This window comes from Paenibacillus sp. FSL E2-0178, assembly GCF_038593005.1.
Classification (GTDB): domain Bacteria; phylum Bacillota; class Bacilli; order Paenibacillales; family Paenibacillaceae; genus Paenibacillus_AQ; species Paenibacillus_AQ phytohabitans.
Genome location: NZ_CP151953.1, coordinates 5,528,091 through 5,585,761, shown reverse-complemented (window position 1 = coordinate 5,585,761; position 57,671 = coordinate 5,528,091). Strand labels below are relative to the sequence as shown.

The window sequence follows — 57,671 nt, the reverse complement described above, 5'->3', positions numbered from 1 at the left end:
ACCTCTTACATGTCAAGGTCTCCACTTTGATTAGGGGGCTTAAGAGCTTGTGCTCCTAATTTCCTCGTTTGGCCCGCATTCGGTGAATTCAGGGGCACTAATGCTCCTCATTTCCGCTTTTGGCCCGTATTCGGCTGAATTCAGGGGCACTAATGCTCCTCATTTCCGCTTTTGGCCCGTACCCGGTAAATTCAGGGGCACTAATGCCCCTCATTTCCTCATTTGCCCCGTAGCCGACGTGATCAAAGGGATTTATCCCTTTAATTTCCTCATACCGCCCACTTTTAGCCGAATTAGTGGGATTTATCCCTTTAATTTCCTCACACCGTCCACTTTCGGCGGATTTAATGGGATTTATCCCTTTGATTTCCTCATACCGCCCACTTTCGGCCGATTTAGTGGGATTTATCCCTTTAACTTCCTCATATCGCCCACTTCCGGCCGGATTAGTGGGATTTATCCCTTTAATTTCCTCATACCACCACTTCCAGCCGAATTAGTGGGATTTATCCCTTAGATTCCCCCACTACCGCCCACTTTCGGCCGGGGCAGAGGGATTCCTGCTTTAAGAACTATTGCGTCCTGCAGACGTTCCTGCCCCGAATTCCAAAGAAATTATCCATAACCTTACGCTCCTTATCTACATAGACAAATCTCATAATTCCCGTAAAGAACAATTAAAGAACAAAAAAAGGCCCCCGGCCATGCCGGAGACCTGCTCAATGCTCGATGGATGCAGTATTCAGTATTCAGTATTCTGTATTCTGTATTCTGTATTCTGTATTCAATATTCAATATTCAATATTCAATATTCAATATTCAATATTCAGTATTCAGTATGCGTTATGCGAATGATGGCTTGTTATTATCAACCTTGCCGCTGACCAGCTTCTTGTACTCGTCGTCTCCGCCCTCCAGAGAAGGCGCTAAATATACATTAAGCGCGGATGGAGAGAGCTTGGTGCCGGATTTACGTCTGGAACGGCCTTTGCCTCCCGCACTGTTACCGTTACCGCCCTCAGACCGGCGGACGCTACTAGAAACACTAACTGCATTCTTCATATTCTTCATCCTGTCAGTCCCCTTCCACTAGATGATTGACGGTACGGAACAAATCACGGTTATAGGCAACCACTGCTGTAAGATCCTCTGCCGATAATCCCCCGCTTCCGGAGAAATGTACAGAAATCACGTGGTTCTTCCCTAAAGGATAGCATAGGATATATACCTCCGCAACTTCCGTACGCTGTAAAAAAGTCCATTCCTTTGCCAAAAAAGCATCCAGCACACCCGGTTTCCCGCCTCCGTCTTCAGAGGTCGAGAACGGATAGATATGCCCGCGGCCAACATTGCCGCCCACCTGTTTCAGGCCTTCCCCCTCTTCAGCCCGCCACATGGCGGCTCCGATCACCCGGCAATCCTCCGGAGGTATGAATGAATTACGGACGGCTTCGCTGAGCGCCTGATAGTTCTCACCCGGCTGGGGAGGCGTCACATTATTATTATATTGCCAAAAGAAGTGAAGGATACTTTCTTTTCGCCTAAGCTCTGCTCTAAGTTGCTGCAGTTCAACAGCCGGATCATGGTACATGCCCTGTCCCTGAATGCTGTCGATGATCTTACCGCAGCTGACATCCACCGCAGCTGTAGCATTCTCATGCTGCCACTCGTATTCCAGCGGCGTCAGCCCGGACAGATCGGACAGCAGGTGGTACTCTTCCACATTCTCTCCCGGAATCAGATCGCTGCGGGAGGGTACCTGATCCGGCAGCAGGCAGAAGACCCGGCCGCGCCGTAATCTGGACCAGAACAAGCCCATTTCAAACTGGGTGTTATCCCGGGTTACATAATAATATTTACCCCTGATCCGGGCCACATCATCAGGCGAGAACACGAATACGGCAAAGTCACTGATATCCAGATTCCGCTCCAGTGCCTCCATCGTATATTCATTCGGCCGGAAAGCAGCAGCATACCAAGGATGAACTTCTGCGGTCCGCTTCAGCTGCTCGTGGATGGCCCTGGCGTAGCGGATGGATTCTCTGGAGGATCCAATGAATAATCTAGCTCTGATCACGGCGGCACTCCTTTATCTGTTTCCCCAATATGTAATAATTATACAGACATTTCCCCCTAAGGAATAGGGCCGCCAGTTATATTAAACAGCGAGACCACGTAGTGTAAATCCTCGTTGTTATATGAATAAACGAATCACAATTATCCTCAATTTTAATAAATCATTGTTCTCCGGCCGATGAAACGGGTAATAGAAATTTATCTATCCGGGAAAAGAGGCTTTATATGAAAAGAATATTACATACCGCCGTACTGGCAGCCTGTCTGTTGACTTCATATGCGCTGCCGTCTTCTGCTGCCCATGCTGCAGATACCTACACAGCCAAAGTATACGCGAACTCCCTGAATGTGCGCAGTGAGCCTGCTGCAAGCGCAGCCATCACCGGCTCGCTGGCTAATGGAGCCGTAGTTACTGTCACAGAGGAGCAGCATGGCTGGCTCAAAGTACGGGCCGGATCTGTATCCGGATGGGTCGCGGGGTATTATCTGAAGCGGACCAGCGGAGCTGCCTCCGCAGGAACCTCATCCGTCTCATCCGCCAGCACATCCGCTAAGACCTCCTCCGCCTCCAGCGGAACGGCTGTTGTCACCGCCTCTTCCCTGCGTATCCGGGGAGGACCGGGAACCAGCTATGAGGTAGTGGGTTCTTTGCAGTCCGGGAATGCCGTTACGATTCTGCTCCGCCAGGACGGATGGTCAAGAATCCGTACAGCCGGAGGAACTACCGGCTGGGTATCCACCCAGTACCTTGCCGGGGGAAGCGTCCCGAACTTAAGCACTGCCAGTTCAAATGCCCAGAACACCAGTGTAATAAGGAAATCCGGCAGCATCCGCGGCAAGCTGATTGTCGTCGATCCCGGTCATGGGGGCAGTGACCCCGGTATGCTCGGCACGACCTATGACACGATGGAGAAGGATCTTACCCTGCAGACCTCCCTATATCTCCGGGATTACCTGACCGCCAAAGGGGCCCGGGTAGAGCTGACCCGTACCCGTGGAGACCAGAAGCCAACGCTCTCCCGGCGGGTGCAGCTCGGGCAGCAGCTCGGGGCGGACGCTTTTGTCAGCATCCATTATAATTCCTCTCCGAAGAATGTCTCCGGCACGCTGACCTTCTTCTATTCGGAGCAGAATGATCTCCGGCTGGCCCGGGCGATTGAAACCCGGCTTGGCGCAGGAATCGGCCTCCGTAGCAACGGCCTCTCCTTCGGCAACTATCATATTCTAAGGGAAAATCCGCTTCCCGCAGCCCTTATAGAGCTTGGGTTCCTCAGCAATCCGTACGACGAGTCGATTGTCCGCAAGGCCGCTTATCAGCGGAAGGCTGCACAGGCTATCGCCGAGGGGCTGGCTGATTATTATAAAAACTGAAAGGAAGTCATCTGAAATTATATGGTGATTTCCCGGATATTGAGTTCTTTTATTTTGCTGAGGTCAATATATTCATCGTTAATGCGGATAAGCGGTGTTTCGATATCATGCGGATTCAGATAGACGATCTCGCCGACCCGGCCATCGGTTAATATTACCTCACGGCCAACAGTCCGCTTCACAATGTTCTCCAGAAAAACCGAAACAATATGCGGGTCCAGCGCGCCAAAGCTGCCTCTTCTCATCTGATCGACAATCACATGGAAAGGCATAGCCTCATGGTAGGGGCGTTTGCTGGACATGGCATGAAAAATATCGGCAACCGCTATAATTTTGCTATAGGAATCAATCTGTTCATCCTTAAGTCCCAGCGGATATCCCTTGCCGTCGTTCCTCTCATGATGCTGCAGTGCCGCCAGTGTAATGCGCGAATTGGCCCCGGTGGTTTCCTTCAGCATCTCATAGCCGTATATCGTGTGTTTCTTCACCAGATTGAACTCTTCGTCCGTCAGCTTGCCGGGCTTGTTCAGAATCTCATTGGGAATCTTCAGCTTGCCGATATCATGCAGGGTTGCCGCCAGGGACAGCACGGACAGCTCGGCTTCACTCATATGTAACCATCTGCCGATTAGGGTGGACAGTACACCGACTCCAACGTTGTGCTGGTATGTATAATCATCTCTGCCCTGGACCGAACTGAATAAAGCAAAAATATCAGGATTGCGCGAGATTTCCTGTATTACCGGAACGACATCCTTCCTGATATCCGCTAGGGGAATTTTCCGCGATATTCTGTAGGATTCAAACATTTCCTTGGAGCTATCTACTACACTATTTGCCATTTGACGATAAGAGGGAGCCTGCTGTTCATCCACAAAAATGATATCAAGCACATCAATTCTTTGTTTGCGGATGAGTTCGAGATGTTCTGCATTCAATTTGCTCTTGGCAGGAATAACTGTAACTCCGTACGCATTGATCAGATCATTCTTAATCGTTCTTCCCAGATAGTTGTCCATACCTTCCAGCCCTCCCAGATAACCGAAACAATATATAAATTGCCCATATAGCTATTATCGGTTTTTCGCTGGAAAATGTTGAAAGGGAAGTTAGGCCGTTCTTAATCTTCCTCTTCCTGCTTACGGTACTCCCGCGGGGTTACTCCAGTGGACTTCTTGAAGACACGGCTGAAATATTTCTCGTCTTCATAGCCCACCAGCTCCGCGATCTGCGATAGCCGCAAATTCGTATTCTGCAGCAGTGTCTTCGCCTTATCCACTCTGAGACTCGTTAAATAATCCGACAGATTCTCCCCGGTGATCTGCTTGAATTTGCGGGAGACATTCTCCCTGCTGATGAAAAAGCGTTCCGCAATATGCTGCAGCGTCATCTCCTGCGCATAATTCCGGTTCAGGTACTCTCTGATTTCCAGCACAAGTCTGCTATCCGGAGCCTGAGCGCTGCCTTTGGAGAGCCGCTGCAGCAGAGACCTAAGCTGACTCTCCCAGTTCTCCACCGAGAACAGACCCTGTGAGTCATAACATAGCTCCAGGCTGATCTCCTCCTCCGGCCGCCAGCGCTTCAGAACAGCACGGATCTCCTCCTGCTGATGGAGAAAGCTGCTCTCTGTAAGCAGCGGCAACCCGGCAAGCTCCCGCGCCCATTCCTCCACAACCCGCTCCATCCGCTCCAGATCACCCGACAATACCGCGATTCTAAGCTTGTCCAGCTGCACATCCATGGCGTAGTCTTCTTCAGGCCTACTCTCCTTCCCGCCTGCTCTGCAGAGATGTATCCGTCCATCACGCTGAAGTAGATTCCGTTCCTCCAGCCCTTGGCGTGCCTGGGCAAAAGCAGGCTGCAGCCCCTCCGGCAACGGGTTCAGCAGGCTGAGCCCGATATCCACCTGAACGCCATACGCCTGGCGGATCGATTCATTCACTCCGTTCAGTACCGTCTCCGCCTGTTGAACAGCATTCCACAGCAGAATCACAAGCTCTCCACCGCTCTGCCAGCTGCGGAAGGCATAACCGCTGTAGTCCGGTGCCATAACTTCATTGCAGACGTTGGCCAGCACAAAAGCCGTCAGCGCCACATCGCCATGAAATCTCTGCAGCAGACGGCAGTCCGCGCCTTGCATCGAGATGACAGCCACTCTGCAGGAGGCTGCTCCAATCGGCATCCCCAGCTCTTCGCAGAGCGCCAGCTTCAGCTCCTGAAAGGAGGCATGCCCGTAGACCAGATCGGACAGCACCTTGTCCCAGTAGAGCGGACGCAGTACGTTCAGCTGCATGTTCTGGCGCTGCGACTGCTTCCGCACCGCCTCCTCCTCCATCCACAGCTTAAAGGCATGCTCCGCCGAGGCAATCAGCTGCTTGCTGTTCAGCGGCTTCAGCAGATAATCGGTCCCGCCGTAGACAATCGCCGGCTTCACGTAATTGAAATCCTGATACCCGCTGATGACAATGGTCTTCGTATTCGGATAATGCTTATGCAGCCATTCCAGCAGCTCGGCTCCGTCCATCAGCGGCATCCGCATATCCGTGAACACGATCGCCGGCTGATGCTCCTGCATAATCAGGGTCGCTTCCTGACCGTTGGTAGCCTCATATATATCGGAGATATTATATTTGTCCCACGGAACAAAATAACGGATCGCCTCCCGTACATGCTTCTCATCATCTACAATCAGCACCTTCATGTATAGCCGCTCCTTTAGGTTATGTCTGCACCCTTCTTCATTCATCACTCTATAATCCATAATTCATCGCGTTAAACATTATTCGCCGGGCCCCTCCAGCGGAATAATCAGGGTAACCGTAACCCCTTGGCCCTCTTCATTGTGCAGCTGCATCTCGGCTTCGCTGCCGAACTGCAGCCGCAGGCGGGCCAGCACATTATACAGGCCGATCTCTTCATTCTCCGATTGGCCGCTGCTTCTAAGTCCGGCTGTAATCTCCTCCAGCCGTTCCGGGCTAATGCCCTTGCCGTTATCCTTGACGGCAAGAACCAGCCGCGACTGCCCCTCCAGCGTGCAGTCTATCCGGATGACGGCTTCGCGGATTCCGTCCGCGAAGCCGTGCTTGAAGATATTCTCCACGATCGGCTGGAGAATCATCTTGGGCAGGACCGTCTCCAGCGCTGCTTCCGCCGCATGAATCTCCAGGCGCAGATTCTCTTCGCCGAACCGCTCCGTCTGCAGAATCACATAATTCTGCACATGCTCAATTTCATCACGCAGCGGCACCTGCGTCCGTTCCGTATTCATAGAGTAACGCATCATGCTGCCCAGGGAATAGATGAGATCATACACCTTCGGCGCATTATAGCGCAAGGATAAGCTGGCGATGGACTGCAGGGCATTGTAGAGAAAATGCGGATTGACCTGAGCCTGCAGCGCCTTCAGCTGATTCGTCTTGTTCGCCAGCTCCAGGCGGTATTCCTTGACGATCAGGTCATTGATGGTCCGGGTCATGCCGGTGATTTTGCGGGTCAGCAGGCCGAATTCATCCTCGCGTTCGGCGTCCATATGCGCATCCAGCTGGCCGATCTGCACCTTCTGGGTGAAGTTGATCAGCTTCTTGATCGGCCGGGTAAAGCCGATGGAGATGAGCACCGCGCTGATTCCCCCGATCAGGAGAAACAGCAGCCCGATCCCCATATTGAACCGGGTGATGACCCTCGCATCACCATACAGATCCTCATAAGGCACCAGCTTGATGATGCTGCCGCTGAAGAGCGGGTCCTTGATATGCTTGTACATGACAATGCCCTGGAAGCCGTCCTTTTTCCAGGTAAAATGCCCGCTGTCACTATCATCAGGAAGATGGCTCCATCCGGTCTCCACCTGTTTGCCGACCCAGTCCGGATCGGAAGCGAACAAAGCCTGCCCCTGCTCATTCAGCACATACAGACGCTCCGTGTCCGAGTTGTACATCGATTTGACGATTCCCTCCAGCTCCTCCAGGGTGTAATCAATGGACAGATCGGCCAGTACACTGTCGCTGGGCGTACGGTAGAGGGGGAAATGTGCAGTGAAGACCGGAACGCTCCCCGGCTTCAGATTGGGGAAGCCGGACTTTACGCCGTATTGATGATCCATATGTGTCACCTCAATATACGGACGGTATGTCCCTTCAGGATGCTCTGCCTCTGCATAATCCGCATTCTCTTCCCGGCGGAACAATCCGCCCAGCAGCAGATTAGACTGCCGGGCCGCTCTGACGTAGAGATGGATCTGGAAGGTATTGCGGTCCGAGAGGAACAAGTTGTATAGCTGGGTGGAGATCACCGCACGGGTATCCGGCAGAACCGTACCTTCTGGTGCCTGCTCATTGCTTTTGGCGGTAAGCAGTGTGGTGTAGAAGGAGCTCGGAACATTAATTCCGCTGTACAGCGACATGGCCCGCTGATTCATGCCGCTGAAATAACTGCTGAGATTCGCTTCCCCCAGCGTCAGCAGCTTCGTATTCTGCTTCACGGACTGCTCCGTAACCGACTGCTTGGTATAGAGATAGGAGAAGGTAACGGATATGCCTGACGGAATCACTGACGCCAGCAGCACTAAGGCCATCAGCCGCGTCCGGATACTGTTTCTGAACATGGGCGAACCTCCTGAACGTTTTGCGGAAGAACCGCTTCTCTGATATAACCTTGCAGCAGAACTCGCTCCGGAAGCAACCCGGCTGCAATATAATCCACTTTTCTCATCATCAAATTGAGTGTTGGCGATGGCCCGGGCTTTCTATAATGAAGCTGTGAACACGTAGAAATATTATACAAAGGAGATTCCATATGAGAAAAGCTCTGCGCTTGCAACGAGGCTGGGGACAGCAAATCGTATTTCTCGGCCCCTGTCTGCTCTTTTTCCTGACCATTGTGGTCACCCCATTCTTCCTCGGCTTCTACTATTCTTCCACCGACTGGAACGGGCTCGATCTGGACAAAGCGGTCTGGACCGGCGCGGCCAACTGGAGACGGATTTTTACGAACGACGATAAGTTCTGGGAGTCTCTGCTCTTTACGCTCCGCTTCACCGTGATCTCCGTAGTGGCCGCCAACGTACTGGCGCTGCTGCTTGCCTTCATTCTGATGACGACGCTGAAGACGAAGAAGCTGCTCCGCACCATCTTCTTCATGCCCAATGTAATCGGCGGCATTCTGCTCGGCTACATCTGGCAGTTCATCTTCACCAAAGGCTTCGCCACAATCGGTGAGCTTACCGGGATTTCCTTCTTCCAGCTGCCTTGGCTGGGTACGCCCAGTACAGGATTCTGGGGTCTGGTCATTGTGTTCGTCTGGCAGACTGCCGGGTATATGATGGTCATTTATATTGCGGCGCTGGCTGGTATCCCTAAGGATCTGGTCGAAGCGGCCAAGATTGACGGCGCCCGTGCCCCGCAGCTGTTCAAGAGTGTCTATGTACCTCTGATCATGCCGGCAATCACCATCTGCCTGTTCCTGACAACCTCTAACGCATTCAAAATGTTCGACCTCAACCTGTCGCTGACCAAAGGCGGACCGGGCACCTCGACCCAGTCGCTGGCCTATAACATTTATGCGGAAGCGCTGATCAACAACCGGTACGGCCTTGGTACAGCCAAAGCGCTGCTCTTCTTCGCCGCCGTTTCACTGATCACGGTTACACAGGTCTGGCTTACCAAAAGAAAAGAGGTGTCGGCCTAATGAACAGCAGCAGATACCGGCCCAGAAACTTCATTCTGGAGATCGCCGCCATACTTCTGGCCATTATTTTCTTATCCCCCTTCTACCTGGTACTGAGCAATTCGGTTAAGGGGCTGAAGGACATCCTGATCGACGCCGCTTCCTGGCCGCAGGTGTTCCACTGGGATAATTACTCCAAGGTCTGGGATGCCATTGACTTCCCGCAAGCCTTCTTCAGTTCCCTGCAAATCACTGTCTTAAGCGTAATCTTCATTGTCCTGTTCAGCTCGATGGCCGCCTATCAGATTGTACGGAAGCCGACGCGCTTCAATTCCTTCGTCTTCCTGCTGCTGGTCTCGGCGATGATCATTCCGTTCCAGTCGCTGATGTTGCAATTAGTCCGTGTGACCAGTATTCTGGAGCTTCGCGGAGAATTATACGGAATCGTGGCCTGCTATCTCGGCTTCGGAATGCCGCTGTCGGTATTTCTGTTCCATGGATTCATTAAGACAGTGCCTTTTGAGCTGGAGGAAGCGGCTCGGGTGGACGGCTCCAATCCGTATGGCGTATTCTTCAAAATTGTGTTCCCGCTGCTCATGCCGATTATTGTAACGGTCATTATCCTTAACACGCTGTGGATCTGGAATGACTATCTGCTGCCGGTGCTCGTCATCGGGGGAAATAAGGATCTGACGACCCTGCCGGTCGCCGTGACCAAGTTCTTCGGGCAGTACACCAAGAAGTGGGATCTGGCCCTTGCGGGTCTCGTGATGGCGATTACGCCTATCCTCATATTCTTCCTGTCCCTGCAGCGTTATATTGTCGAAGGTGTAACCACAGGCTCCATTAAGGGATGATCGCGAGATCCCCTTGCAACAATATCCACTTTTCCCGGCAAAATATTAAGTGTAAGTCCACTCTCATTTGCATTACGATCTAGTTGCAGGAACCACAGACCAGGGAGGTTATTCTATGAAAAGAAAGTTCGCGTTCGTTATCGCAACCGTTTGCACACTTATTATCGCAGGTTGCGGGAATAGCGGCAATACGAATTCCGCAGGCAATGGAAACGCAACCAATGCTCCTAACACGTCAACCGAAACCACAGCACCGGAAGCAACCAAGGCACCTGCCAAGGATGTTACGATCAAAATGTTCCAGTTCAAGGTTGAAATTGCCGAGCAGCTGAATGCACTCGCCGAAGAATATGAGAAAGAAACCGGTGTGAAGGTCGAGGTGGAAACGCATGGCGGCGGTGAAGACTACGGCGCGCTGCTCAAAGCGGAGATTGCTTCCGGCTCTGAACCTGAAATTTTCAATAACGGCGGTTATACTGCCCTCGTACCTTATATGGACCGCGCCACTGATTTGAGCAATGAGCCTTGGGCGGAGAGTCTGATCCCAACCTCCAAAACTCCGGCAACCGTGGACGGCAAGCTCTATGGTATGCCAATGAACGTAGAAGGCTATGGACTGATCTACAACAAGGATCTGTTCGCCAAAGCCGGCATTACGGAAGAGCCTAAGACTCTCTCGCAGCTGAAAGATACGGCCGCCAAGCTGAAAGCCGCCGGCATCACACCGTTTGAAGCTACGAATGAGTGGTGGTCGATGGGAATTCACCTTGTGAACGTAGGTTTGGCCCATCAGCCTGATCCGAAGCAGTTCATCGACGATGTCAAAGCCGGCACGCAGACAATCAAAGGCAACGCTGTATTCGAGCAGTGGCTGGATCTGGTGGATGTGATCTTCGACAACGCTCAGGATAACAAGATGACTACCGACTATGCTACCCAGGTTGCTGAGTTCGCATCAGGCAAAGCCGCAATGATGCTGCAGGGTAACTGGACACAAGGCGATATCGACAAAATCGATCCTGCCCTGAATCTGGGCCTCCTCCCGCTTCCGATCAGCGACGAAGAAGGTACCATCCTGGTAGGCGTACCTAACAACTATGTGGTGAACAGTAAATCCGAGCATCCGGAAGAAGCCAAAGCCTTCCTGAACTGGCTCGTAAGCTCAGAGACCGGCCAGAAGTATCTGACCAAGGAATTCAAGTTCATCCCGGCTGAAACTAACGTCACCGCTGACGCGGCAGACATCGGCCAGGTTGCCGTTGCCGTGCAGGAGAAATCCGCTACCGCCCTCGGCTGGAACTGGGATATGTTCCCTGACGGCGTAACCCAGGGCTTCGGCGCTGCAATGCAGGAATATCTCGGCGGACAGCTTGACCGTGATAAGCTGCTGGAGAAGCTGGATAAGGCTGTGCAGGATATTGTGAAGCAATAGGAATTAATAAAAAGCAAAAGGTGCCTCAAAGCCACAATGGCTTGGGCACCTCTTTTTTGTATTTGTATTTGTTTTTGTTTTTGTTTTTGAGCAGGATTTACGTTGGCACTTTAGAGCACGCTCCGCAAACGGAACGTTGTTCCAATCGCTGTTGTGTCCAGATTTTTTTATTTTTACCTCAACGGTTAAAATCCGGACACAAAGGCGACCGCTTACGCTTCTCCACAATCATTCCGTCCGCTCTGCTATTTAAGAGGGGGAGCTTCTGCAATCTTAAAGACCTAACCCAATAATCCTGCATATATTACAACATTCCCCTCCCTAACTCGGCCAAAATCCAAAAATGTTGTATAAAAAGCAGCATTTCTCCTGCTACAAGCGATTTTCCGGGAAAATTGCTGTATATCGTACAACAATCCTTGCGAATACCCTGATACTGCTGGGCCAAAGTTGTAATACGTACAACATAATAGGCATTAAGATGCTTCACCGTTAACACAGCGTCCATCCAAGCGCTCAAGTCATAAAACAAAGCAGCAACACTCCAGTCAAGGAGAATCGCTGCTCTGTTCATTCTAACGTAAAATATTCAATTCCTTATAGAGCTTACACAAACATCTCCACAATCAGGAACAAATTCAGCGACACTACCAGAGCCGAGATAATCCAGCCGAGGATGGTGGTGATCCGGTGGTTTACCAGCCCCTTCATGATCGAGCGGTCGCTGGTGAAGATCACGAGCGGAATCAGGGCGAAGGCAATCCCGAAGGAGAGAACGACCTGGCTCATCACCAGTGCACTTGTCGCGTTAATCCCGAAGGCGATGATGGTCAGCGGTGGGATGATTGTAATCGCCCGCCGGAGGTAGAGATTGATCTTTTTATTAATGAAGCCCTGCATGACCACATCACCGGCCATTGTGCCGACCGACGAGCTCGACAGACCTGCGATCAGGAGGCCGAGGCCGAAGGAGATGGCGGTAACCGGTCCTGCCAGATTACGGAACTGCTCGAAGGCGACATCCAAATCCTCAACGACCAGACCATTCTTGAAAAAGAGCGCCGCAGCTACAACCACCATGGCCATATTCACGGCACCGGCAATCAGCATTGCAATCAGAATATCGATGAATTCCAGCCGGAAGATCTGTTTCTTCTCCCGTTCATCGATCCCGACGACCCGGCTCTGGGTCAGCGAGGAATGCAGATAAATCGCATGCGGCATAACCGTCGCGCCGAGAATCCCGGCAGCCAGCAGGATGCTGTCCACACCTTCGAATCTTGGCGTAAACATTCCGGCAACCACACTGCCCGCATCGGGCTTCGCCATAATGACCTGGAATGCAAAAGCCAGAACGACAATCATTACCATCCCGGCAATTCCGGCCTCCAGGGTACGGTAGCCGCGCCGCTGGAGCTCCAGAATAGCGAAAGATCCAACGGCGGTAATCAGCGCAGCCGGCAGCATCGGTATACCGAACAGTAAGTATAGTCCAAGGGCTGCCCCGATAAATTCCGCCAGATCGGTAGCGATAATGACCAGTTCACTCTGAATCCACAGGAAGATGGACACGCCTCTCGGGAATTTCTCCCGTGCGACCTCCGGCAGATTCTTGCCGGTGGCAATGCCAAGCTTGGCGGATAAGGATTGTATAAGGACAGCCATCAGATTCGAGGCAAAAATAACCCATAATAACAAATATCCGTATTTCGAGCCTGCTGTAATATTAGTGGCAAAATTGCCGGGGTCCAGGTACGCTACGGAAGCGATAAAAGCCGGACCCAGAAAAGGAAGGAGTCTCTTCAGTCCTTTAACATCTCCATTCAGCACTGATTGTGCCGAGTGTTTATTAGTATGTCCTTTTAGTATAGGGGATGATTCTACTGCTGTGTTTTGCTCCATCATTTCTATCCCTCCTCTTGCCCGGAAAAAGTTGTCTATATACACGAAAGTTTCCCTGATGCAACATTTGATTTGTTTTCATTATAATCCGCTAATTGAGAATTGTAAATGTATTTTCATTGGATTTTTCATACGAGCAATGGGTTGATTCTGAACTCCGGCATCCGCCCGGCTGCTCCAAATTATATTATGTGCAAACCTGCGGCAAAGTGATGCTCCAATCCCTATGTAATTACCCAATACAACACAGAGTTATTTAAGCAGTTAAAATATAAAACAACCCCACAAAGTAGGGCCGTAGCTTCGACGATTACTCAGGCACTTTGCGGAAGCCCAAAACAAAAAAACAGGCGAGCCCCAGGAAATTCATCCTGACTCTCGCCCGCCGGGCATTCCAGTGTGCTCCACTGCTTAAGAGGTAATACTGCGGATATCAGAGCGCATCTGTTCATTCTGTAGCTTCAGCTCATTCAGCTCCTGCTGCAGCTTCTCCACATCCGCCTGCTTCCGCGAATGGCCTCCATGTCCATGCATACCGCGCATACCGGGCATTCCGAACATCATAAGGATCATCATCAGCGGACAGACCAGTGTGATTAACCAGGACCAGTTCAAGGCTTTTCCTCCCTCCGGAATTCAAGGTGCTGCCATTAGTATAGCTGCCGTTTGTGGAGAAACTGTGTTGAAGCTTATTTTTCTGCTTTCCCTTTCCAGGTGTCCTTCAGCGGTACGATTCTGTTGAATACCAGCCTATGGTCAGAACTGTGCCTGCTGTCGACGCAGAAATAGCCGTGGCGCAGGAATTGAAATTTATCCCCGGGCTGTGGTTTATCCGCAAGCGGCTCCAGCAGACAATCCTTAAGCAAAGTGGCAGAATCCGGGTTGATGTACGCTTCCCAGGTCTCCCCTTCCTCCTTCGGTCCTTCATTGTCTACAAGCAGCTTCTCATACAGGTACACATCACTTTTGACCGCATGCTCGGCGGACACCCAATGGATGGTTCCTTTAACCTTCCGCCCGTCAAAACCACTGCCGCTTCTCGTATCCGGATCATAGGTGCAGCGCAGTTCGACAATCTCGCCAGTTTCCTTATCCTTAATCACTTCGTTGCAGCGGATGAAATACCCGCCCTTCAGCCGTACTTCACCGCCAAGCGTCAGTCTGCGGAAGCCCTTCGAGGGTACCTCCATGAAGTCCTCCCGCTCGATATAGAGTGCGCCGGAGAACGGAACGTCCCTTGTGCCGAGCGCGGGATTCTCACTATTGTACTCAATGGTAAGGAATTCAGAAGCCCCGGCTTCATAGTTGGTAAGCACGACCTTCAGCGGATTCAGCACGGCCATGATAGCCGGCACCTTCGCCTTAAGATCCTGTCTTACACAGTGTTCCAGCAGTGAGAAATCCACCATCGCCGTATTGCGGACCATCCCGATCTCCCGGACAAAAGCCTTAATGCTCTCCGGCGTGAATCCGCGTCTGCGCAGTCCACGGAGCGTAGGCAAACGCGGATCATCCCAGCCGTCCACATACTTCCCGGCAACCAGCGCCCGGAGATAACGTTTGCTCGTGACCACTCCCGTCAGATTCACCCGGCCGAATTCCCTTTGCTTAGGGGGTTCAGGAATATTCAGCTCCGTAAGCACCCACTCATACAGTGGCCGGTGATCCTTGAACTCGATGGAGCACAGCGAATGCGTCACCCCTTCAATGGCATCCTGAATCGGATGGGCAAAATCATACATCGGATAGATGCACCATGCCTCCCCCGTGCGGTAATGCTCCGCATGAATGATCCGGTAGAGTATCGGGTCGCGCAGATTGATATTCGGCGAAGACATGTCGATTCTGGCCCGCAGCACCTTTGCACCGTTAGGATATTCTCCATTACGCATCTCCCGGAACAGCCGCAAATTCTCTTCCGGCGAGCGTTCCCGGTACGGACTGTCCTTACCCGGTTCGGTTAATGTCCCCCTGTAGGACGTCACTTCCTCCGGAGTCAGGTCGCAGACATAAGCTTTCCCCTTAAGAATCAGCTCCTCTGCGCTGCGGCAGATTTCCTCCGAATAATCGGAGCCATAATAGATATGCTCTCCCGGGCTGCAGCCCAGCCATTCCAAGTCCTCGGTAATAGCTTTTACATACTCCATATCCTCTTTCAGCGGGTTGGTATCATCGAAGCGCAAATGGAATCTGCCGCCATTCTTACGGGCAATCTCAACATTCGTGTGGATGGCAAAAGCACTGCCGATATGCAGATAACCATTGGGCTCCGGCGGAAACCTTGTGCAGATCTCCCTGCTGTAGACTCCGCCCTCCACGTCTTCTCTGATCAGCTTATCCATATAATTCTCCGGAACGGCCGGTTTACTCTCATTCACATTAACGTCAGTCATTCTGATCTCCTCCTGTATATTGGTGATACCTGCCCTTACGGGACAACAAAAAAGAACCTCACCTCCAAGACTGTAGTCTTGGGGACGAGATTCTCGCGGTACCACCCCAGGTTTATTAATATGTCGCCATATTAATCTCATCAAGTACGGCGCTGCCGGCAAGGCAGGGCTTATACTCTAGCTCTGTAACAGGAGCTCCTGTTGTACCATCCCCGGCCATAGCCGGTTCCGGTGCACCGCTCAGAGGCTTGTTTCGGTCCAGCCTTCCCTGCTCCTTCGCACCACCCGGAGCTCTCTGTGAGGGAATGAATGGACCTACTCTTCTCGTCATCGCGTTTCATCATTTGATCCAGAATAACAAATCACAGGCAAGGTGTAAAGTGTAGCAATGTCCGTAGGCGGCAGCAGCCTGCGGGACAACCTTACCCCTGACTCAGCGCCGCCAACAGCTCCAAAGCTTCCTCATGCTCCGGCTCAATCAGAAGCGATCTGCGCGTGTAATCCAGCGCCGCTTCGTCATCTTCCTGCTCGTAGCTGCAAATAGCCAGGCAGTACAATACAGTAATTACCGGCTCCTCGTCACTGGTCGCCAGCGAATGTTCCAGGAAACGGCGGGACTCCCCGTACTGCTCCATTTCGAACAGCAGCAGACCGCAGTCAAGCGCCAGATCATATTTCTGCGGCATCGGATAGAAGCCTTTCCACATCAGGTCAATCCCGCGCTGCAGGTCCAGCAGCTCATCATCACTGGCATCCGGCAGCAGAGCGGAGATACGCTCCGCACTCTGGATGAACAGCTCGGCATCATATCCGCCCAGCCGCCAGAAGGCCAGGATCTGCTGCATGCCGATCGTATCGTAATTCTTATCGATCCACACCTTCAGGCTGAAGAAATCATCCGGGCCGAACCGCTCTACAAACCGCCGGTAGGCCAGACGGGTATGGGGATGGAGCATCGGCTCTTCAAGCATCAGAATGCAGCCGACATTCAGATTCTTATAATGATGCTGCGTGAACTGCGACTTGGCGCCCTTCCGTTCAAAATAATGCACCAGCGCATGATAATTTGCCGTGAGGGAAATGCTGCCGTGATGAATCAGCTTCGGCGGCTCGGCGAATTCCCAGTTCTCCAGCCGATGGTCGCCCTTATCTGCGGTAAGCAGCAGGAAGCTCCCCTGAGAGAGTGACCCGAGCCGCTCCATACAGGAAATGGCAGCAGCCGGGAACAGGATATGCGAATCCTCCAGCTTGTCCAGATAGAATGAAATTACTTCATGGTACTTGTATGAAGGGTCCTCATAGCCTTCGGCCCGCTTGTAATGATATTCCGGCACCAGATCCCGCAGGACTTCGGACGTGCTCATCGAGCCGGACTGCTCGGGATATTTTAACGAAACCTCACATTCATAAATCTTGCCTTCATCAATATAGAGAAGCTCCTGCTGAATACTATCGAAGAAGTAGTTGGCGATCACCATCAGCGGCTGCTGCAGTCCGCCGGGCTTAATCACCATTCCGCTCTGCGTCAGGGACAGCTCTGTATCCTGCACCGCATCAAAGCGGGCGAAATCAAGAATACCCCGCTCCACAAAAGGCTTCAGCCCTTCATGCTTCTGCCAGCCCTCAATGTTCTTCCAGGGCAGATCGCTCATTACGTAGCGGAAAGGAGGCAGCAGCACTCCGGCATACTGGATCAGCTCACACAGCTGCTGTAGGACATGGAATGCCAGGCGTCCCACACCTGCGCCAAGCTCCAGAATAATAACCGGTTCTGTAGTATGCCCCTTCTCTGCACGGTCCTGCAGAAATCCGAAGATCATCTCCGCATACGCTGTTCCGATCATCGGATTGCTTGTAATGTACTGCGGGACCTGGTCATTCGCCCAAGCCTGCAGTCCCAGCTGCTCATAATACCTGCGCTGCAGTTCCCATATTGGCGCTTCACTGAAGCGGTAGCGTTCTTGTCCGTCTATTGTCATTAGTTCAAACCCTGCTCTCTGATTATCGTACGGAAATTTGTCCGGTAGTCAAATATTATCACATTTCGCTCAGCCCTTCACAACTCATAAGTGGCATACTGGCGCATATATTTCTTGGAGTGCTGTGCAATCCAGAAAGGAGCTTCTGCCATGAACCCTGCCGAATCCGGTTTTTCAAGCAAGCCAAGCGTCCCCCAGCCTATACGCAGCGACGGTGCAGGCAATGTCGACCTCGGCCCCCGCGATATTCTGCGCGACCGGGAGAATCCCGATATGTTCGTCCCGCCCTCTACAGATAACGGGCTGATCCCCAATCTGAAATTCTCTTTCTCCGACGCCCATATGCAGCTGAACTTCGGCGGCTGGTCCCGGGAGGTTACCGTCAGAGAGCTGCCTATCGCCACCACACTTGCAGGAGTGAACATGAGCCTGACCCCGGGCGGAGTACGCGAGCTGCACTGGCACCAGCAGGCGGAATGGTCCTATATGCTGCTCGGCAGCGCCCGGATTACCGCCGTGGACCAGAATGGCCGGAACTTCATTGCCGATGTCGGCCCGGGCGATCTGTGGTATTTCCCTCCGGGCATCCCGCATTCAATCCAGGGGCTGGCCGAGGGATGCGAGTTCCTGCTTGTGTTTGACGATGGAAGCTTCTCGGATCTGAACACCCTGTCGATCTCCGACTGGTTCGCCCATACGCCGCCCGAGGTCCTGTCCGCCAACTTCGGCGTACCTGAATCTGCATTTGAATGTATTCCGAAGGAACAAGTGTATATATATCAGGATCAGGTGCCCGGCCCCCTGGAGAGTCAGAGGGTGGAGTCACCTTATGGAGAGATTCCGCTGAGCTTCAAGCATCAGCTGCTGGCCCAGCCGCCGCTTCGGACGCCTGGAGGCAGTGTGCGGATTGTCGACTCCGGCAATTTCCCCATCTCCCGGAATATTGCCGCCGCGCTGGTGGAGATTGAGCCCGGCGGCATGCGGGAGCTGCACTGGCATCCGAATAATGACGAGTGGCAGTATTATCTGACCGGGCAAGGCCGGATGACGGTCTTTGGCGGGGACGGCGCAGCGCGTACATTTAACGTCAGAGCCGGAGATGTCGGCTATGTGCCTTTTGCCCAGGGACATTATATTCAGAATACCGGGACAGACACGCTCTGGTTCCTGGAAATGTTCCGGAGCGACCGGTTCGCCGATGTCTCCCTGAACCAGTGGATGGCGCTTACTCCCCATGAACTGGTCAGCAGCAATCTGAATGTGGGGCCAGAGCTGATGGATGCCCTGCGCAAAGTGAAATGGCCTGTGGTGAAATACCCGAATCAGGGACACGAGCACGGGCATGAGCTTGGGCAGGGGCACGGGAAGCAGAAGGAGTAGCGCGTGGTTTTGCCCAGTTTGAGACTGGATTGGGCAGGTCAGTCTGCCCTATGGCCTTATCTTTACCCCAACCAAGCGGCTGAAGTGAAAATCCTTAAGCTCAGCTGTATAGACCGGCCTTAATGTTGTACATTCTGCAACTTGATCATCCGAATATCCGGCTGTTTGGGAGAATTATTGCACAAAATACAACATTATCCTCCATTACGAAGCTGAAGCAGTTAAAATGTTGTAATTCATACAACAATCTTGCTTTAGAAGCAATATCCGGAGAAAATTGTTGTATTTTCTGCAAGATTTTAATGATCGTCCTATAATTAATGGGTAAATCCAATTGTTCGAACTGCATTCTTTATAGAACAACATAAAAAGCGGTCAGACACCCGTCTGCACCGCTTTTTGTTCTTAATCATTAGTTTGTATTTCATTCTAGGAAACCTCTACTCACCGGTCTCAGCAAACCGCTTGATCCGCTCGCCGACTGCATCACGGACCCGCTGGAACACCGCCCATTTCTCTTCCTCACTGCCCTGCGCTTTGGCCGGATCATCGAATCCCCAGTGCTCCCGCCGCACCTGCGGAGGCGTCACCGGACATTTATCGGCGGCATCCCCGCATAATGTTACTACGAGATCAGCACTGTTAAGCAGCGAAGGATCAATAATATCCGAGGTCTGGGCCGAAATATCGATCCCCACCTCGTTCATTGCCTGTACTGCCTTGGGATTTAAGCCGTGGGCTTCAATTCCCGCACTGTACACATTCCAGGCGTCCCCGAGAAATTGTTTCGCCCAGCCCTCCGCCATTTGGCTCCGGCACGAATTCCCCGTGCACAGGAAATAGATCGTCTTTTTGCCCATGTCTGATTTCTCCTTCAGGATTAGATTAGAACAGCTTCAGTTGCAGATACAAACCTAATAATGTGATAAATAACGTCGGAATCGTCAGGATAATTCCTGTTTTGAAATAAGTGCCCCAAGAGATCTTTACACCTTTGCCTGATAGCACATGCAGCCACAGCAGAGTAGCGAGCGAGCCGATCGGCGTAATCTTCGGACCCAAGTCTGAACCGATGACATTCGCGTAGATCAGAGCCTCTTTAATGAGACCTGTCGCCTGTGCGTTATCAATGGCCAGCGCCCCAATCAGCACCGTCGGCAGATTATTCATCACTGAGGAGAGGATCGCGGCGAGGAAGCCCATCCCCATCGTTGCTGCGAACAAACCGTGCTCCGCCACCTCACTGATCATCTCTGCAAGCACATCGGTCAGTCCGGCATTGCGCAAGCCATACACCACGACATACATGCCAATGGAGAAAAAGACAATCGCCCACGGCGCGCCTTTGACCACTTCCATCGTCTTGACGTAGGGACTCCGGCGGGCCATGAGCAGGAAGCAAACCGCGATTACACCTGCCACGACTGACACCGGGATGTTCAGAAATTCACTGACAAAATATCCGGCCAACAGAAGCGCCAGCACGCCCCAGGATAACCGGAACATGCGCTTGTCCTTAATCGCCTCCTCCGGGAGCTTCATCCCGGCAGTGTCGTACACTTTGGGTATACTTCTGCGGAAGAACAGGTATAAGACCAGAATACTGGCGGCGAGCGAGAACAGCGTAGGCAGCAGCATACGTCCTGCATATTCTGTGAAGCTGATGCCGAAGAAATCGGCGGATACAATATTGACCAGATTGCTGACGATCAGCGGCAGCGAAGTCGTGTCGGCGATGAAGCCGCTGGCGATAATGAAGGGAAACACTTTTTTCTCATCAAAATTCAGCGCCCGGACCATTGCCAGCACAATCGGCGTCAGGATCAGCGCCGCCCCGTCATTGGCAAACAACGCCGCTACCACTGCGCCCAGCAGGATGACATAGATGAACATCAGCGTACCGTTGCCGCGTGCCGCCGCTGCCATATGCAGTGCCGCCCATTCGAAGAATCCAACACGGTCGAGGATCAAAGAAATCAGAATAATAGCTACAAAAGCCAGCGTGGCATTCCACACAATCATCGTCACATCGCGGACATCCCCAAAGCTGACCACGCCTGCCGCCAGGGCCAGCAGTGCTCCGCCGCAGGCTGACCAGCCAATGGATAACTTACGCGGCTGCCAGATCACAAAGATTAAAGTAATAACAAAAATAAGGCTGGCTAGGACAACCATAATCCCGCCCTCCGTTTGACCCGCAGCAACATTTCCCGCAGCACTCCCCAATAGATAAATTTATATATAAGAGTAACGCCAGCCTGTCCTCCAGGCGTTCTCATCGATCTAGTATTATATCAGTCGCAGCAGGCAGTAACCTCTGTCTTATTCAATGACGACAGCAGAGTATGTGAATCCGGCAATCCATGCAGGACGGCCGTGATATGCGGCTTGCCCTCCACATTCAGGGAGTAATGCACCCACTGCCCGCGTTTGCTCTCCTTCACCATCCCCTTATCCTTCAGTTTACGCAGATGCTGGCTGATCGCCGGCTGCGAGATCTCAAAGAGTTCGACGAACTCACAGACACACCATTCCCGCTCCTGCAGCAGTCCAAGCATCATCAGGCGGGTCTTGTCCCCCAGAAGCTTCAGGTCATCAGCCACCTCGTTAAGCTTATCCATCGCGGTTCAGCCTCCTTAGTATATAAGCCAATGCTTATATACTAAAACAGTCTTATCAAAAGGACAAGAGAAAAGTCCAATGATTAATTGCATTGCTTTGCTTTGCTTTATTGAATATTTTATATCCTTAAGTACTAACTGCATTTATCTCTTCATAGGCTAAATTATGGGGAACGCAGCAGCTTCTTGGAGAGGAGATGCAGGTCCGAAGAGCCATCCTTGCCAGTGGATTGGAGGCCGGACCACCATGAGTACAGATCAGCTCATCGCATTGCTCGTTCTCATCATTATGATCGTACAGCTTGCTGTCAAAAAGGATAAATCCTAAGGACAGCAAACAGCCAAGCAGATCGGGAGTCATCCCGGTACGCTTGGCTTTGTTTGGCTGGGCCGCTGATCCGGCCGGTTATTTCACAAAAATGCGAATCTGACGTTCACCCGTACGCTTCATTACCCGGTAACCAGTATCCGCTGCCGTTGCCATTCCGTTATCATCCGGGCGGCAGTAGCCCCCGGCTACACAGGTACCGTCATCACGGACAAGCAGCTTGCCGATGATCCCTACAGCTACCCATTCTTCCCTGTCCTGGCGGGAAACATATTCCAGGGAGCCATCCCATTCAGGGTTAAGCACCGGTTCTGATTTCGTACCCGCCTCACGGACAATATCGCCGTATTCATTTCTAACCTCAGCGACCTCTACCTCGTGATACAGAATCCGGTCCCACTCATCGGTTACGAACATACCGTTCCAGCGCAGGTCACTCGAATCGGCAACGATAGCCGGTCTGGCGCTGATGACACCGAGAATATATTCATCCCCTGCCTTGGCTTTACGGATTCTTTCACTGGCCCCATCAAACGTAACGAAATAACCTGCGTCAATGGCGAGCCCGTCCGAGGTTTCGAACATTTCTGCATAATCCGCGGCACCTGGAGACATCAGCGTACCATCCAGATAAATATTACCCGTAAGCCCTTCAATCACCGCTGAATTAAAGGTCGGGCCGACCGCCAGCCCGTTGGCCAAATGCCACGAATACGGAAACCGCGTTGAGCCGTTCTGGCCCATGATATGGGCCCCTGTATGCTCCGCGAGAACAATCGTCGCTTCCCCCTCGGCATGGGAGTTCGGAGCAAAAGCCTGGGTCTGGAACCCTTCCGCATGGGAAGCCTGGCCGGAAGCAGTAGTATCCGCACCTTCGGCATGCGCATAAGGCGCATTCGCCAGTGTACCGACCCCCTCGGCGTGGGAAAAGGAGCCGCTGGCTTGTGTGTTGGCCCCTTCGGCATGGCCGGAAGCTCCGCTGGCTGTAGTCTGGAAGCCCTCGGCGTGCGAGGCTGTTCCGCTGGCCGTTGTATTCTGCCCTTCAGCGTGCGCACCCACATTGCCGCTGGCCGTTGTTGCTAATCCTTCGGCATGGGAAGAAGAACCGCTGGCCACTGTATTCTGCCCCTCGGCATGCGAGAAGTCGCCAAGAGCTGAGGGCCCGGCGGCTAGGGTGATGTCCGCAGTGCCGCCCTCCGCATGTGAGGCGAAGCCCATGGACGTGGTTCCGACTCCCTCGGCATGTGAACCGGAACCACTGGCAAAGTTGGGGGCCGGATTCCCCTGCGCATCCACACCGCCGCCTTCAACGTGGGATGCCCTGCCGCTGGCTGAGTTGCCCTCTCCCTCCGCATGGGCGTTGATGGCTGTCGTCTGAGTTGATGTATTGAAGCCTTCCGTATGTGATCGCGCTCCCCAGGCCTGTGTGCCGAATCCTTCGGAGTGGGCTTCAAGGCCGGCAGCCAGCGTCGTCGAGCCTTCCGCATGTGAGCTTTCGCCCAGCGCGTTGGTTAAATAACCTTCTGCATGCGCCGCCACTCCGCTGGCGATGGTAGAAGATCCTTCTGCATGCGCCGTATCATTCGTTGCCTGGGAGAGATAGCCCTCCGCATGTGATGCGCTTCCGCTGGCAATAGTAGTATTGCCTTCTGCATGCGAGGTATCTCCGCTGGCAAGTGTAGAGAACCCTTCAGAATGAGCGGCTGCACCGCTTGCTGTTGTATTGAGACCCTCGGCATGCGCAGCAAAGCCGCTCGCCGTATTCCCTACTCCGCTTCCCATCCTGATCACCGCTTTCTTCGTATTACAATATATTTATGTCTGCGGACGAGCGGCGGTAACGGCGAACGTGGCCAAGTTATAGATCAATTTCCATCGTAAATTTCACTTACTAAAGTTGAGAAACATTATAAAGTATAGTAGAATGAGTACATGAAGAAGGGGGCGGATTGATATGGCCGAGGAGAAACAATTGATGGAAATAGGAATAAGCACGTTTTTGGAGACTACGCCTGATCCGGTAACCGGCAAGGCCATTAGCCATGCGGAGAGACTGCGCGAAGCCGTAGAAGAAATTGTGCTCGCTGACCAGGTGGGCCTGGACGTATATGGCATAGGTGAACATCACCGGGCCGATTATGCAGGCAGCGCTCCGGCTGTAGTTCTTGCCGCCGCGGCAGCTACGACCAAGCGGATCAGACTGACCAGCGCGGTCAGCGTCTTGTCTTCAGATGATCCGGTCCGGGTGTACCAGGATTTCGCCACTCTGGACGGACTGTCGAATGGCCGGGCAGAGATTATGGCAGGCCGCGGCTCATTCATTGAGTCCTTCCCGCTGTTTGGCTACAGCCTGGATGATTATGATGAATTGTTCGAGGAGAACCTGGAGCTGCTGCTGGCGATCCGCGCTTCCGAGAAGGTCACCTGGCGCGGCGGTCATCGCCCGGCGATTAATAACCTTGCCGTCTATCCCCGCGCCGTCCAGGATCCGCTTCCCGTCTGGGTGGCCAGCGGCGGCAATCCTGAATCTGCCGTGCGGGCCGGAACGCTCGGCCTTCCGATCGCTTTCGCGATCATTGGCGGTATGCCGGAACGCTTCGCTCCGCTTGTCGCCTTATACAAGGAGGCCGCTGTCCGCGCGGGACATAATCCAGACAAGCTGCAGATTGCCACGCACTCCCATGGCTTCGTAGGTGAAACTAACGAACAGGCAGCCGCCTTGTTCTACCCGTCCACCGCAGCCCAGATGAATGTCATCGGACGCGAACGGGGCTGGGGCGGAACCTACAACCGTGCGGCCTTTGACGATGCCCGCAGCCTGCGCGGCGCACTTTATGTCGGCGATGCCGAATATGTAGCCGAGAAGATCCTCCTGCTGCGCAAGAATCTTGGCGTGACCCGCTTCTTCCTGCATGTGAATGTAGGCACCATGCCGCACCGCGAGGTGCTGCGCGCCATTGAGCTATTGGGCACCAAGGTTGCCCCTATCGTGCATAAGGAATTAGCACGCACTGAGGCTAAATAACTGATATTGTGACCCTAATACGCCAAAAACACTTCAGTCGCTTAACAGCTCTTGAAGTGTTTTTGGCGTATTCTTATGCTCCGGCTGAAATAAAGAAGCGGTGTTACTGCGGACTTAGCAATTCACGCATCGCCGCTGCCACATCTACCGCATTCGTAATCGGGAGGAAGTGATAGCCGCTACCGATTATTTTCACATCCGCATCAGGGTGGGCAACCTTGAAAAGCTGCATTTTCTCAAGACTGAACTCATCCATACTCTCTTCTGCCAACAGCAATATCAAAGGAATATCAGCCGCTTGCTTCAGGCAATAATCGGTGGCAGTTACTTCCTTGCTCAGATGATCTAGGGCTTGTTTACGGCTATGATGTATGTAAGAATCATCCAACAGGTAGAAGTTATTCAATAAATAGTCCTTGAATAATTGTCGTTCAGATTCAGCAAGCTTATCCATCGCCAGGACGGTTTCATCCACTGCCTGTTCAAGCTCCTCCAGACTATCAATGACGGGTAACGTAATCTCCCCCTCATCCTCTTCCCTGTCCGCAAGGAAATAATATCCGCCATCGAGCAAAGTAAGTGACTTCACATCAGCAGGATACTCCGCATAAAAGGCCTCACATATCCATGCGCCAATGGAATTCCCTGCGAAATGCGCTGCCGGAATCTGCAGATCATTCAGAATCCTTTTAATCTCCCGTACAAAAGCTCCAATCGACACATCTGCCTGATCATCCTGGTTATGCCCTGGCAGGTCGATTGCTATGAACCTGAAATCTGCCATTTGCGCAGCTAAATGAGCGTATATTTCCTTTCGTTCACCAAGCGCCGGAAGCACCACAACCGTTCTATCGTTGTTCTCCGCATTGTAGACAATATACCGTTCCATTGTTCTTCCTCCAGCCCTGCGATTCTCCCTTACTGCACTAACGCCTCAATCACAGGATACGAGATCAGTTTGCGGTCCCTGTAGGTTGCAGGAATCACGTCACTCTTCGAGCTTAGAATCCCATCCTGCAGAAGTACAGCCTTGAACCCTCTTTCCATAGCCCCGTTATAGGTGAACAGTACGCAGTGCTCAGCGGCATATCCCGAGAGAATCAGCAGATCGATGCCCTGCTCCAGCACAATCTTTTCCAGATCCGTCTTCCAAAAAGCATTCGAATATTCCTTCATCACTCTAAGATCCGTCTCCTTAATTTCAATGCCCGGAATAATCTTGAATTTCTCCTCATCGGAAGGCTGCATCCCCTCGATGTCCTGGATATGAATCACCGTATGATCTTTGGAGCGCAGCAGCTCCGAGACATAGTTAATGAACTCGCAGGCCTGATCTATTACTTTCTGTTCCACCTTTCTCAAATGCACCTCTTGCACGTCAATAATTAACAAACCGATCTTCATCCATTCTTCCTCCTTATTAGCTAAATAAAAGGAACTTCACATCATTCCTCCAATTGTACAATAAGCCCTGACTCATCCGATATTTATTTTTTTGACAGCTCCAGTTACCCTTCTATGAATGCAGCTTTCAAGACAAAGAGACTGCCCGCGGCAGCCTCTATCACTTTCGTTCACAAGTCTTATCTTGTAATCCATCTCTACCTCCGTATGAAATACTGCTCCCGGTCCAAATCTGGAAGGAGTGCCGGATGCACAGGCTTCCATCCAAGCTGCTCTTGGGTCCAGATGCTCGAAGCTGGGATATCCAGCGCCACAAAGTGAGCCAGCCAGCCGAAATGCCCTCCTGCCTCTTCAGGGGGAATGCTGACTACAGGTATCCCGAGCCGGCGGCCGATTACGCCGGCAATATCACGGACCGGCACACCTTCATCGCCGATTGCATGCAGCCGAACTCCGGCAGGAGCTGATTCCAGCGCCAGCCGGTAGAGATGTGCGGCATCCAGCCGGTGCACAGCTGGCCAGCGGTTTGCGCCATCGCCCACATATCCCGAGATTCCTGTAGTACGGGCCATATTGATTAGGCCGGGAACAAAGCCGATATCGCCATCACCATGCACGGATAGCGGTAGCCGCAGCACCGATACGCGTACGCCCTGCGCTGCCAATGCAAGGGCCGCTTCCTCCGAGGCCGAGCGATGCTTCACAGAGCCGGGATAGGGTGCATTCTCTTCTGTTCCCAGCTGACCCGGCGTTAGATGCCCGATCACAGAGGTTACGACTAACGGCCGGCCGGACTGCGCAAGCTCGGCCCCTATTGCTTCGACCGCAAGCCGGTCTGACTCGCCTGCAGCCGTAAGATCCGAGAAGTCGTGAATGAACGCGGCATGGATAACACCATCCGCTCCAGCCGCTCCCCGCCGCAGGCTGTCCAGATCATCCAAAGAACCGCGGTGTATGGCGGCCCCGGCAGCAGCAAGCGCAGCTGCAGCCTCATCCGAACGGGCGAGGCCCAGTACATCATGCCCCGCATCTATCAATTCACGTACAATGGCAGAGCCGACAAAACCAGTAGCACCTGTGACAAAAACACGCATATTAAATTCCTCCAATAACTATTATGTGGTAGAACTGCCCGGTGCACCCTGGCGGCATAACCGGTTGCCGCCGCTCGTACAAGGCTACACTCATTATAGTCTGCGCATTACCGGAACCTTTGCCTGTTCCCTTTCACTTTTTGCCCGATCCTACAAGAAGGGCGAACTGGTCTTATGACCGCACACAAAAACCCGCAGACCAAGCGGCTGCGGGCTTCCCGAAGGAATGGTTCAGTCGGTTCTGTGGGTTTGCTGACGTAATCCGGCGATATCTCTGCTTGGCGGATTTCCGAAGAACCGGCTGTAATCCCGGCTGAATTGGGAATCACTCACATAACCGACAAGCCGGCAGGCAGTGGTCGCGTCCATGGCACTGGCTAACATCAGACGTCTGGCCTCATGAAGGCGCAGCGCTTTTTGATATTGCAGCGGGCTCATGGAGGTGACGGACTTGAAATGCACATGAAAAGAAGATGGACTCATATGTACCAGCTCCGCCAGCTCAGCAACCTTCATCTGCCGGGAGAAGTTGCCCTGCAGCCAGGTTATGACCTTCGACACCCGCTGCATATCCGACTCCGCGAACCCCATCTCCACAACCTGGGCGCCAATCGGACTGCGCAGAATCCGGATCAGAATTTCATCCAGAACCAGCGGGGCAAGCAATTCAGCATCACCGTCATTGTGGAGGCATTCCACCAGTCTCGCCACTGCGTTAATGATACTCAGATTGACATCAGCAATGTAACCTTTACTCATCTGACGTACCGGGGGTAAACCCTGGGGGTACAGCTTCAGGACCCATTCGCTAATCCGCTGCGGATCAAGCTCCAGCCTCACGGCAAGATAAGGCTCAGATGAACTGGCCTCCATGAGCTGCATGGCTAACGGCAGGGCGACAGGCAACAGAATCATCTGCGATTTGTCAAAATGATAAACCTCCTGCCCGATCATGACATCCTTTGACCCTTGGGCCACGATTATAAACGAGGTGGAATAGAAGGTTTTGATGGTATCCCTATCGGTACGTGAATACCGGCTGACATAGAGCCCGGGTATGCGCTGGCTAAAGGTACCGTCATGAGGAACAAGAGCAGAGATCAGCTGGACCAGTCTGGCTGTTTCTGCCTCAAGCAGCCTCTCTGCATTCCCAGGCTCCGTTGTCACCGCGTATTCATCTTGCAGCCTCATCATATAGCCACCGCTCCCTGGTATTCAGACATCTATGAAACTCCATCCTTATGAACAAGTAACGTTTATTATACACACTAATAATAAAAAACTCCCGATAATGTTGTCCATTATCAGGAGTACGCCTGTTGATTAGCCAAAGTCTGCTACGTTACCATAACTACAATTTAGCTAATCAACAGACCTGGCCTTGGAATGAAATTATAGGGAACTACTCCTTAACGCCGCCAAGCGCTACACCCGCGATAATATACCGGGATAGCAGGAAGTACACTACGAACAGCGGTAAGGCTGTCAGCGCCAGCCCCATATAGATCGAGCCGAACTCCGTCTTGTAGATATCCCCGCGCAGTAAGCTGACCATAATCGGCATTGTGTATTTCTCTTTCTGTGTAAGCAGAATCAGCGGCATGAACAGGTTGTTCCAGTTGCCTACGAAGGCGAAGATGGCCTGCGTCGCCACTGCCGGAACCATCAGTGGCAGGATGATCCGGTTAAAGGTCTTGAATTCACCTGACCCGTCTACGCGTGCTGCTTCCACGATCTCAATCGACAGCGTTGCCAGCAGGTATTGGCGCATAAAGAACACCACGGCCGGCGCAGCAATTGCAGGCAGAATCAGCGGCAGGAAGCTGTTGGTCCAATGTATTTTATACATGAACTGATAGAATCCGATGGCACTGGCCTGGGAAGGAATCATCATCACGCACAGGATAAAGGTAAAGAACGGCCCGCGCAGCTTCCAGCTGTAGGTCACAAGCCCATAAGCCGCCAGGGACGAGAAATAGACCGTTAAAAGAGTGGCTGAAGCAGAGATAATAAATGAATTCATAAACCCTTGAATGGGGTCAAAACTCTTGTCCAGCAGCACCCGCAGGTTGCTCATCAGATGCGACGAAGGCAGCAGTGACAGGCCGCTTTGAATTTCCGCTGTAGAGCGGGTGGCATTCACAAACATGATCCAAAACGGGAGGATACTGAGCACCGCCAAAAAGATGCAGACGATATAAATAATCGTCTTGTTAATTCTCCGGGTGACGCCTCCGCTATTATTATTGTTCATGTGCTACGCCCCCCTCACGGCTGCTCTTGGCGGATTTCCGATGCATTTTTTCGATTTTTTTCATTTTTGCCGCATCGCGGTCACGCATTAAATAGAACACAAATCCGGACAATACCGCTGAAATCACGAACATGATCATGCTCGCCGCGGCAGCGCGGTTGTACATATAGCTTCCCTTAAATGCTTGACCGTAGATAAACATGGACGTGGTAAGGGTAGAGTCATCCGGTCCGCCTGCAAGGAAAAGCTGCGGAATATCAAACATGGTCAAACCACCGACCATCGATGTAATCAGTGTGAAGAGCAGAATCGTACGTAAGCTCGGCAGCGTGATCCGGAAGAAGGTTTGAATTCCGTTCGCACCGTCAATCGATGCAGACTCGAAGAGCGCAGGATTGATCCCCATAACGCCTGCGATCAGAATGATCATCGTGTTGCCGTACCACATCCAGAACTGGATGAACGCCACAATGCCACGTGCTGTCGTCTTATCCTGAAGGAAGAAGATCGGAGCGTCGGACCAGCCCATTAATTCAACAAAGCTGTTTACCGGACCCATCGGGTAGGCGAACAAAGTGCTGAAGAGCACGGCGATTGTACCTGCTGTAATAATATTAGGCATATAGAGCAGAACCTTGAAAACACCTTGCCCCTTTATTTTCAGACGCTGGTTCGTGAACCATGCAGTGAGTAGGAGGGCAAGAGCGATCTGGGGAACGAAGTTGACAATCCAGAGTATCCCGGTGTTAATCAGAGACTTTCTGAAGGAGACATTATCAAAGAGGAGATCTTTGAAGTTCTGAAAAGGATTATCCAAAATATGTATCGGTTTTGGGATTAATCCCTGCAAATTGGTGAACCCGATGAATGCGGTGTATAAAATGGGATATAACGAGAAAATCAGAAATGCCAAAACAAACGGAAATGTGAAGATATAGCCGAATTTAGAGTAGTTCACACCTTTGCGGCGCATGCTCTCACCCCTTTAGTTGATATGAAGGGGCGGGATGACTCCCCGCCCCTCCGAATGCTTGTTATTCTCGCTCGATACCCAGCGCTTGTTATTCGCTTTCGATACCCAGCTGATCTTTAACCTGCTGCTTGAAGGTTTCGATTGCTTTCGCACGATCCTTGTTGCCTGCAGTATATTCGCGTACTTGATCACGCCAGAGCTTGTTGATCGTTTCGTCGAACTGGGTCAAGTTCTTACCGGAAGCGTTGGCATTAGCCGGAACGAACACATCAAACATATTCTGTCCGCCAAGCAATGGAACTTCGCCGTTAGACTTATCCATGACAACAGCAGAAGCAACGCTATCCTTCGTACCTTGCTCGCCCTCTTTCATCGTTCCGTTAGCCCAGTAATACTGGAGTCCGGTTTCGGAGGTATCGAGTGTTACCCACTTGATAAAGTCCGCAACAGCCTGTTTCTTGGCATCGTCCTTGGTTACGTCTTGGTTAGCAAGCAACCAGGTGCCTCCCCAGAAGAAGCCAGTCGGCGGCTCGGTAACTGCCCAGTCACCATTTGTATCTTTTACCTGTCCGTTCATTACGTAGTTGATCAACCAAGCTGGACCGAAGAATCCGAAGACCGGTTGAGCGCCGGAGCCGGACATATCAGCATACCAGGCTTCTGTCCAGTCTGTTGTATCGTTGTGGTAGCCATTGTCTTTCAGCTTCTTGGAGAGATCAAGGAACTCTTCACGCTTCGGATCAATATGCAGCTTGCCATCCACAATCCAGCCTTTCTCAGAACTGTTCTCGATCGCATGCCACATGTCGCCGTCACCAGAAATCGCGCCATAGCCTTTAGCCTTCAGCTTCGCAGCTGCATCGAAGAATTTATCCCAGCCTGGACCAATTTCAGTCTTGATCGCAGCCGGGTCATCTGTTCCAAATACATCCTTGGCGATTGAGCGGCGGTAGATAAAGGCTCCGCCTGTCGCCTGGTAGCCGAGACCTTTCAGCTGGCCGTCTTTGCTGCCGATATCAACCGAGTATTGAGCAATGCCTGCGTCTTTTACCAGCTGGTCGTCAAGACCCAGGTCAGCATAGTTGGCGGCATAAGTGGATGCATCACCTTGGGTATATTTGAGTACGAACGCCGACTCCGCTGCAAAAATATCAGGGGCATCCTTACCGCCAGCGGCCAGCGCCTGGTCAAGAGCAGGCTGATAAGCGCCATCGGTAGTTGCAATAACCGTAGTTTTAAACTCCACATTTGCATCGGGATGAGTTTCCATATACTTTGTAGTCATGTTCGGAATCTCATCGGTGAAGCTCCAGAGATTGATGGTAACTTTCTCACCGGATCCTGCTGCTGGAGCTGTTGTAGCTGCTGCGGCCGTTGTAGCTGCCGGAGCTGTTGTGGCGTTTGCGCCGGATGAGCTTGAATTATTATTTCCTCCACACGCTGCCAGAGCAGATGACATCAAGACCAATGTAGAGATCCCAGCAAGAACACGCTTCATACTTTTCATACTTTGCCTCCCCTTTTATATTAAATCCTCGGTTTTATGTAACCGCATTCATATTATAGTGCCAGACTCTCTCAGACATAAGGAACCCCTCATTGGGAAAAATACCACTATTTTTGGTTCCTGCTCTGTGCTAGGAATAAAATAGAAAAATGGAATGATCAGTTAATTTCCGCATAAAAAAACAGGCCACCGATCTTACCGGCAACCTGGCATCATTACATCATATCGAATAACCAAATCAGTATACAACTCCCAGTGACAGTCCTAATCTTTTTCACTATACTATAATTAAATTAGTTACTTTATTTTTTAGTTCGATATCATAAAAGAATGAGAGATGAGAGCATTGGAAGAATCAAAGTTTGAGAGTAGCTGTATTGATTCAATATCTGAGGTTTTACAGTTTCTTTCAGGAAAATGGACTTTTCTGGTGATGACACAGCTTCTTAGGGAACCTCAGCGTTTTAACCAACTACGACGGAATTTAGGTAACGTCAATACGAAGGGCCTAACAGATACATTACGGAATTTAGAAGAACATCAAATGTTAAACCGCCAGGTCTTTCCAACGGTACCCGTAACCGTCGAATATTCAATTACCGAAAAGGGAAAAGCCTTCTCGAAGGTATTTGAGCAGATCAATCACTGGAAAAATGAATGGGATTCTCCTGTCCAGCAATCCTCATAAAAAGGACAATTCGTTAGACAAACTGTACGATATCTTTCATCGGACGTCTTTTTTTAGAGCGCCCTTCCCGGACGCGATAACCGAAGGCTGCCATGACACTTAAGCTATATTCATTCTGTCCCAGAAGTCCTTTCTTTTGAAGCAGGTCATTAACGGCATCCAGATTGAAGCCTTCGATGGCGCATGAATCGATTTCAATATGCGCCGCTGCCGTCATCATGTTACCAAGTGCAATAAATGTCTGTTTGGAGGACCAGTCCAGCAAAGCTCTTTCTGAATCCAAATGCAGGTCATGATAAAATTGGGCATATGCCGGCTTCATTCCCTTGTAAATTTCCAGAGGCATCTCCAAGGTTTGAGTTTGCTGCTCTTTTAAATAAGGAGAATCATAGGTAAGGTCTTTCCTGGCTAAAATCATAACAAAGTGACTAGATGTGGGCAGCTGCCGAACTGCGCCGTATGCATATGGAGCTAATTCATTTCTGAATTCCGGGCTCTGCACAACAATGAATTTCCAGGGCTCATTTCCGCCCGAGCTGGGGGATAACCGGCCAGCCTCTAGGATAAATTGAAAATCCTCTTCAGAAATTTTTCTCTCCGGGTCAAATTCTTTGGTTGCATGCCGATAGTTGAAGGTTTCCAGAATCTCTGTTTTTCTTGCAGATGTATTCATTTCTCCTCCCAGTTAGCCAGCGGATCCATCCGGAACCGGGTTAAATTTAAACTGCTGATTTTCCATACACCATCTACACGCTCGTAGGATTCTCTATATTGACCATACCCGTTATGTCCTGGAGGCGAGTCGTCCTTATCAGGAAAACTCAATAAATCTTCCATTGCCCAAACACCCTTCGCGTGATTCTCATCTATCCAATCAATCTCCGGCATATGTCCATGGTGAACGGAAGGTGCTTTTCCGACTAGATCGTTTATCACTTTACTGAATTCTTCCCCGTTTTTGAACACATGTCCATCAGGTTCGAGTTTGACCTCAGCTGTGAAAATTTCTGCTAATTCAGACCAGTTCTTCTCATCCACAAAACGGAAATAGCGTGCTTTCAGTTTTTTTATCTCTTCGATTCCCTCCAGCCGTTGAACTCTCCGTTCCAGCTGATGGAGTTTATTCATAATAATCTCCGGCCCGTTCATGACTGCCTGCTCATGGTGCTGCTTATCTGTCATATAATTGTCTCTCCTTCTTTGGCATTCAATTGCCTCGAGACAAACTATAGCAAGTAATTATTATTTTCATAAGGAGGCTATTTTTTTATATATACTTTAGAAAAGTAAAGTCTTTGATGCCTGTACTACCTTTCAGTCCAGTCATGCTACAACCCGATGTCCGCAGGCGTCTTTGCCTGTAGTATCCTTTTCAAGAGCAATCCGTCACTGGGGTAAAACTTTCCATACCGGGCAAAATCTCTTGGATATAAACTAACTATTATTGTCCATACATTCAGAACCATGAATAGCAGCGGAAGATAATAATTATGTTCACTGCCAATGCCAAGCGTGAAGTAGATGATGCCAATTACAGACGTCTGGAACATTACCCCGCCGAGAGCAAAAATAGAATGACGCAGCCTGCTGGCCTTTTTGCCGCTCTCTATAAACGTTAACCCGCCAAATCCGTAGCAGAATATAAAGGATGTGCCGAAGATATCTGCACTCCAAAACTGTTTCCGGTCACCTATGACCACTAATTTTATTGGATACCCCATTAACTTTCCTGCCAAATAATGTCCGAGTTCGTGTACGAACGTGTCCAGATATTTAAACAAAGTCAATATGACCGCAGCGAGTACCCCATGCATGACTGACGGCTCGACCATGGATAACAAGAGGATAAATACTATAAACAACATAATATAAAGAAAAGTCCGGTTCAACACGGTTTCCTGCCTTCAAGTTATTTTAATCTACCAGTGTCATCACGCGAGTCTCCTAGCATACACCCTGCAATTTCAAACCCTATAGCTTTAACTTGAATCAGTCATGATTCCCTCACGAGAACTTATACCAGAATATCCGATAATCAAAATCCGGCTTCATCCCGATTGCTTGAGCTATACGGATAGAGCCAGTGTTCTCCGGAGTACAGTCCCAATAAGGCCGGATTCCTTTTCGTCTGAATTCTTGTAACAGTGCAGTAGCCACTGCCGTGCCATAATTTCTTCCTCTGTATCCTTCCAGGGTCTCGATATCAATCGCATGCGTCTCTTTTGCAATAAAAGCCGAGAAACACAAACTCACGACCTGGTTATTATACTCGGCATAACACCCTAGTCCCTGCTGAAGGAAAACATCTGCCGACTCCCAGTAATGCAGTATTTTCTCTTCTACAAATGAATGGTTCTCTAATCGCCTTGACGTAAACAGCTCCCTGTCGATTGGCCGGATCGTTACTCCATCAGATTGAAATCCTATCGCTCCCGCTTGCTCTCCTGCACAGAACACATGCTGATTTTCCGCCGAAATATTACGGTCCCCGAAGATGGTACTTAGCGTTTCATCCCAGATATCCATCTCCGCGCCGATCTCGACCCAATTGATCCCTTGTTTCTGTAGCTCAGGTTCTATAACGGTTCGCATGTATTCGCCCAGCTTCTCTGCAAACACTGAACTCCACGCATCACCAACGACTTGAAACCCCTGCTGTCCCTGAATCCAGATTAACGCTGCTGTTGGTTCTGTCGGATGATCTGCGTAGACCCTACCCGGGTTCATCCCATCAACTATAGCCTTGGCCTCAATATTTTTACATGGATTTGTGAGATGCCGTATCTTATAAAAGTCCTCTTTATTAAGCTCTGTGATCATTGTCAGATCCTCCGGTCCTTACAAATAATGCTTTTCCATTGCTTTTATGAATACGTCTATGGGTTTTTCATAATCTATAGGTTTGTGAATTATTCTGTTCAGCCATTTCATATGCTCTTCCTTACTTGCATGTTCTCCTTGTGCATGATCATTAAAGAAGGTTACTTCTTTCATTGTTCCTAAGACACTTCTATTGTTAGTTCTAGCTATATTGATCTGCTGGCTGTCTTTCATATACGATTCAATTAACTTCGGTTCAATTCCTTCACTTACCAGATAATCCCTCAATTCTGTGCGGAACTTATCGGTTAAACTATTTAACTGAGCCGATCTTACCCCGTTAAAAATCACACTCAACCGGCTTAGATCATTGATGAGGAGGATATGCTTCCGTCTATTTACCCATATCATATTCGTGTGCCAACTGAATAACGGAGCGGTTAGCTCATTCTCTATCGGTGCAGCTTTCATTTCCTTCAATAAAGCCTGCGTGAATCTTAATACAACCATTTTGCACTTCCTTTCTTAACGCTTACATGCTTCCCATTCCTCTGTATTCGGGAGTACCCCCGCACTATCCTCTCTGCAGAACGGAAATCAGGCCGCCCTCAACTGAGAACGGCCCGATGTTTTCACACTCATTTTTCCTTAATGACCAGCAGAACTCCCATACAAATCAGAGCGGTCCCTGCCCAAAAGGACAAGCCTATCTGCTCCCCGAGTAATAACCACCCCAGGAAAGTGCCGACTACCGGCTGGAAGAAGAAAAATAATCCCCCGCTTGAAGCATTCAGCATTTGCAATCCACGGTTCCACAGCAGAAAACCACAGGCTGTAGAGATTACCCCCAGATATACAAGACCGCCCCAAATTGACGGATGCATCAACGCGCTAACATCCAAATCAGGCAACCGGCTAATCGTAACAGGAGTAAGTAAAACAACGGCTACCAGGGCAGCATAGAACGTTACCACAATCTGCGAATAGTGCCCCGGCACCCGTTTAATAAGCACTGACATAAGCGCCCAGGTAAGCGCCGCAACGAGCAGGGATATCCCGCCGAGCTGAAGCGATGGATCAATGCCCGCATTTCCGACAATAATACCGACACCGAGCGTTGCTAAAATAACGGAAAAGGCCTTTTTAAAGGTAATCTTCTCTTTCAAAATAATCCGCGCAAACAGCACCATAAATGCTGGTGTGGCCCCTGTAATGATCGCACCCATTTGTGCGGTAGAGAGCATCGTGCCTATCTCTTGGGTTACGATTGAAATGGTATTTCCAATCACGCCGATCATGACAATTAACAGGATATCCCGTTTCTCGATACGCCACGATTGTCTGGTAATAATACCAATAAGGAGCAATGCAATAACCGCAATTACATAGCGGATCCATACTAATTCAAGCGGCGGTACAACGTCCACCACGTATTTTACAACCACATACATCCCGCCCCAGATGCTGGCAGCGAGCGATAAATACAAAGAACCTAATAAAGTGTTTTTCATGTTTTGTACCCTCCGTTGTTCTAGACATTCCTTGTCCTTAACGGAGTTGTAGTTTTCTGCCGTTAAGGAATCAGAACTACAGGTACATCATTCTCGAATAGTGGTGACCACAGCATTAGTTCTCAGCTCACTTTCAGAAGATAATTTCATTCTATTCTATACGAACATCATCCATCTGGGTATAAGTATTTAACTGTCTGAACGAGAAATGTTGAAACTTGTCATATTTTCTAACGTAGATTTGGACCATACAGAGAATGAAAAACTGGAGAGGAGCTTGTACCTGATGGAGTATTACCGCCGCAGTGTAACAGACACCCTGGAAGAAGTGCAGAGCCAGGCCAAAGGGCTTACGTCTGCTGAAGTAGACAACCGGCTCACCAAGGACGGCTACAATGAGTTAAAGGGTAAACAGAAAGACCCGCTCTGGAAGCTGTTTCTGGAGAATTTCAAAGATCCGATGGTTATTGTGCTGCTCATAGCAGCAACAGTTCAGATTGTGATGGGGCATGTCATGGAATCCGTCATTATCTTTGTAGTGCTGATTCTGAATGCTGTGATCAGCGTTGTTCAGACCCGTAAGGCCGAGAGCTCGCTTGACGCGCTGCGCAAAATGTCTGCGCCTGAAGCCAAGGTCATCCGGGACGGAGCCTTGCTGTCGATTCCGGCGCGGGAACTTGTCCGCGGCGATATCGTCTTCCTGGAGGCTGGCGATTACGTGCCTGCGGACGGGCGGATTATTGAATCCGGGAGCCTGAGGATTGACGAAGGAATGCTGACCGGAGAATCCGAAGCCGTAGAGAAGCATATTCAGCCTATTGATCATGACGCTCCGCTTGGAGACCGGCGCAATATGGCATTCAGCGGCTCGCTCGTTGTCTATGGCCGGGGAACGCTGGTCATTACAGGAACTGCTCTCGGCACCGAGCTTGGGAAGATTGCCGGTCTGATCGAGAGTGCTGAAGCGAAGCAGACTCCGCTTCAGCGCAAGCTGGAGAGCTTCGGCAAGAAGCTGGGCCTGGCCGTTCTCGGCTTGTCCATCCTTATCTTCTCCATTCAGGCTGCACGCGTCTGGCTCTCGAACGATACGGTCGACACGACCGAAGCGATTCTGAATGCCCTTATGTTCGCCGTCGCTGTAGCCGTCGCCGCGATTCCCGAGGCATTGTCCTCGATTGTAACCATTGTGCTCTCCGTAGGCACCAACAAGATGGCCCGGCAGAACGCCATTATCCGCAAGCTGCCCGCTGTTGAAGCCCTGGGATCAACCAGTGTAATTTGTACAGATAAGACCGGTACGCTGACACAGAATAAAATGACAGTTGTCGATTACTTCCTGCCGGAAGGATCGCAGGAGCAGTTCAGCCTGCAGGCCGATGAATGGTCGGAAGAAGCCCGCAGACTGCTGCATATCGCCGTACTCTGCAACGATTCCAACATCAACGAGGAAGGCAAGGAGCTGGGTGACCCTACAGAGGTTGCGCTAATTGCCTTCAGTAACAGCAAGAACCGGGATTACCGCGAGATCCGCGATAACTTCCCGCGCGAAGCCGAGCTGCCGTTTGACTCGGAACGCAAGCTGATGACGACGCTGCATACCTTCGACGGGCAGAAGGCCCTGCTTACCAAAGGCGGCCCGGACGTCCTGTTCAGCAGATGTACCCACGTGCTGCTGAGCGGCCAGGAGGTCCCGCTGACACCGGAGGTTCTGGAACGCTTCACCGAAGCTAACGAGCAGTTCTCCAGCAGAGCCTTGCGGGTGCTTGCTTATGCCTATAAGACCGTGCCAAATACCGTCACGGAAGTAGGCCTTGAAGATGAGCAGAACCTGGTGCTGGTTGGCCTCTCAGCGATGATTGATCCGCCGCGCGAGGCGGTATATGGCTCCATTGCTGAATCCAACAAGGCGGGTATCCGCACGATCATGATTACCGGGGACCATAAGACCACGGCTCAGGCGATTGGTCGCGATATCGGACTGATGGCTGAGCACGAGATCGCGGTCACCGGCCAGGAGCTGGACGCCATGTCCGAGGAGGAGCTGGACAGCAGACTGGAGCAGATTGGCGTCTACGCCCGTGTCTCTCCGGAGAATAAGATCAGAATAGTCCGTGCCTGGCAGCGTAAAGGCAAAATCACCGCCATGACCGGCGACGGCGTCAATGATGCCCCGGCCCTGAAGCAGGCCGATATCGGTGTAGCCATGGGCAGCGGAACCGATGTAGCCAAGGATTCCGCAGCCATGATCCTGACCGATGATAACTTCGTATCCATCGTCAATGCGGTCGCTGTCGGCCGGACGGTGTTCGACAACATCAAGAAGGCCATTGCCTATCTGTTCGCCGGCAATCTGGGGGCGATCATTGCTATCCTGTTCGCACTGATCTTCGACTGGATCAACCCGTTCACCGCCATCCAGCTGCTGTTCATTAACCTGGCCAATGATTCCCTGCCGGCCATTGCCCTGGGCATGGAGAAGGCTGAGCCGGATGTAATGAGCCGCAAGCCGCGGGACATTGGCGAAGGCATCTTCGCCGGAGGCATGATGCAGGCTGTCATTACCCGCGGGCTGCTGATCGGGATTGCCGTCATTGTCTCCCAGTACATCGGGCTGCAGCATTCCGATGAAATGGGCATCGCCATGGCCTTCACCACGCTGATTCTGGCGCGTACGCTCCAGACCTTCGCGGCCCGCTCCAACAGTCAGACCTCTGTGGAAGCCGGCTTTTTCAGCAACAAATATGTGATCGGCGCTGTCATGGTCTGCTTTGCCTTCTACGGCATTGCTGTCCTGCCCGGCGTCAGAGACATCTTCTCCATCCCCGCTTCCTTCGGGATGGACCACTGGCTCACAGCCACTGGCCTTGCCCTAGGCTCGGTCATCGTGATGGAGCTGGCGAAGCTTGTCCGCCGCGCATTGCCGTCTAAGCAGGCCGCGTAGGCTTTAGCTTAGGGGATGAAATAGCCAAAAGCCTGCACTCCCGGTATGGGGTGCAGGCTTTTTTTATAATACATTACTTCTTCAAATGATAAGGCACTGTAGTGACAATAACATCGCTGCGGAACAGTAACCGGGCACGTATCAGCAAACTTGATTGATTATGAAGGATGTTATGCCAGCCTTTCTTCGGAATGAACTGTGGAATGATGACCGTTACCCTATGATTCAACTCTGCGGCCTTCCAATTGATCGTATCAATGAATTTAGTCAACGGTTGTACGATGCTTCTATAGGGAGTATACAGTGTCACTAATCTTATTTCCGGCTGCCACTTTTTCCATTTCTCCTCGAATATGGCTTCCTCTTCTCTTTCGAAGGGCACATACACGGCGATAATCTGCTGCGGATTCAGCGATTTGGCATATTCCAAGGAGTTCATCACCACATGAGTGATTCCGGCAACCGGCACGATGATTACATTGCCTTCAATCTTAATCGTTTCCTCACAGGTCGTTATTCTGAGCTGGTCGGCAACGGCCTCGTAATGCTTATGAATCCGGTGGAACACCAGAAGGAGAATCGGCAAAAATACAAAGACCGGCCAGACCTGTGTGAACTTGGTCAAGAAGAACATCATCGTAACAATAAGGCTGATTAGAGCACCAACGGTGTTGATGATGAATTTTTGCAGCCAGCCCGCCTGTTTTTCCCGGAGCCACTTAACCATCATCCCTGTCTGTGACAGCGTAAAGGGAATGAACACACCTACAGCATAAAGTGGGATCAACTGCTCTGTCTTCCCTTCAAATACATAAATCAGGACCATAGAAAGAACACCCAGGATGATAATGCCGTTAGAGTAACCCAGCCGGTCTCCACGCATGGTGAACATCCGCGGAATGAACTTATCCTTGGCCAGATTCACAGCCAGCAATGGGAATGCGGAATATCCGGTGTTGGCAGCCAGAATCAGTATTAATGCAGTGGTTCCCTGTATGAAGAAATACATCGCATTCCGGCCGAACGTTTGCTCAGCAATTTGCGACACGACCGTCACATCAGCACGGGGAGCTATACCATAATAATAGGCCAGCACTACAATTCCTGAGAACATAACAGCAAGTAAGGCTCCCATGGCTACTAAGGTTTTGGCGGCGTTAGAAGCCTCCGGACTTTTGAAATTCGGAATGGCATTGGATATCGCTTCTACACCCGTTAACGCAGAGCTCCCGGAAGAAAACGCGCGCAGCAGCAGGAATAGACTGATCCCCGCTACCGGCGTACCCAATGAGGTATGCAGCTCTGCCGGAACGTTACCGGTTAAAATGTTATACAAACCTGTACCAATTAGAATGAATAAAGCCAGCACGAATAAATAAACCGGATAAGCAAGTACGGAAGCGGATTCCGTGACACCCCTTAAGTTCAGAATCGTAATCAGGATCACGAAGACGATAGCGATAACTACTTTATGCTCATGCAGGCTTGGAAAAGCTGAGGTAATTGCGTCCGCGCCGGCCGATATACTTACAGCCACCGTCAAAATATAGTCCACCAACAGCGAACCGCCGGCAATCAGTCCGGGGTATTTCCCCAAGTTTTCCTTGGATACCACATAGGCTCCACCACCATGCGAATAAGCAAAAATAATCTGCCGGTAGGACAAAATGAGTGCGGTTAACAATACTAATACGCCAATCGCAATCGGGATGGAGTACCAGAAGGCAGCGGCTCCAATCGTAACGAGAACAATCAAGATTTGTTCCGGCCCGTACGCAACGGAAGACAAGGCATCTGAAGACAGTATGGCCAGCGCTTTCTTTTTATTTAGCTTTTGCTCCCCTAACTCAGTAGACTTTAAGGGCCTGCCGATCAGAAATCGTTTTAAAAATGAGATCACGGGTTTCACCACTCGCTTATTATTTTGTAAAATTCTTGATAGTGCAGCATCTGTACCTTACTCAGACACAACAAAAAGACCACAGAAGAATATTCCGTGATTATAGAGGCAAGGAACTGTTCGAATTCTGCGGAGTAAACTATGATTTACTTCCAAGTTCAGCCTATCATTTCCGGCATTAATATAGCGTTAAGGATTCCTCAAAGACATTAAGATTGCATTAAGATATGATGAAGTTGTATCCCATCGTGCCTATATCTTTTAGTAAGAGAAGAGTCCGGAAAATACCCAGTAGGAGCGCAAACCATGAATTTAAAAGATCAGTTGATCCTAATCAAAGAAAATGACTACCAGACACCTGCGGAACCCTTCCAGCTGGTACAAGAAATGATACATAACATCGGCTCCTTGGATGCCGAGCTGCGTGATGATCTAATCTATACAACCCTATCCCACTGGATTCCCGGTAATTCGTTTTCCGAAGACGAGCTGGAGCAACTTCTCCCTGCCCTATTGGATACTGACCATTTGCACTATAAGCTTGGTGAAGGCAATACAGACTCTGTATTCACACGGTCTTTCTCTATGCTGGTCATCCCGCTCCTCATCATGAAGCATAGGGAATCCCCATTCCTCTCAAAAGAGCAAGTTCACCAGATCAAAGAGAAAGTGTTCTACAGTGTGCAGGAAGAGCAGGATTACCGCGGGTATGACGAAGAAAAGGGCTGGGCTCATGCCATAGCCCATGGGGCAGATGCATTAGATGATTTAGCCCAATGTTCCGAATTGGATCAAGCTGACCTCTTCACCATCCTCGATCTGGTTTACGACAAGATGACCATAACCGAACGGGTTTACTCCGATGGTGAGGATGAGCGGATGGTCAGACCCGTAATCAGTATTTTAAACAGAAAACTGCTCAGTCAGACTGACGTAGAGCAATGGATCCAGCGTTTCGGTGATGTGGAGACAAGTCCAGACTTCCTGCCTTCCTTCAGGCAAAAAAATAATATTAAGAATTTCCTGAAAAGCTTATATTTCCGGGTAAAATTCTACAAAGCAGATGCTGCTCTCTGCCCGGTTATTGAGGATACTTTATATAAGGTAGAGAAAGTGTATTATTGCTGATTAAAGAAATCACAAATGGCTCCGCCCTTTGATGATAAAGGTGGAGCCATTCGCTTTATTTTTTAGTGAATTAGTCAATCTCTAATTAGTCAATTCAATACTTCTTTAGTTCATTCTTGTATATTTCAAAATTTTCTTCATCAAAACATACAAATACTACTTTTTTAATATTTGTTTCCTTATTTAATAAATACTTAGACACTTCCTCTACGGCTATGTAGCAGGCTAAGTCTTTCGGATATTTGTATATACCTGTACTTATATTTGGAAAAGCAATACTTGTAGCTTCGTTTAACTCCGCTTGCGTTAATGAATTCCTGTAACAGTCTTTTAGCTTTTGTTCCTCATTGTTCAATCCGCCATTCCAAACGGGCCCCACGGTATGGATAACCAAACGGCTCTTCAAGTTCCCTCCTGTGGTAACTACCGCTTCTCCAACTGCACAGCCACCCTGTTGATTGCGGATCTTCATGCACTCTTCTAATATTGTTTTCCCCCCAGCTCTATGGATAGCACCGTCTACGCCGCCTCCACCCAACAGACTAGTGTTGGCAGCATTGACTATTGCTTCTACTTCCGTTTTAGTTATATCTCCCCGGACCAACTGAACGATTGAGTCTTTCATAATAACTTCCATGAATAACCTCCAATAGTACTTCGTAAATAACCACATATGTAGAATATTCGCGGAATTATTGAGCTATCCTGCCCTTTCGTTGAACAAAGGCAGCCGATTATTAACCGACTGCCTTTGTGTCGATATATTGCATATCGGCCTATTCAGGAGGACTCAAATAATACCGGTAATACTTAAAATCATGTCGCTCATTTAATATATGAATCAGCAAATTTTGCTCATCCATAAGCTGGAATCCGCAGTATTCAAGAACCCTTTGAGATGGGATGTTGTCAAGCTCAACGGTTCCAATGATATAGGGAATATCGTATTTTCCCGCTATCCATTCAAGTGTTCCCTTTGCAGCCTCCTTAGCATAACCTTTCCCTCTTGCACATGGGAGGATTCCATAGCCAAATTCAGGTTCATGTAACTCATCATGTTCTTGTGCAGCGACCTGGCCAAGAATATCACCTGTTTCTTTTTCAAAAACACCTAAGCATAATGTTCCAGTTATAATATCCATATTTTTATAGTTAGAAAGGTGCCAATTAAAAAACTCTTTTGCCCTTGGCTTCTGCATTTGCCAACCTCCATACAAATCCAAAAGCCTTTCGAATTGCTCGAAATCATTATCGTCAAAAGTTCTGACGACCAGCCTTTCTGTTTCGATATAAACAGTGTTCAAGTCACTCATTAATAAACCCTCACTTATTCAAATTAAAAGCATTCACAATTACAGGTTACCATAATTAGAAATTTTTAGTTTTATCACTTTTCACGTTATTCTCCCCTGTTAGTTAATGAAGCATTTTCTCTTAACAATATTAATTGTTTAATAATTTGGGTTTGTCCTCCATCAAAAAAAAGCCGTCCTGAGATTTCAGGACGGCGCATGATGTCTGGCTTGTTGTCTGAAATTTTACATCAGACCACTCATAACTCTAAAGTATCCAAACTCTTGGACACATGTTCAGTAACAATACCCTTACTCCACAGTAACACTCTTAGCCAAGTTTCTTGGCTTATCCACATCATGACCCAGAGCCAATGACGCGTAGTAAGCCAGCAACTGCAGCGACACTACAGACAAAGTAGCGGTCAGCAGCGGCAGAGTCTGAGGAATCACGAACACTTGGTCAACAGATCTGAGCAGGTCGTTTTTGTGCTCTTCATGAGTGATCGCCAGGACATGTGCGCCGCGGGCCTTCACTTCTTTGATGTTGCTGACGGTCTTCTCAAGTACGGTTTCCTGAGTTGCCAGGGCAATGACAGGAACGCCTTCTTCGATCAGCGCCAGTGTACCATGCTTCAGTTCACCCGCAGCATAAGCTTCGGAGTGAATGTAAGAGATTTCTTTCAGCTTCAGCGAGCCTTCTTGGGCTACTGCATAATCTACACCGCGGCCGATGAAGAACAGGTGTTTGTGCTCAGCGATTTGCTCAGCGTAAGCTTTGATTGCGTCTTTCTGAGCCAGGATTACTTCTACTTGCTCAGGCAGGGACTGCATAGCTGCGAGAATCTTAGCCACTTCTGGTTCAGACTGCGTGCCGCGTACTTCAGCCAGGTACAGACCCAGCAACGTGAATGCGATCAGCTGGGAAGTATAAGCTTTGGTCGATGCTACTGCGATTTCCGGACCAGCCAGTGTTACCAGTACACTGTTGGCTTCCCGGGCAATGGAGCTGCCTACTACGTTAGTGATTGCCAGAACATGGGCTCCGTTGGCTTGACCTTCGCGAAGAGCAGCCAGTGTATCTGCAGTTTCACCGGATTGGCTGACTACGATAACCAGTGTTTCCGGAGTCACGATTGGCGCACGGTAACGGTATTCGGAGGCAATGTCATTCTCTACCGGAATACGTACCAGAGACTCAATCAGGTTACGTCCTACGAGACCAGCATTATAAGCAGTACCGCAAGCTACGATCTGAATGTTGCGGATGTTCTTGATTTGTTCTTCTGTCAGGTTAAGCTCAGGCAGAATGACTTTGTTGCCTGCAGCATTCATGCGTCCGCGCATGGTATCGCGGTAAGCCTTTGGCTGCTCGTGGATTTCTTTCAGCATGAAGTGCTCATAACCGCCTTTTTCTGCGGTAACAGCATCCCAATCGACAGTAATCATTTCCCGAGAAATAAAGTTGCCTTCAATCGTCATTAATTCGACAGCATCCCGTGTCAATACAGCCATTTCGCCGTCGTTCAGAATATATACGTTGCGGGTGTATTCCAGCAGTGCAGGAATATCAGACCCGATAAAGTTTTCGCCTTCTCCAAGACCGATAATAAGCGGGCTGGCCTGACGTACTGCTACCAGTTTATCCGGTTCGTATTCAGTCAGAACACCCAGTGCGAACGCTCCGCGCATGTAAGTGATCGCTTTTTGCACAGCCTTCACGATATCCCCATTGTATTCACGCGCAATCAGATGGGAGATAACTTCGGTATCTGTTTCGGAAGAGAAATTAGCTCCTCCGGCAATCAGTTCTTCCTTGAGATCCAGATAGTTCTCAACAATCCCGTTATGAACTACCGAGAATTTGTGGGTGTTATCTGTGTGCGGATGAGAGTTCTCATCGGATGGCTTGCCGTGTGTAGCCCAGCGGGTGTGGCCAATTCCTGCGCTGCCTGTCAGCGGAGTTGCTTCGAGACGGGATTCCAGGTTCGCCATACGGCCCTGTGCTTTTACAACCTGCAGACCTTCCTTGGTGAATACGGCAATACCTGCGGAATCATACCCGCGATACTCCAGCTTCTTCAAACCCTCGACCAAGATCCCCTGCGAATTCTGATTACCAATATATCCTACAATACCACACATTATATTTTCCTCCGTCCAATTTTTCGTAGTAAGGGCGGCCATGAGGAAAGAAACGTGCCGTACGGCATGTTTTGAAGAAAAGCAAATATGTTGTTGTCCGTTACAGCTCAACAAAATAACCTGTCACTTGCATCTATAGTCACAAGTAGAAACGGCTTTGTCGTCCTTTTCAAGGACGGTACCGTTTCAGCGAGAAAGATAAGGGACATTTATAGCGTGAAGCCTATAAATTCTTATCTTTTGAAAATGCACAGTCTTCTCCTCTGCCGTGGCAGAACCATCTGCGTTTCCTGCATATGCGCATACCCATGATTTGTACATTTCAATTGGCACCCACAGGAGCGTTGTGTGAGAGGTCGCCCTCGCATTTTCCGCTTCCATTTACGGCTCTGGTGCATCACCGGGAGGTCCCCGCCGAACATTTCGAACACCTCCACCTCGTCAGCTTACATCTGCCGTGATCCGTTCAGGCCGTTCTGCCCTTAATGGCAGCTTCCGGTCTTCCCTTCTCCCCCGCGCAAGATCAAGCTCTGGCGCTTGCATTGCTTCAACCTTACTATCCCCGCTTTCCTTCTGGAATGACACTTAGTCTATTATATGCACCTTACATCGTTTTGGCAATGATGCGGCAAAGAAAACCTTTTTCATCCATTTCAATTGAAAACATCGTCCACACTAAAGGTTCAGCCGGTGAACGAACATTCCCCCTCCGTCCACCGGCTGCCCATTTTTGCCTTATTAGCGTAATTACACCAGCTCGCGCTGAACCACTTCAACAATCTGTCCTACAAAAAGATCAAGCTCGGCCTTATCCGGCCCTTCCGCCATTACACGGATCAGCGGCTCGGTTCCCGAAGGACGCACCAACACACGCCCGTTGTCGCCCAGCTTGCCTTCCACTTCTATGATCGCGGCTTCAATCGCCGGATTGTTCGGATAATTGGTTTTGTCCTGCACACGCACATTTACCAGTACCTGCGGATATTTGGTCATCATGGACTTCAGCGTGCTAAGCTTCTTGCCGGAAGTCTTCATCGTATTGACCAGTTGAATCGCCGTCAGAATACCGTCACCTGTCGTATTGTAGTCCAGGAAGATTACATGGCCGGATTGTTCTCCGCCCAGATTATAGCCGCCACGGCGCATTTCTTCCATGACATACCGGTCGCCGACCGCAGTCTTCGCTGTATTCAGCGATAATTTCTCTGTAGCTTTGTAGAATCCGATATTGCTCATTACGGTGGATACAATTGTACCATCCTTCAGCTTACCCGCACGGTTCATGGCATCCCCGCAAATGCAGAGGATAAAGTCGCCGTCAACCTCATCGCCGTTCTCATCGATAGCAATCAGGCGGTCGGCATCGCCGTCAAAAGCGAGTCCCAGGTCCGCCCCGTGGCGCAGTACTTCCGCACGCAGGGTCTCCGGATGTGTGGAACCGAATCCGTCATTAATATTAAGCCCGTCCGGCTCTGCACCGATGGAGATTACTTCGGCTCCCAGCTCGCTGAACAGCCGTGGCGCCAGCTCATAAGCCGCGCCGTGCGCACAGTCCAGTACTACCTTAATGCCCTTGAAGTTCTGGTCGATCGTTGTTTTCAGATATTCCAGATACAGATATTTCGCATCATTATCTACCCGAAGCGTACCGAGACCCGATCCGACCGGACGCGGCAGCTCATCCTGCTCGGCATCCATCAGCTCTTCAATCCGCAGCTCTGTTTCATCAGTCAATTTGAAGCCGTCTCCGCCAAAAAACTTAATCCCGTTATCCTCCACCGGGTTATGCGAAGCTGAAATCATGACACCGGCATCAGCCTTGAGCAATCTTGTAATATAAGCAACCGCAGGTGTAGATACCACACCCAGGCGGATCACATCCGCGCCAATGGACAATAAGCCGGCAATCAGTGCCGATTCCAGGAGCGGACCGGAAATCCGTGTATCCATCCCAATTACGACCTTAGGCTTTTCCACATTTCCTGCCAGTACATATCCCCCGCAGCGTCCAATGCTGTAGGCCATCTCTGCTGTTAATTCACGGTTTGCGACTCCGCGCACGCCATCTGTTCCGAAATACTTACCCATCTTTTTTCTCCTTTTAATACGCTGCTTCAGCTTAATAAATTATAGTATGATTGATTCTTTATTCCGTGTATATGAGATGCATATAAATAGACGTGTTCTTGAACAAAAAGTTACGTTCCACCCGTACTGGCGGCGTTATTGCCGCCTGCTGCCGGTGTAGCCGCGTTCTCTGCAGGAGTGTGTGAAGGAGTCGGGGTCGGCTCTACAGACTCGTCAGTGTGGGTAGGAGACGGCTCTAGGGGCGTCTCCTCAACAGCAGCCGGCTCAGCACTGGGCTCCGTAGTAGGAACAGCCGTGCTGTTGTCAGCTCCGGCAGAAGGCTCCGGTGTAGCTGGAGCGAGCAGTTCTACCTTTACCGTAAGCTGCGGACCGTCATTCTGCAGTGCTATGAACCGGGGAAGGGAGACCTGCAGCGGAATATCATGAATTCCAGCCGTAAGCCCGCCCACATCAGCAACCACACTGACATTATCCTGGTCCAGCTGGTCCAGCAGGGTAGGCGCACCCGATACCGTCAGATCCATGGAAGTGCTCACAGGATCTAATATAAGGGCTGTCAGCCCGTTGCCTACCCCCTCCAGCTTAATAGGCACAGCGGAGATCGTCCGCTGGGCGATCTCCGCTGTTGAGACCGATACATTCATGGCCGCAGGCTCGATCTTCCCGGTCCCCTCCGGCGGCTTCAACTCCAGCTTCAGTTGTTCTGTACCGGCAGCTGTAATGGAGCTTAGATTAAGAACCGCCTCATAGGAGGATAGGTTCTGCAAAGTCTCCGCGCTGCCATATACAGTCACCATATCCTGTTCAGGCGTAACCCGGGACAGGACCAGTGAACCGGGCAGACTGCCGGTAAAGCTGATATCCAGCGGCAGTGTTTTGGACGGAAGCGTAATAGGCAGCTCTACACCCACTGTTGAAGGCTCGATCACAGCATCCTTCAGCTCGTTCCCTTCACTGTCATAAGCATAGAGCTTCAGCTTCTTCTCACTGAACGGCTCATTCTCGCCATCCAGCTCAATATTCCCCTGTACCTTCGCTACCCGTCCGAGTTCACTGGCCGGAAGGGTCACCTCTGCCGATAACGGATCAACCACCGGAGTCCCCACTTCATAGCCTGCTGCAGGCTCCCCCGTGATATTCAGGGTAACCGGAAAAGACTTGGTCGTCCGCAGCTCAATATGCACATTCACCTGATTCGGCACCATATCATCCAAGGTTACACCACTCGGCGTCGAATACATTAAGGGAAGCGTATTGTCGCCGGGTTTCACATCACTAAGATCCAGCCACACCCGGTAGGCATCGGAGAACTTGTAGGTAAGATCGGACTTTTTGCCCCTTACCTCCATCCTGACGCTCTCTACATCCTTCGTCAGCACATAGGTATCACTATCGAAGCCTTCGATCTCCACTTTGACATTCTCGATGGTCTTCGATTCGGTATTAACCGTAGTCTGATTCGCCGGCGCCGTATCTACATGCACAATGGTCCAGAGAATAATACTGAGGGCAAGCGCAAGAATTTTGTTGAAGTTATTATTCTTCATCCATTTATCCATTGTTCTTAGTCCCCCTCCATTTCCAGAAAGCGGAACTTTTATCCTTCAGGAGTGAGCTTGCACTCAGCTCTTGATGCAGCTTCGAGATCAGCGACTCTTCCTTGATATCCCGGACGATTTGTCCGTTAATGGCCAGAGAGATCTGTCCGGTCTCCTCGGAGACGACAACAGATACGGAGTCTGCCACTTCACTAATGCCGATGGCGGCGCGATGCCTTGTTCCGAGCTCCTTGCTGATAAATGGATTCTCTGACAATGGCAGGTAACAGGCGGCTGCAGCAATCTGGCTCCCCTGCATAATCAGCGCCCCGTCGTGCAGCGGTGTATTCGGAATGAATATGTTAATCAGCAGTTCGGAGCTGACCTCAGAACGCATAGCAATACCGGATTCCGTATATTCGTTGAGTCCCGTAGACCGCTCGAAGACGATTAATGCCCCGATTTTGCGCACAGCTAAATAATTCACCGCTTTAATAACTTCACCGATTAATTTACTGATCTCTTCATCATTCTCCGCAGTCCGCCCGAAGAATTTCCCCCGGCCGAGCTGTTCCAGCCCCCTGCGCAGTTCCGGCTGAAAAATAATAAAGATCGCAAATACCCCAAACGTAAACATCTGGTTCATCAGCCATTTGAGCGTGTACAAATCCAACAGGGTACTGCCCCCCCAGATTACAACCAGGACCAGAATCCCCTTCAGGAGCTGAACGGCCCGCGTACCGCGCACCATATTCAGAACTTTATAGATGATGTAACTGACAATCAGAATATCGATTATATCTTTAATGGACTCTTTCCATGTAAGGTCGGTAAAATAACTCATTGCCGAAAACCCCCGTCATTTCAAAATTAGCTGGGTTTATGTAAATTGTCTGTTAGCACTTTATCATATCTAGGTTATAACGTTCAGCCTCCGGTTGCAAGTTTAGGGCTGAAGCAAATTGCAAAACTGGTGTTTTCAGGCAACAAAAAAGCGCCATCTTTCCGGAAAAAGAGGCGCAAATGAGTTTTCTGCTACAAGCGACCAACATTAGCTATCGGTAGGCAACTTCAGAGAACATGTTCGTCACTTTATACCAGAGCCAACTTACCGCTTGGTCTATGCTTTTGACTTGCCCGGAAATATGGGCGGTTGAAGCCTGATACAGCGAGCCGTCGATCACCGTCACATTGCCGTTGACTTCCCCGTATACTTGAGTTTTACCGTTCTCCACCGTCAGATCCCCGGAAATGATTTTGCCGGAGGGTACGATAACCGTATCCCCTTTGATAACAACCTGATCGAGGTCAGTCCCTCTGACTACAAGCTGTCTATCCTGATTCCAAAAAGTTACAGAACTCATCAGCATCACGAAGATAAACACAGAGGCTGCCGTAAGCGCCGGATGTCGTTTGATCCAGGTGATAAAAGCTCTTTCCTTCTTGGGTTTCGGTAATGAATTCATAATCCGGCCTACAAGATCCTCCGAGGCAACAGGGGTCTGGTGCATCAGGGAAAACATCAGCATATCGGTCTGTTCCAGTTCCTTGAACTTCGCACGGCAATCCGTACAGGATAGAAGATGCTCCTTCAATTCCCTCTGCTGCAGTTCGGGCAAGTCGTCATCCAGGTAGTCGTGCATCATAGAGACGGCCAGTTTGCATTCCATAGGAGCCAATCCTTTCATGAGTGCTTATTTAATTCTTTCAAGACATAGGAGCAGGACGCATAAGACTTGCTTAACTTACATACGTCACTGCCATGCAGGAGTTTCATAAAAAAATAATCTATTTTTACAATTTAGGGCCTAATTTTTTACGTAAAAACTCACGTCCGCGATGCACACGGGTCTTGATCGTCGTCACAGGCATATCCAGCACATCACTGATCTCCTGAAGCGATAGATCCTGCAGATAGCGCAGTATCATCACCGACCTGTATTTCACGGGCAGGCTGTCAATGGCCTCATAGATGAGGCTCTGTGTCTCCGAGAGCAGCAGTTCCGTCTCCGGTGTCACATTGTCGCTTGGAATCATTGAATACCCGTCAATTCCCTCTTGATCGTTCATCTCGGCATCCAGTGAATACGTCGGCCGCCGCTTGCGCAGCCGGTCAATACAAAGGTTCGTGCCGATACGGTAGATCCACGTTGAGAACTTCTGTTTATCATCATAGCGGTCCAAATTCCGGTACACGCGCAAAAAAGTTTCCTGAACAATATCTTCCGCCTCATGGCGGTTATTCAGCATACGGTAAGCCAAATGATATATTTTGTCTTTATATAGTTCCACAAGCTCGGCAAATGCCCTTTGGTCGCCCTTCAAGGCGAGCTTTGTCAATCTGCCTTCCAGATTCTCCACCTGTTAACTCCCCCAGACTTGCCGCCCTTGGTATCTCAGCTCTTGATCATCCACGGTACAAGCATTTAAATCGTAATTCAAGTTCTTGCAAAAATCAAGGTTTGTATTGTTACCTTATATATATTGTGCTCTGAAAAGCGGACGGGAGGCTGATTAGTCGCGGACTGCGCGAAACATTTGGACTTCCGGTCGCTGTTATTGGCAGATTTCCTGATTGGAACCGCAGTCTGCGGTCGAAATCTGCCAATAAAGGCGAACGCTGCCGCTCCTCCAGTTCCAAATTTCCGCTCCGCCGTCTCCATCAGCCAGTGTGGACCTCTTTTTTGTTGCCCAAAGTATATCTCAGGCAACAATGGGGTAGGGCATGGGTTTGGCCGGGTCTATGACTCCCGGCCTCACTTAGAAAAATAAAAACCCCGTCCATCCTCTGGGTAAGAGGGGGACGGGGTTTCCTGAAGCGGCTTCGCCGACCTCAGACACAAACAAACCATTTAAAGCGGCTTCGCCGACTTTGAAGATCAAGAGCAAGATCATCGAAAGAACAAGGTCAAACCCTTTAAAGCAAAGCGGCTTCGCCGACTTTAAGATCAAGATCGGCTAGGTCAAGATCGAAAGAGCAAAGGCATCAGCCGGTATTCCGAAGACCGGCGGCAATACCGTTGATCGTAAGCAGCACCTCACGCAGCAGCTCAGCGTCATCACCCTCAGCATCGCGCAGGGCGCGAAGCTCGGCAAGGAGCTGGACCTGCAGGTAGCTGAGCGGATCAACATACGGGTTACGCAGGCGGATCGACTCCTGAATAACTGGAACATTATCCAGAATGTCCTGCTGGCCGGTAATCTTCAGGATCAGCTCGGAGGTCAGCTTGAACTCAGCTTCGATCTGGCCGAAGATACGTACCCGCGCCTCTTCATTTTTGCCCATTCCGGCATATTCCTTGGCGATTACGAGATCCGCCTTGGCAATAGCCATCTGCAGGGTATCGATCAAGGTCGTGAAGAAAGAGAAGTTGGCATACATATGCTGCATGATCTTCAGGTTCTCCTCTTTATCCTCATAGAAGCTCTGCAGCCCTGTTCCGGCCGCATACCAGGCCGGCAGCAGATAACGGCTCTGCGTCCAGGCGAATACCCAAGGGATGGCACGCAGATCCTCGAAGCGTTCGCTGTTCTTACGCTTCGAAGGACGTGAACCTATATTCAGTTCCCCAACCTCCGGCAGCGGGGTTGATTCTTTGAAGTACGTCAGGAAATCCGGATCACGGAAGATCAGATCCTGATATTTGTTCAGGGAGACTTCAGAGATGCGGGCAATAATCTCATCCCACTTCGCTTCATACAGATCCGCCTGCGGCGATCTGGCGTGAATCGCTGCCGTAACCAGAGCAGATGTCGCCTGCTCCAGACTGCGGTAAGCAATGCCTTTCATCGAATACCGGGAAGAGATAACCTCCCCCTGCTCGGTAATCTTAATACCGCCGCCAATGGTGGAAGCCGGCTGGGCCAGAATACTCCGGTTCAGCGGCATACCGCCGCGTCCGAGGGCTCCGCCGCGTCCGTGGAAGAACTTCAGCTTAATGCCGAATTCATCGGCAGTCGCTGTAATCTGCTTCAGGGCAACGCGCAGCTCCCAGTTCGCAGTAACCACGCCACCGTCCTTATTACTGTCTGAATAACCAAGCATGATTTCCTGCAGGTCATTCATCGCAGTAACGGCATCGCGGTAGATCGGCATGCTGAGCAGCGTATGCATAATCTGCGGTGCATCATGGAGGTCGTCAATGGTTTCAAACAGCGGCACCGCCTGCAAAGTACAGACAACCGTACCGTCGTTGTCTTTGCGGAACAGACCCACTTCTTTGGAGAATACCATGACTTCAAGAATATCACTGGCTGCTTCCGCCATACTGATCAGATAGCTTGTGATACACTGTTTGCCGTATTCCTCCTGCGCCTGGAAGATCGTCCGGTATACCGCAAGGCATTCCTCCGTACCTTCACTGTAAGACTGGTAAGGGGATGTCAGCGGACGCGGATCATTCAGCAGCTTTTCGAGCAGCTCAATCTTTTGTTTCTCCTCCAGCTTGGAGTAGTCCGGTGTAACATTCATTTTGGCCAGAATCTCCGTCATCGCATTCTCATGTTCCTGGCTATGCTGGCGGACATCCAGGGTCGATGTATGGAAGCCGAACAGCTCCACTTGGCGGATTAGCTTCTTAATGTAGGTGTCTGCTACATAGTCGGCATAGTGATGCCGCAGGCTGCGGTCAATCACGTTCAAATCATCTATAAATTGCTCTGGTGAGGAATAGCGCTCAGGCGTACCTTTTTTCTCATCATCCAGAACATTCTGTGTCTTGGAGATCATATAGCTGAGCTTAATCCGGTAAGGTTCATTATCATTGCGCCAGGCATCAACCCGGTTAAGATTGATAATGTTACGGTCCTTCTCAATGGACTCCAGCAGCTCCGGCGTCACATTGACGATGCTTGTACTAAAGCTCAGGTACTGCATCAATTCGCGCATAATCCGCTGATATTCACGAATGGCCAGCTTGCGCTGCAGACGCAGCGTCTGCAAGGTTACGGCCGCAGTCACCGAAGGGTTCCCGTCACGGTCGCCGCCAATCCATGAACCGAAACGCAGATAGGTCGGAACATGCCAGTTCTGGCCCGGATAATATTTGCTTAGACATCGCTCAAGCTCTTGATACACATCCGGCAGCACTTCAAAAATCGTCTCATGGAAATAATACATGCCATTGCGCACTTCATCGAGCACGGTAGGCTTGCGGTCACGTAACTCATCCGTCTGCCACAGGGTAATTACTTCATTCAGCAGCTTCTCACGGAGTTGTTCGCGTTCGCGGAAAGTCAGAGTCGGATTATCCAGTCCCATGACATCATCGGAGATCCGTTTGTGGATATCGAGAATCGCACGGCGCATGGCTTCCGTAGGGTGAGCCGTCATAACTAGTTCCAGAGACAGGCCGTTCATGATCTCATGAACATCCTCGTGGGAGAAATCCCGCTCGCGGAGCTCCTGAATCGCGCTTTCGATCGACCCTGGCTGTACGGTCTCCCCGGCAGAACGTTCATAATCGCGCTTACGGCGAATCCGGTGATTCTGCTCGGCTATGTTCACCAATTGAAAATAAATGGCGAAAGCCCGTATCACCTGATGGCGGTTCTCCGTATCCAGTGAACTAATTAGCTCTTTAAATTCATTGTGCAGTTCAGGCAAAAACAATGAGCGCAGCGATTTACTGGTTTCACGGATCTTCTCCACGATATCCAGCAGTTCGTTGCCGCCTTGGTGTACCAAGACTTCGCCCAGAATATTCCCCAGGAACCGTACGTCCCGCCGCAGCAGATTATTGGAGTTGCTTTTGCTAACGGTAGTCGTAAGTTCGGTCATGCTGCTCCCCCCATCCTCTTCCGGATCAATGCTCTTAACATTGTCTATTTGAAAGCTTTCCTCATATCATACAATAAAACCGCCCGGAAATCTTCAACTTTATTGCGCGGTAAAGCGATACAGCAATTAAGATTATACACCAATCCAGTTATTTATACAGTCAGAATTAATTATGTATCTCTTCCTATTTATATTGTCTGTTTTATGTAGTGACTATGTAATATTATATGACGTAAAACAGCAAAAAAACCGGCTCCTCAGAGCCGGCCGTCAATTATAAGTCACGTTTCATTTCATCATATTCCCTGAGCGGTTATTGAATGCCAATTCAAATAATCCTGTAGCAGACAGTCCGGCAAGCCCCCCTGCCCAGAGGCGAAGGGTCATACCGAGATCCGTAAAAGGATACGCTGCCGCTCCAACCAGCAGTCCAATTCCTAGTCCTACAAACGGGATAATGTTACGGGGCAGACGGGTGTTATTTTTGATCAGCTGTACCAACGCCAAAATTACTACGGCCAGGATTGAAGCAAAGGCTAACACGTTGTTAAATAGTTCACTGTTAATCATGAGTTCGCTCCCTTCTGGTGGCTACTTGTAATATCTACTGTTTTTGTGGCCGGATTGTAGCCGACCTGTGCCCCCAGGGCTTCGGCAATAACGCGAACGGGAGCATAAGTAATGCCATTCTCCATTATTCCTTCTGTAATCTTCACACCGTTCACTTTTACCGTTGCTGTAATTTCACTCTTCACAGTTTGTTCCTCCTTGAGCTTGATGCGTTCATACACCGCCGCTACTGCCGCCGCAGCAGGCTTCGCTCCTGTCCGAAGTGCTGCCAGCGTCATTCCAAAGCTCAGCTGAAAATGCGGATAATCCTTGAAACTGGTCCAATCCCCGCCCCATTCAAACCCGATCGCCTTAGCCTGCTGCACCACCTCCAGCCAATCAGCCGTGCAGTCATTGTCCCCGTCCCTGTTCATATCCCAAGAAACACTTGAACCATTCGGAAGCAGCAGCGCAAAATCTACCGCCAGTCCATAATTGTGATAGCTGTAGCCGCCGCGAGCATTAGTGACAATCGCCCCCGGCTTGGTTCGTCCCTGGGCGTAGAGCGTATCCTGTTCGGCAGTCGTCCGCAGCCCTTGGGTAATCAGGATGGGAACACCGCAAGCATAGCAGCGTTCAATCAGCATTGTAGCTGCGGCGAGTACAGCGGGATGAAGCCCGGATAGACGGGCAGCGGATTTATTTAAGACCTGAGTCAGAGTCAGCATTCGGATTCCTCCCTTTCCTAATCCCGGACAGTACCAAGAACAAATCCTGGCGTTTGGTGTACATTAACAGCGTCAGAATGACCAGTCCTACAGTAGTGCCCGTCTGGGCAATGGCCCAGGCCACCGATTGCAGCGAGCTTAGGACAGCGTCCGAACCGGAAGTGCTGCTGAATCTGATCCAGAAGGCAACCGCCATCTTAACGGTATACGCCCCCAGAAAAAAGAATGCTGCCAGCATAAACAGACTGACTACGCGCGCCCGGAGCCTTTTACGGAAATACAAAAAAAGCGCAGCTATCAGCAG

General features: G+C 50.5%; 51 protein-coding genes and 1 other annotated feature (1 of these 52 only partly in view). Of the genes, 10 read left to right on the top strand and 41 right to left on the bottom strand.

The genetic code is table 11. The features are described 5' to 3' along the window. Window positions 1-843: 843 nt before the first annotated feature. Both MHI42_RS24475 and MHI42_RS24470 read right to left on the bottom strand, forming a co-directional pair. Complete coding sequence (locus tag MHI42_RS24475) at window positions 844-1,071, bottom strand: hypothetical protein (RefSeq protein ID WP_052422117.1); 228 nt, start codon at window positions 1,069-1,071, stop codon at window positions 844-846. Window positions 1,072-1,075: 4 nt separating this feature from the next. Further along, complete coding sequence (locus MHI42_RS24470; protein WP_342420900.1) at window positions 1,076-2,077, bottom strand: TIR domain-containing protein; 1,002 nt, start codon at window positions 2,075-2,077, stop codon at window positions 1,076-1,078. Between the two features lie 224 nt (window positions 2,078-2,301). Here MHI42_RS24470 and MHI42_RS24465 point away from each other — a divergent pair, with 224 nt between their 5' ends. Further along, complete coding sequence (locus MHI42_RS24465; protein ID WP_342420899.1) at window positions 2,302-3,447, top strand: N-acetylmuramoyl-L-alanine amidase; 1,146 nt, start codon at window positions 2,302-2,304, stop codon at window positions 3,445-3,447. A gap of 17 nt (window positions 3,448-3,464) precedes the next feature. Here MHI42_RS24465 and MHI42_RS24460 read toward each other — a convergent pair whose 3' ends face one another. The 3 genes from MHI42_RS24460 to MHI42_RS24450 form a co-directional block, all read right to left on the bottom strand. Further along, window positions 3,465-4,466 carry an HD-GYP domain-containing protein gene (locus tag MHI42_RS24460; protein ID WP_171717564.1) on the bottom strand — a complete coding sequence of 334 codons (1,002 nt, stop codon included), beginning with the start codon at window positions 4,464-4,466 and terminating at the stop codon, window positions 3,465-3,467. Between the two features lie 101 nt (window positions 4,467-4,567). Further along, a complete protein-coding gene (locus MHI42_RS24455; protein ID WP_342420898.1) occupies window positions 4,568-6,148 on the bottom strand; it encodes a response regulator in 1,581 nt (526 codons plus the stop codon). Window positions 6,149-6,226: 78 nt separating this feature from the next. Next, entirely contained in the window at window positions 6,227-8,050 is a 1,824-nt protein-coding gene (locus MHI42_RS24450; RefSeq protein WP_342420897.1) for a sensor histidine kinase, read from the bottom strand. A 191-nt stretch (window positions 8,051-8,241) separates the two neighbouring features. Here MHI42_RS24450 and MHI42_RS24445 point away from each other — a divergent pair, with 191 nt between their 5' ends. From MHI42_RS24445 to MHI42_RS24435, 3 genes are all read left to right on the top strand, one after another. Continuing rightward, window positions 8,242-9,132 carry a sugar ABC transporter permease gene (locus tag MHI42_RS24445; RefSeq protein ID WP_039300685.1) on the top strand — a complete coding sequence of 297 codons (891 nt, stop codon included), beginning with the start codon at window positions 8,242-8,244 and terminating at the stop codon, window positions 9,130-9,132. Continuing rightward, the gene (locus tag MHI42_RS24440) at window positions 9,132-9,968 is read left to right on the top strand and encodes a carbohydrate ABC transporter permease (RefSeq protein ID WP_039300683.1); all 837 of its coding nucleotides are present in this window, start codon (window positions 9,132-9,134) and stop codon (window positions 9,966-9,968) included. Before MHI42_RS24445 ends, MHI42_RS24440 begins: the two co-directional genes overlap by 1 nt. 115 nt (window positions 9,969-10,083) lie before the next feature. Further along, window positions 10,084-11,400, top strand: coding sequence for an extracellular solute-binding protein (locus MHI42_RS24435; protein ID WP_171717561.1), 1,317 nt, complete (start codon window positions 10,084-10,086; stop codon window positions 11,398-11,400). A gap of 304 nt (window positions 11,401-11,704) precedes the next feature. On the opposite strand, the gene MHI42_RS24430 is transcribed toward MHI42_RS24435, so the two are convergent. From MHI42_RS24430 to MHI42_RS24410, 5 genes are all read right to left on the bottom strand, one after another. Further along, entirely contained in the window at window positions 11,705-11,974 is a 270-nt protein-coding gene (locus tag MHI42_RS24430) for a hypothetical protein (protein WP_342420896.1), read from the bottom strand. 32 nt (window positions 11,975-12,006) lie between these two features. Beyond that, entirely contained in the window at window positions 12,007-13,302 is a 1,296-nt protein-coding gene (locus MHI42_RS24425) for an Nramp family divalent metal transporter (RefSeq protein ID WP_042141703.1), read from the bottom strand. 411 nt (window positions 13,303-13,713) lie between these two features. After that, window positions 13,714-13,917 (bottom strand): hypothetical protein, encoded by a 204-nt coding sequence (locus MHI42_RS24420; protein ID WP_342420895.1) that lies wholly within the window; start codon window positions 13,915-13,917, stop codon window positions 13,714-13,716. Between the two features lie 74 nt (window positions 13,918-13,991). Beyond that, window positions 13,992-15,695, bottom strand: coding sequence for a glutamine--tRNA ligase/YqeY domain fusion protein (locus tag MHI42_RS24415; protein ID WP_342420894.1), 1,704 nt, complete (start codon window positions 15,693-15,695; stop codon window positions 13,992-13,994). Between the two features lie 77 nt (window positions 15,696-15,772). Continuing rightward, window positions 15,773-16,035: a binding site (T-box leader), on the bottom strand. A gap of 82 nt (window positions 16,036-16,117) precedes the next feature. Next, window positions 16,118-17,674, bottom strand: a complete 1,557-nt coding sequence (locus MHI42_RS24410; RefSeq protein ID WP_342420893.1) for a tetratricopeptide repeat protein — start codon at window positions 17,672-17,674, stop codon at window positions 16,118-16,120. A gap of 150 nt (window positions 17,675-17,824) precedes the next feature. Here MHI42_RS24410 and MHI42_RS24405 point away from each other — a divergent pair, with 150 nt between their 5' ends. Then, entirely contained in the window at window positions 17,825-19,054 is a 1,230-nt protein-coding gene (locus MHI42_RS24405) for an oxalate decarboxylase family bicupin (RefSeq protein ID WP_342420892.1), read from the top strand. 440 nt (window positions 19,055-19,494) lie between these two features. Here MHI42_RS24405 and arsC read toward each other — a convergent pair whose 3' ends face one another. From arsC to MHI42_RS24390, 3 genes are all read right to left on the bottom strand, one after another. After that, entirely contained in the window at window positions 19,495-19,914 is a 420-nt protein-coding gene (arsC, locus tag MHI42_RS24400) for an arsenate reductase (thioredoxin) (protein WP_342420891.1), read from the bottom strand. Between the two features lie 25 nt (window positions 19,915-19,939). After that, entirely contained in the window at window positions 19,940-21,229 is a 1,290-nt protein-coding gene (locus MHI42_RS24395; protein WP_171717554.1) for an arsenic transporter, read from the bottom strand. A gap of 119 nt (window positions 21,230-21,348) precedes the next feature. Further along, window positions 21,349-21,675, bottom strand: a complete 327-nt coding sequence (locus MHI42_RS24390) for a metalloregulator ArsR/SmtB family transcription factor (RefSeq protein ID WP_039300660.1) — start codon at window positions 21,673-21,675, stop codon at window positions 21,349-21,351. A 166-nt stretch (window positions 21,676-21,841) separates the two neighbouring features. Between MHI42_RS24390 and MHI42_RS24385 the strand changes: the two genes are divergently transcribed. Beyond that, entirely contained in the window at window positions 21,842-22,003 is a 162-nt protein-coding gene (locus MHI42_RS24385; RefSeq protein WP_218918868.1) for a hypothetical protein, read from the top strand. Between the two features lie 78 nt (window positions 22,004-22,081). Here MHI42_RS24385 and MHI42_RS24380 read toward each other — a convergent pair whose 3' ends face one another. Then, on the bottom strand, window positions 22,082-23,785 hold the full coding sequence (locus tag MHI42_RS24380; protein WP_342420890.1) for a peptidase G2 autoproteolytic cleavage domain-containing protein: 1,704 nt from the start codon (window positions 23,783-23,785) through the stop codon (window positions 22,082-22,084). A 193-nt stretch (window positions 23,786-23,978) separates the two neighbouring features. Here MHI42_RS24380 and MHI42_RS24375 point away from each other — a divergent pair, with 193 nt between their 5' ends. Beyond that, window positions 23,979-25,028, top strand: coding sequence for an LLM class flavin-dependent oxidoreductase (locus tag MHI42_RS24375; RefSeq protein ID WP_342420889.1), 1,050 nt, complete (start codon window positions 23,979-23,981; stop codon window positions 25,026-25,028). 103 nt (window positions 25,029-25,131) lie between these two features. Here MHI42_RS24375 and MHI42_RS24370 read toward each other — a convergent pair whose 3' ends face one another. The 7 genes from MHI42_RS24370 to MHI42_RS24340 all read right to left on the bottom strand — a co-directional run bounded on the left by MHI42_RS24370 (window position 25,132) and on the right by MHI42_RS24340 (window position 32,260). Continuing rightward, on the bottom strand, window positions 25,132-25,917 hold the full coding sequence (locus MHI42_RS24370; protein ID WP_342420888.1) for an alpha/beta hydrolase: 786 nt from the start codon (window positions 25,915-25,917) through the stop codon (window positions 25,132-25,134). 29 nt (window positions 25,918-25,946) lie between these two features. Beyond that, window positions 25,947-26,432, bottom strand: a complete 486-nt coding sequence (locus MHI42_RS24365; protein ID WP_342420887.1) for an isochorismatase family cysteine hydrolase — start codon at window positions 26,430-26,432, stop codon at window positions 25,947-25,949. 197 nt (window positions 26,433-26,629) lie between these two features. After that, a complete protein-coding gene (locus tag MHI42_RS24360; protein ID WP_342420886.1) occupies window positions 26,630-27,526 on the bottom strand; it encodes an SDR family oxidoreductase in 897 nt (298 codons plus the stop codon). Window positions 27,527-27,757: 231 nt separating this feature from the next. Further along, a complete protein-coding gene (locus MHI42_RS24355; RefSeq protein WP_342420885.1) occupies window positions 27,758-28,720 on the bottom strand; it encodes an AraC family transcriptional regulator in 963 nt (320 codons plus the stop codon). 208 nt (window positions 28,721-28,928) lie between these two features. Continuing rightward, window positions 28,929-29,780 carry a carbohydrate ABC transporter permease gene (locus MHI42_RS24350; protein ID WP_342420884.1) on the bottom strand — a complete coding sequence of 284 codons (852 nt, stop codon included), beginning with the start codon at window positions 29,778-29,780 and terminating at the stop codon, window positions 28,929-28,931. Further along, on the bottom strand, window positions 29,770-30,597 hold the full coding sequence (locus MHI42_RS24345; protein WP_342420883.1) for a sugar ABC transporter permease: 828 nt from the start codon (window positions 30,595-30,597) through the stop codon (window positions 29,770-29,772). Before MHI42_RS24345 ends, MHI42_RS24350 begins: the two co-directional genes overlap by 11 nt. A 244-nt stretch (window positions 30,598-30,841) precedes the next feature. Continuing rightward, entirely contained in the window at window positions 30,842-32,260 is a 1,419-nt protein-coding gene (locus MHI42_RS24340) for a carbohydrate ABC transporter substrate-binding protein (RefSeq protein ID WP_171717546.1), read from the bottom strand. Window positions 32,261-32,597: 337 nt separating this feature from the next. Here MHI42_RS24340 and MHI42_RS24335 point away from each other — a divergent pair, with 337 nt between their 5' ends. Then, complete coding sequence (locus MHI42_RS24335; protein ID WP_342420882.1) at window positions 32,598-32,948, top strand: helix-turn-helix domain-containing protein; 351 nt, start codon at window positions 32,598-32,600, stop codon at window positions 32,946-32,948. Window positions 32,949-32,961: 13 nt separating this feature from the next. On the opposite strand, the gene MHI42_RS24330 is transcribed toward MHI42_RS24335, so the two are convergent. The 6 genes from MHI42_RS24330 to MHI42_RS24305 form a co-directional block, all read right to left on the bottom strand. Beyond that, window positions 32,962-33,621 (bottom strand): NAD(P)H-dependent oxidoreductase, encoded by a 660-nt coding sequence (locus MHI42_RS24330; protein ID WP_342420881.1) that lies wholly within the window; start codon window positions 33,619-33,621, stop codon window positions 32,962-32,964. Continuing rightward, window positions 33,618-34,130, bottom strand: a complete 513-nt coding sequence (locus tag MHI42_RS24325; protein ID WP_342420880.1) for a nuclear transport factor 2 family protein — start codon at window positions 34,128-34,130, stop codon at window positions 33,618-33,620. The genes MHI42_RS24330 and MHI42_RS24325 overlap by 4 nt, the downstream gene beginning before the upstream one ends. A 146-nt stretch (window positions 34,131-34,276) precedes the next feature. Continuing rightward, complete coding sequence (locus MHI42_RS24320; protein WP_342420879.1) at window positions 34,277-34,813, bottom strand: M50 family metallopeptidase; 537 nt, start codon at window positions 34,811-34,813, stop codon at window positions 34,277-34,279. 139 nt (window positions 34,814-34,952) lie between these two features. After that, on the bottom strand, window positions 34,953-35,768 hold the full coding sequence (locus tag MHI42_RS24315) for a GNAT family N-acetyltransferase (protein ID WP_342420878.1): 816 nt from the start codon (window positions 35,766-35,768) through the stop codon (window positions 34,953-34,955). Between the two features lie 18 nt (window positions 35,769-35,786). Further along, window positions 35,787-36,278, bottom strand: a complete 492-nt coding sequence (locus MHI42_RS24310) for a hypothetical protein (protein WP_342420877.1) — start codon at window positions 36,276-36,278, stop codon at window positions 35,787-35,789. A gap of 128 nt (window positions 36,279-36,406) precedes the next feature. After that, on the bottom strand, window positions 36,407-37,279 hold the full coding sequence (locus tag MHI42_RS24305) for a DMT family transporter (protein ID WP_342420876.1): 873 nt from the start codon (window positions 37,277-37,279) through the stop codon (window positions 36,407-36,409). Window positions 37,280-37,565: 286 nt separating this feature from the next. Between MHI42_RS24305 and MHI42_RS24300 the strand changes: the two genes are divergently transcribed. Continuing rightward, the gene (locus tag MHI42_RS24300) at window positions 37,566-40,220 is read left to right on the top strand and encodes a cation-translocating P-type ATPase (protein WP_342420875.1); all 2,655 of its coding nucleotides are present in this window, start codon (window positions 37,566-37,568) and stop codon (window positions 40,218-40,220) included. A 73-nt stretch (window positions 40,221-40,293) separates the two neighbouring features. On the opposite strand, the gene MHI42_RS24295 is transcribed toward MHI42_RS24300, so the two are convergent. Then, the gene (locus MHI42_RS24295; protein WP_039300618.1) at window positions 40,294-42,120 is read right to left on the bottom strand and encodes an APC family permease; all 1,827 of its coding nucleotides are present in this window, start codon (window positions 42,118-42,120) and stop codon (window positions 40,294-40,296) included. A gap of 306 nt (window positions 42,121-42,426) precedes the next feature. Between MHI42_RS24295 and MHI42_RS24290 the strand changes: the two genes are divergently transcribed. After that, window positions 42,427-43,248 carry a DUF2785 domain-containing protein gene (locus MHI42_RS24290; RefSeq protein ID WP_342420874.1) on the top strand — a complete coding sequence of 274 codons (822 nt, stop codon included), beginning with the start codon at window positions 42,427-42,429 and terminating at the stop codon, window positions 43,246-43,248. A gap of 94 nt (window positions 43,249-43,342) precedes the next feature. On the opposite strand, the gene MHI42_RS24285 is transcribed toward MHI42_RS24290, so the two are convergent. From MHI42_RS24285 to MHI42_RS24225, 13 genes are all read right to left on the bottom strand, one after another. After that, window positions 43,343-43,885 carry an O-acetyl-ADP-ribose deacetylase gene (locus MHI42_RS24285; RefSeq protein ID WP_342420873.1) on the bottom strand — a complete coding sequence of 181 codons (543 nt, stop codon included), beginning with the start codon at window positions 43,883-43,885 and terminating at the stop codon, window positions 43,343-43,345. Between the two features lie 139 nt (window positions 43,886-44,024). Further along, window positions 44,025-44,561, bottom strand: a complete 537-nt coding sequence (locus MHI42_RS24280; protein WP_342420872.1) for a GNAT family N-acetyltransferase — start codon at window positions 44,559-44,561, stop codon at window positions 44,025-44,027. A gap of 291 nt (window positions 44,562-44,852) precedes the next feature. Then, window positions 44,853-46,685 (bottom strand): glutamine--fructose-6-phosphate transaminase (isomerizing), encoded by a 1,833-nt coding sequence (gene glmS, locus MHI42_RS24275; protein WP_342420871.1) that lies wholly within the window; start codon window positions 46,683-46,685, stop codon window positions 44,853-44,855. A gap of 747 nt (window positions 46,686-47,432) precedes the next feature. Then, window positions 47,433-48,773, bottom strand: a complete 1,341-nt coding sequence (glmM, locus tag MHI42_RS24270) for a phosphoglucosamine mutase (protein ID WP_342420870.1) — start codon at window positions 48,771-48,773, stop codon at window positions 47,433-47,435. A gap of 110 nt (window positions 48,774-48,883) precedes the next feature. Next, a complete protein-coding gene (locus MHI42_RS24265) occupies window positions 48,884-50,332 on the bottom strand; it encodes a CdaR family protein (protein WP_171717537.1) in 1,449 nt (482 codons plus the stop codon). Beyond that, a complete protein-coding gene (gene cdaA, locus MHI42_RS24260; protein WP_039294234.1) occupies window positions 50,325-51,155 on the bottom strand; it encodes a diadenylate cyclase CdaA in 831 nt (276 codons plus the stop codon). Before cdaA ends, MHI42_RS24265 begins: the two co-directional genes overlap by 8 nt. A gap of 211 nt (window positions 51,156-51,366) precedes the next feature. Then, on the bottom strand, window positions 51,367-51,981 hold the full coding sequence (locus MHI42_RS24255; protein WP_076247115.1) for a zf-HC2 domain-containing protein: 615 nt from the start codon (window positions 51,979-51,981) through the stop codon (window positions 51,367-51,369). Window positions 51,982-52,105: 124 nt separating this feature from the next. Next, a complete protein-coding gene (gene sigW, locus MHI42_RS24250; protein WP_039294228.1) occupies window positions 52,106-52,672 on the bottom strand; it encodes an RNA polymerase sigma factor SigW in 567 nt (188 codons plus the stop codon). A 399-nt stretch (window positions 52,673-53,071) separates the two neighbouring features. Beyond that, window positions 53,072-53,263: a hypothetical protein gene (locus MHI42_RS24245; RefSeq protein WP_342420868.1), complete on the bottom strand. Its 192-nt coding sequence runs from the start codon at window positions 53,261-53,263 to the stop codon at window positions 53,072-53,074. Between the two features lie 34 nt (window positions 53,264-53,297). Continuing rightward, on the bottom strand, window positions 53,298-56,090 hold the full coding sequence (gene ppc / locus MHI42_RS24240) for a phosphoenolpyruvate carboxylase (protein ID WP_171717536.1): 2,793 nt from the start codon (window positions 56,088-56,090) through the stop codon (window positions 53,298-53,300). A 288-nt stretch (window positions 56,091-56,378) separates the two neighbouring features. After that, complete coding sequence (locus MHI42_RS24235) at window positions 56,379-56,660, bottom strand: holin (RefSeq protein WP_342420867.1); 282 nt, start codon at window positions 56,658-56,660, stop codon at window positions 56,379-56,381. Next, a complete protein-coding gene (locus tag MHI42_RS24230) occupies window positions 56,657-57,367 on the bottom strand; it encodes a M15 family metallopeptidase (protein ID WP_342420866.1) in 711 nt (236 codons plus the stop codon). The genes MHI42_RS24235 and MHI42_RS24230 overlap by 4 nt, the downstream gene beginning before the upstream one ends. Beyond that, on the bottom strand, window positions 57,339-57,671 hold the 3' portion of the coding sequence (locus MHI42_RS24225) for a hypothetical protein (protein WP_342420865.1). 60 nt of this gene lie beyond the right edge of the window; only the last 333 of its 393 coding nucleotides appear in the window; its start codon lies off the right edge, out of view; the stop codon is at window positions 57,339-57,341. The genes MHI42_RS24230 and MHI42_RS24225 overlap by 29 nt, the downstream gene beginning before the upstream one ends.

Excerpts from the sequence above, each read along its gene's own strand:
- MHI42_RS24395 (WP_171717554.1), bottom strand. The coding sequence starts at position 21,229 with ATGGTTGTCCTAGCCAGCCTTATTTTTGTTATTACTTTAATCTTTGTG.
- MHI42_RS24330 (WP_342420881.1), bottom strand. The coding sequence starts at position 33,621 with ATGAATACATCTGCAAGAAAAACAGAGATTCTGGAAACCTTCAACTAT.
- MHI42_RS24475 (WP_052422117.1), bottom strand. The coding sequence starts at position 1,071 with ATGAAGAATATGAAGAATGCAGTTAGTGTTTCTAGTAGCGTCCGCCGG.
- cdaA (WP_039294234.1), bottom strand. The coding sequence starts at position 51,155 with ATGAGTTATTTTACCGACCTTACATGGAAAGAGTCCATTAAAGATATA.
- arsC (WP_342420891.1), bottom strand. The coding sequence starts at position 19,914 with ATGGGCAAAAAGACGATCTATTTCCTGTGCACGGGGAATTCGTGCCGG.
- MHI42_RS24340 (WP_171717546.1), bottom strand. The coding sequence starts at position 32,260 with ATGAAAAGTATGAAGCGTGTTCTTGCTGGGATCTCTACATTGGTCTTG.
- MHI42_RS24455 (WP_342420898.1), bottom strand. The coding sequence starts at position 6,148 with ATGAAGGTGCTGATTGTAGATGATGAGAAGCATGTACGGGAGGCGATC.
- MHI42_RS24265 (WP_171717537.1), bottom strand. The coding sequence starts at position 50,332 with ATGGATAAATGGATGAAGAATAATAACTTCAACAAAATTCTTGCGCTT.
- MHI42_RS24460 (WP_171717564.1), bottom strand. The coding sequence starts at position 4,466 with ATGGACAACTATCTGGGAAGAACGATTAAGAATGATCTGATCAATGCG.
- MHI42_RS24385 (WP_218918868.1), top strand. The coding sequence starts at position 21,842 with ATGGGGAACGCAGCAGCTTCTTGGAGAGGAGATGCAGGTCCGAAGAGC.
- MHI42_RS24305 (WP_342420876.1), bottom strand. The coding sequence starts at position 37,279 with ATGAAAAACACTTTATTAGGTTCTTTGTATTTATCGCTCGCTGCCAGC.
- MHI42_RS24255 (WP_076247115.1), bottom strand. The coding sequence starts at position 51,981 with ATGGAATGCAAACTGGCCGTCTCTATGATGCACGACTACCTGGATGAC.
- MHI42_RS24230 (WP_342420866.1), bottom strand. The coding sequence starts at position 57,367 with ATGCTGACTCTGACTCAGGTCTTAAATAAATCCGCTGCCCGTCTATCC.
- MHI42_RS24320 (WP_342420879.1), bottom strand. The coding sequence starts at position 34,813 with ATGTTGTTTATAGTATTTATCCTCTTGTTATCCATGGTCGAGCCGTCA.
- MHI42_RS24300 (WP_342420875.1), top strand. The coding sequence starts at position 37,566 with ATGGAGTATTACCGCCGCAGTGTAACAGACACCCTGGAAGAAGTGCAG.
- MHI42_RS24360 (WP_342420886.1), bottom strand. The coding sequence starts at position 27,526 with ATGCGTGTTTTTGTCACAGGTGCTACTGGTTTTGTCGGCTCTGCCATT.
- MHI42_RS24435 (WP_171717561.1), top strand. The coding sequence starts at position 10,084 with ATGAAAAGAAAGTTCGCGTTCGTTATCGCAACCGTTTGCACACTTATT.
- MHI42_RS24440 (WP_039300683.1), top strand. The coding sequence starts at position 9,132 with ATGAACAGCAGCAGATACCGGCCCAGAAACTTCATTCTGGAGATCGCC.
- MHI42_RS24290 (WP_342420874.1), top strand. The coding sequence starts at position 42,427 with ATGAATTTAAAAGATCAGTTGATCCTAATCAAAGAAAATGACTACCAG.
- MHI42_RS24355 (WP_342420885.1), bottom strand. The coding sequence starts at position 28,720 with ATGATGAGGCTGCAAGATGAATACGCGGTGACAACGGAGCCTGGGAAT.
- MHI42_RS24425 (WP_042141703.1), bottom strand. The coding sequence starts at position 13,302 with ATGGAGCAAAACACAGCAGTAGAATCATCCCCTATACTAAAAGGACAT.
- MHI42_RS24430 (WP_342420896.1), bottom strand. The coding sequence starts at position 11,974 with ATGAACAGAGCAGCGATTCTCCTTGACTGGAGTGTTGCTGCTTTGTTT.
- glmM (WP_342420870.1), bottom strand. The coding sequence starts at position 48,773 with ATGGGTAAGTATTTCGGAACAGATGGCGTGCGCGGAGTCGCAAACCGT.
- MHI42_RS24410 (WP_342420893.1), bottom strand. The coding sequence starts at position 17,674 with ATGACAATAGACGGACAAGAACGCTACCGCTTCAGTGAAGCGCCAATA.
- ppc (WP_171717536.1), bottom strand. The coding sequence starts at position 56,090 with ATGACCGAACTTACGACTACCGTTAGCAAAAGCAACTCCAATAATCTG.
- glmS (WP_342420871.1), bottom strand. The coding sequence starts at position 46,685 with ATGTGTGGTATTGTAGGATATATTGGTAATCAGAATTCGCAGGGGATC.
- MHI42_RS24285 (WP_342420873.1), bottom strand. The coding sequence starts at position 43,885 with ATGGAAGTTATTATGAAAGACTCAATCGTTCAGTTGGTCCGGGGAGAT.
- MHI42_RS24335 (WP_342420882.1), top strand. The coding sequence starts at position 32,598 with ATGAGAGCATTGGAAGAATCAAAGTTTGAGAGTAGCTGTATTGATTCA.
- MHI42_RS24365 (WP_342420887.1), bottom strand. The coding sequence starts at position 26,432 with ATGAAGATCGGTTTGTTAATTATTGACGTGCAAGAGGTGCATTTGAGA.
- MHI42_RS24235 (WP_342420867.1), bottom strand. The coding sequence starts at position 56,660 with ATGATTAACAGTGAACTATTTAACAACGTGTTAGCCTTTGCTTCAATC.
- MHI42_RS24390 (WP_039300660.1), bottom strand. The coding sequence starts at position 21,675 with ATGGATAAGCTTAACGAGGTGGCTGATGACCTGAAGCTTCTGGGGGAC.
- MHI42_RS24380 (WP_342420890.1), bottom strand. The coding sequence starts at position 23,785 with ATGGGAAGCGGAGTAGGGAATACGGCGAGCGGCTTTGCTGCGCATGCC.
- MHI42_RS24310 (WP_342420877.1), bottom strand. The coding sequence starts at position 36,278 with ATGGTTGTATTAAGATTCACGCAGGCTTTATTGAAGGAAATGAAAGCT.
- MHI42_RS24405 (WP_342420892.1), top strand. The coding sequence starts at position 17,825 with ATGAACCCTGCCGAATCCGGTTTTTCAAGCAAGCCAAGCGTCCCCCAG.
- MHI42_RS24315 (WP_342420878.1), bottom strand. The coding sequence starts at position 35,768 with ATGATCACAGAGCTTAATAAAGAGGACTTTTATAAGATACGGCATCTC.
- MHI42_RS24445 (WP_039300685.1), top strand. The coding sequence starts at position 8,242 with ATGAGAAAAGCTCTGCGCTTGCAACGAGGCTGGGGACAGCAAATCGTA.
- MHI42_RS24375 (WP_342420889.1), top strand. The coding sequence starts at position 23,979 with ATGGAAATAGGAATAAGCACGTTTTTGGAGACTACGCCTGATCCGGTA.
- MHI42_RS24370 (WP_342420888.1), bottom strand. The coding sequence starts at position 25,917 with ATGGAACGGTATATTGTCTACAATGCGGAGAACAACGATAGAACGGTT.
- MHI42_RS24350 (WP_342420884.1), bottom strand. The coding sequence starts at position 29,780 with ATGAACAATAATAATAGCGGAGGCGTCACCCGGAGAATTAACAAGACG.
- MHI42_RS24280 (WP_342420872.1), bottom strand. The coding sequence starts at position 44,561 with ATGAGTGACTTGAACACTGTTTATATCGAAACAGAAAGGCTGGTCGTC.
- MHI42_RS24450 (WP_342420897.1), bottom strand. The coding sequence starts at position 8,050 with ATGTTCAGAAACAGTATCCGGACGCGGCTGATGGCCTTAGTGCTGCTG.
- MHI42_RS24465 (WP_342420899.1), top strand. The coding sequence starts at position 2,302 with ATGAAAAGAATATTACATACCGCCGTACTGGCAGCCTGTCTGTTGACT.
- MHI42_RS24325 (WP_342420880.1), bottom strand. The coding sequence starts at position 34,130 with ATGACAGATAAGCAGCACCATGAGCAGGCAGTCATGAACGGGCCGGAG.
- MHI42_RS24415 (WP_342420894.1), bottom strand. The coding sequence starts at position 15,695 with ATGACTGACGTTAATGTGAATGAGAGTAAACCGGCCGTTCCGGAGAAT.